Source organism: Tateyamaria omphalii, assembly GCF_019802125.1.
GTDB classification, from domain to species: Bacteria; Pseudomonadota; Alphaproteobacteria; order Rhodobacterales; family Rhodobacteraceae; genus Tateyamaria; species Tateyamaria omphalii_B.
The window spans coordinates 505,677-562,272 of the sequence record NZ_JAHVHT010000002.1; the positions used below are offsets into that span (position 1 = coordinate 505,677).

52 protein-coding genes (2 of these 52 only partly in view) are annotated in these 56,596 nt (G+C 59.9%); 23 read left to right on the top strand and 29 right to left on the bottom strand.

Annotated features, from left to right (window positions below; genetic code table 11):
• Window positions 1-1,004, bottom strand: partial view of a FliI/YscN family ATPase gene (locus KUV51_RS11460; RefSeq protein WP_222521757.1) — the 5' portion only. 352 nt of this gene lie to the left of the window's left edge; 1,004 of the gene's 1,356 nt are visible here — the first part of the coding sequence; it begins with the start codon at window positions 1,002-1,004; the stop codon falls past the left edge of the window.
• An 81-nt stretch (window positions 1,005-1,085) separates the two neighbouring features.
• On the opposite strand from KUV51_RS11460, the gene KUV51_RS11465 reads away from it, so the two are divergent.
• From KUV51_RS11465 to KUV51_RS11505, 9 genes are read left to right on the top strand one after another with little or no spacing between them, the layout of a single operon-like run.
• Entirely contained in the window at window positions 1,086-1,478 is a 393-nt protein-coding gene (locus tag KUV51_RS11465) for a FlgB family protein (RefSeq protein WP_222521758.1), read from the top strand.
• Between the two features lie 10 nt (window positions 1,479-1,488).
• Window positions 1,489-1,881: a flagellar basal body rod protein FlgC gene (gene flgC / locus KUV51_RS11470; RefSeq protein WP_222521759.1), complete on the top strand. Its 393-nt coding sequence runs from the start codon at window positions 1,489-1,491 to the stop codon at window positions 1,879-1,881.
• 25 nt (window positions 1,882-1,906) lie between these two features.
• Entirely contained in the window at window positions 1,907-2,191 is a 285-nt protein-coding gene (gene fliE, locus KUV51_RS11475; protein ID WP_222521760.1) for a flagellar hook-basal body complex protein FliE, read from the top strand.
• A 1-nt stretch (window position 2,192) separates the two neighbouring features.
• A complete protein-coding gene (locus KUV51_RS11480) occupies window positions 2,193-2,462 on the top strand; it encodes a flagellar biosynthetic protein FliQ (protein WP_222521761.1) in 270 nt (89 codons plus the stop codon).
• A gap of 1 nt (window position 2,463) precedes the next feature.
• The gene (locus KUV51_RS11485) at window positions 2,464-3,183 is read left to right on the top strand and encodes a flagellar hook-basal body complex protein (protein ID WP_222521762.1); all 720 of its coding nucleotides are present in this window, start codon (window positions 2,464-2,466) and stop codon (window positions 3,181-3,183) included.
• Between the two features lie 10 nt (window positions 3,184-3,193).
• Window positions 3,194-3,979, top strand: coding sequence for a flagellar basal-body rod protein FlgG (gene flgG / locus KUV51_RS11490; protein ID WP_222521763.1), 786 nt, complete (start codon window positions 3,194-3,196; stop codon window positions 3,977-3,979).
• On the top strand, window positions 3,976-4,392 hold the full coding sequence (gene flgA / locus KUV51_RS11495) for a flagellar basal body P-ring formation chaperone FlgA (RefSeq protein WP_315898821.1): 417 nt from the start codon (window positions 3,976-3,978) through the stop codon (window positions 4,390-4,392). Before flgG ends, flgA begins: the two co-directional genes overlap by 4 nt.
• Entirely contained in the window at window positions 4,389-5,141 is a 753-nt protein-coding gene (gene flgH / locus KUV51_RS11500) for a flagellar basal body L-ring protein FlgH (RefSeq protein WP_222521764.1), read from the top strand. Before flgA ends, flgH begins: the two co-directional genes overlap by 4 nt.
• A gap of 11 nt (window positions 5,142-5,152) precedes the next feature.
• A complete protein-coding gene (locus KUV51_RS11505; RefSeq protein ID WP_222521765.1) occupies window positions 5,153-5,635 on the top strand; it encodes a flagellar basal body-associated FliL family protein in 483 nt (160 codons plus the stop codon).
• Here KUV51_RS11505 and KUV51_RS11510 read toward each other — a convergent pair.
• From KUV51_RS11510 to fliL, 9 genes are all read right to left on the bottom strand, one after another.
• On the bottom strand, window positions 5,629-6,051 hold the full coding sequence (locus tag KUV51_RS11510; protein ID WP_222521766.1) for a hypothetical protein: 423 nt from the start codon (window positions 6,049-6,051) through the stop codon (window positions 5,629-5,631). The genes KUV51_RS11505 and KUV51_RS11510 overlap by 7 nt on opposite strands.
• Window positions 6,051-7,136, bottom strand: a complete 1,086-nt coding sequence (locus KUV51_RS11515; protein WP_222521767.1) for a flagellar biosynthesis protein FlhB — start codon at window positions 7,134-7,136, stop codon at window positions 6,051-6,053. Before KUV51_RS11515 ends, KUV51_RS11510 begins: the two co-directional genes overlap by 1 nt.
• Window positions 7,133-7,903, bottom strand: a complete 771-nt coding sequence (locus KUV51_RS11520; protein WP_222521768.1) for a flagellar biosynthetic protein FliR — start codon at window positions 7,901-7,903, stop codon at window positions 7,133-7,135. The genes KUV51_RS11515 and KUV51_RS11520 overlap by 4 nt, the downstream gene beginning before the upstream one ends.
• Window positions 7,900-9,981: a flagellar biosynthesis protein FlhA gene (flhA, locus tag KUV51_RS11525; RefSeq protein ID WP_222521769.1), complete on the bottom strand. Its 2,082-nt coding sequence runs from the start codon at window positions 9,979-9,981 to the stop codon at window positions 7,900-7,902. Before flhA ends, KUV51_RS11520 begins: the two co-directional genes overlap by 4 nt.
• Before the next feature lie 297 nt (window positions 9,982-10,278).
• The gene (locus tag KUV51_RS11530) at window positions 10,279-12,582 is read right to left on the bottom strand and encodes a hypothetical protein (protein WP_222521770.1); all 2,304 of its coding nucleotides are present in this window, start codon (window positions 12,580-12,582) and stop codon (window positions 10,279-10,281) included.
• Window positions 12,582-13,451, bottom strand: coding sequence for a flagellar motor stator protein MotA (gene motA / locus KUV51_RS11535; protein WP_222521771.1), 870 nt, complete (start codon window positions 13,449-13,451; stop codon window positions 12,582-12,584). Before motA ends, KUV51_RS11530 begins: the two co-directional genes overlap by 1 nt.
• Before the next feature lie 68 nt (window positions 13,452-13,519).
• Window positions 13,520-14,122: a MotE family protein gene (locus KUV51_RS11540; protein WP_222521772.1), complete on the bottom strand. Its 603-nt coding sequence runs from the start codon at window positions 14,120-14,122 to the stop codon at window positions 13,520-13,522.
• Entirely contained in the window at window positions 14,119-14,490 is a 372-nt protein-coding gene (locus KUV51_RS11545; RefSeq protein WP_222521773.1) for a hypothetical protein, read from the bottom strand. The genes KUV51_RS11540 and KUV51_RS11545 overlap by 4 nt, the downstream gene beginning before the upstream one ends.
• Before the next feature lie 10 nt (window positions 14,491-14,500).
• Window positions 14,501-14,989, bottom strand: a complete 489-nt coding sequence (fliL, locus tag KUV51_RS11550) for a flagellar basal body-associated protein FliL (RefSeq protein WP_222521774.1) — start codon at window positions 14,987-14,989, stop codon at window positions 14,501-14,503.
• A gap of 122 nt (window positions 14,990-15,111) precedes the next feature.
• Between fliL and fliF the strand changes: the two genes are divergently transcribed.
• From fliF to fliP, 4 genes are read left to right on the top strand one after another with little or no spacing between them, the layout of a single operon-like run.
• Window positions 15,112-16,731: a flagellar basal-body MS-ring/collar protein FliF gene (gene fliF / locus KUV51_RS11555; RefSeq protein ID WP_222521775.1), complete on the top strand. Its 1,620-nt coding sequence runs from the start codon at window positions 15,112-15,114 to the stop codon at window positions 16,729-16,731.
• Window positions 16,731-17,330, top strand: a complete 600-nt coding sequence (locus KUV51_RS11560) for a hypothetical protein (RefSeq protein WP_222521776.1) — start codon at window positions 16,731-16,733, stop codon at window positions 17,328-17,330. The genes fliF and KUV51_RS11560 overlap by 1 nt, the downstream gene beginning before the upstream one ends.
• Window positions 17,323-17,616, top strand: a complete 294-nt coding sequence (locus KUV51_RS11565; RefSeq protein ID WP_222521955.1) for a FliM/FliN family flagellar motor switch protein — start codon at window positions 17,323-17,325, stop codon at window positions 17,614-17,616. Before KUV51_RS11560 ends, KUV51_RS11565 begins: the two co-directional genes overlap by 8 nt.
• Window positions 17,617-17,623: 7 nt before the next feature.
• Complete coding sequence (fliP, locus tag KUV51_RS11570; protein ID WP_222521777.1) at window positions 17,624-18,346, top strand: flagellar type III secretion system pore protein FliP; 723 nt, start codon at window positions 17,624-17,626, stop codon at window positions 18,344-18,346.
• A gap of 1,027 nt (window positions 18,347-19,373) precedes the next feature.
• On the opposite strand, the gene KUV51_RS11575 is transcribed toward fliP, so the two are convergent.
• The 5 genes from KUV51_RS11575 to KUV51_RS11595 all read right to left on the bottom strand — a co-directional run bounded on the left by KUV51_RS11575 (window position 19,374) and on the right by KUV51_RS11595 (window position 25,213).
• Complete coding sequence (locus KUV51_RS11575) at window positions 19,374-20,474, bottom strand: flagellar basal body P-ring protein FlgI (protein ID WP_222521778.1); 1,101 nt, start codon at window positions 20,472-20,474, stop codon at window positions 19,374-19,376.
• On the bottom strand, window positions 20,471-21,478 hold the full coding sequence (locus KUV51_RS11580; RefSeq protein ID WP_222521779.1) for a flagellin: 1,008 nt from the start codon (window positions 21,476-21,478) through the stop codon (window positions 20,471-20,473). The genes KUV51_RS11575 and KUV51_RS11580 overlap by 4 nt, the downstream gene beginning before the upstream one ends.
• A 3-nt stretch (window positions 21,479-21,481) precedes the next feature.
• Window positions 21,482-22,936 carry a flagellar hook-associated protein FlgK gene (gene flgK / locus KUV51_RS11585; RefSeq protein WP_222521780.1) on the bottom strand — a complete coding sequence of 485 codons (1,455 nt, stop codon included), beginning with the start codon at window positions 22,934-22,936 and terminating at the stop codon, window positions 21,482-21,484.
• Between the two features lie 39 nt (window positions 22,937-22,975).
• Window positions 22,976-24,277 (bottom strand): flagellar hook protein FlgE, encoded by a 1,302-nt coding sequence (locus KUV51_RS11590; RefSeq protein WP_222521781.1) that lies wholly within the window; start codon window positions 24,275-24,277, stop codon window positions 22,976-22,978.
• 96 nt (window positions 24,278-24,373) lie between these two features.
• Window positions 24,374-25,213 carry a flagellar motor protein MotB gene (locus KUV51_RS11595; RefSeq protein ID WP_222521782.1) on the bottom strand — a complete coding sequence of 280 codons (840 nt, stop codon included), beginning with the start codon at window positions 25,211-25,213 and terminating at the stop codon, window positions 24,374-24,376.
• Between the two features lie 130 nt (window positions 25,214-25,343).
• On the opposite strand from KUV51_RS11595, the gene KUV51_RS11600 reads away from it, so the two are divergent.
• Entirely contained in the window at window positions 25,344-26,558 is a 1,215-nt protein-coding gene (locus KUV51_RS11600; protein WP_222521783.1) for an MFS transporter, read from the top strand.
• Between the two features lie 247 nt (window positions 26,559-26,805).
• Here the strand turns inward: KUV51_RS11600 and KUV51_RS11605 are convergent, their stop codons facing one another.
• On the bottom strand, window positions 26,806-27,729 hold the full coding sequence (locus tag KUV51_RS11605; protein ID WP_222521956.1) for a rhodanese-related sulfurtransferase: 924 nt from the start codon (window positions 27,727-27,729) through the stop codon (window positions 26,806-26,808).
• A gap of 87 nt (window positions 27,730-27,816) precedes the next feature.
• Here KUV51_RS11605 and pncA point away from each other — a divergent pair, with 87 nt between their 5' ends.
• The 4 genes from pncA (at window position 27,817) to KUV51_RS11625 (ending at window position 30,881) form a co-directional block, all read left to right on the top strand.
• Complete coding sequence (pncA, locus tag KUV51_RS11610; RefSeq protein ID WP_222521784.1) at window positions 27,817-28,413, top strand: bifunctional nicotinamidase/pyrazinamidase; 597 nt, start codon at window positions 27,817-27,819, stop codon at window positions 28,411-28,413.
• A gap of 59 nt (window positions 28,414-28,472) precedes the next feature.
• Window positions 28,473-29,765 (top strand): nicotinate phosphoribosyltransferase, encoded by a 1,293-nt coding sequence (gene pncB / locus KUV51_RS11615; RefSeq protein ID WP_222521785.1) that lies wholly within the window; start codon window positions 28,473-28,475, stop codon window positions 29,763-29,765.
• Window positions 29,766-29,881: 116 nt separating this feature from the next.
• On the top strand, window positions 29,882-30,583 hold the full coding sequence (locus tag KUV51_RS11620) for a hypothetical protein (RefSeq protein WP_222521786.1): 702 nt from the start codon (window positions 29,882-29,884) through the stop codon (window positions 30,581-30,583).
• 118 nt (window positions 30,584-30,701) lie between these two features.
• Window positions 30,702-30,881 carry a hypothetical protein gene (locus KUV51_RS11625; protein WP_222521787.1) on the top strand — a complete coding sequence of 60 codons (180 nt, stop codon included), beginning with the start codon at window positions 30,702-30,704 and terminating at the stop codon, window positions 30,879-30,881.
• Between the two features lie 2 nt (window positions 30,882-30,883).
• On the opposite strand, the gene arfB is transcribed toward KUV51_RS11625, so the two are convergent.
• The 8 genes from arfB to KUV51_RS11665 all read right to left on the bottom strand — a co-directional run bounded on the left by arfB (window position 30,884) and on the right by KUV51_RS11665 (window position 36,907).
• Entirely contained in the window at window positions 30,884-31,306 is a 423-nt protein-coding gene (gene arfB, locus KUV51_RS11630; RefSeq protein WP_222521788.1) for an alternative ribosome rescue aminoacyl-tRNA hydrolase ArfB, read from the bottom strand.
• A 20-nt stretch (window positions 31,307-31,326) separates the two neighbouring features.
• The gene (locus KUV51_RS11635; protein WP_222521789.1) at window positions 31,327-31,683 is read right to left on the bottom strand and encodes a VOC family protein; all 357 of its coding nucleotides are present in this window, start codon (window positions 31,681-31,683) and stop codon (window positions 31,327-31,329) included.
• A 239-nt stretch (window positions 31,684-31,922) separates the two neighbouring features.
• A complete protein-coding gene (locus KUV51_RS11640) occupies window positions 31,923-32,564 on the bottom strand; it encodes a queuosine precursor transporter (RefSeq protein ID WP_222521790.1) in 642 nt (213 codons plus the stop codon).
• Between the two features lie 64 nt (window positions 32,565-32,628).
• Complete coding sequence (locus KUV51_RS11645) at window positions 32,629-33,462, bottom strand: esterase-like activity of phytase family protein (RefSeq protein WP_222521791.1); 834 nt, start codon at window positions 33,460-33,462, stop codon at window positions 32,629-32,631.
• A complete protein-coding gene (gene mepA, locus KUV51_RS11650) occupies window positions 33,435-34,355 on the bottom strand; it encodes a penicillin-insensitive murein endopeptidase (protein WP_222521792.1) in 921 nt (306 codons plus the stop codon). The genes KUV51_RS11645 and mepA overlap by 28 nt, the downstream gene beginning before the upstream one ends.
• Window positions 34,325-35,722, bottom strand: coding sequence for an MFS transporter (locus KUV51_RS11655; RefSeq protein ID WP_222521793.1), 1,398 nt, complete (start codon window positions 35,720-35,722; stop codon window positions 34,325-34,327). The genes mepA and KUV51_RS11655 overlap by 31 nt, the downstream gene beginning before the upstream one ends.
• 76 nt (window positions 35,723-35,798) lie before the next feature.
• Window positions 35,799-36,344: an AAA family ATPase gene (locus KUV51_RS11660; RefSeq protein ID WP_261385787.1), complete on the bottom strand. Its 546-nt coding sequence runs from the start codon at window positions 36,342-36,344 to the stop codon at window positions 35,799-35,801.
• Window positions 36,341-36,907 (bottom strand): acyl-CoA thioesterase, encoded by a 567-nt coding sequence (locus tag KUV51_RS11665; RefSeq protein ID WP_222521795.1) that lies wholly within the window; start codon window positions 36,905-36,907, stop codon window positions 36,341-36,343. The genes KUV51_RS11660 and KUV51_RS11665 overlap by 4 nt, the downstream gene beginning before the upstream one ends.
• Window positions 36,908-37,032: 125 nt before the next feature.
• On the opposite strand from KUV51_RS11665, the gene KUV51_RS11670 reads away from it, so the two are divergent.
• The 3 genes from KUV51_RS11670 (at window position 37,033) to yaaA (ending at window position 40,252) form a co-directional block, all read left to right on the top strand.
• On the top strand, window positions 37,033-37,314 hold the full coding sequence (locus KUV51_RS11670) for a YggT family protein (RefSeq protein WP_222521796.1): 282 nt from the start codon (window positions 37,033-37,035) through the stop codon (window positions 37,312-37,314).
• A gap of 91 nt (window positions 37,315-37,405) precedes the next feature.
• The gene (gene recQ / locus KUV51_RS11675) at window positions 37,406-39,448 is read left to right on the top strand and encodes a DNA helicase RecQ (protein ID WP_222521797.1); all 2,043 of its coding nucleotides are present in this window, start codon (window positions 37,406-37,408) and stop codon (window positions 39,446-39,448) included.
• Between the two features lie 30 nt (window positions 39,449-39,478).
• Window positions 39,479-40,252, top strand: a complete 774-nt coding sequence (gene yaaA / locus KUV51_RS11680) for a peroxide stress protein YaaA (RefSeq protein ID WP_222521798.1) — start codon at window positions 39,479-39,481, stop codon at window positions 40,250-40,252.
• On the opposite strand, the gene KUV51_RS11685 is transcribed toward yaaA, so the two are convergent.
• The gene (locus KUV51_RS11685; RefSeq protein ID WP_222521799.1) at window positions 40,249-42,432 is read right to left on the bottom strand and encodes a response regulator; all 2,184 of its coding nucleotides are present in this window, start codon (window positions 42,430-42,432) and stop codon (window positions 40,249-40,251) included. The genes yaaA and KUV51_RS11685 overlap by 4 nt on opposite strands.
• 146 nt (window positions 42,433-42,578) lie before the next feature.
• Here KUV51_RS11685 and KUV51_RS11690 point away from each other — a divergent pair, with 146 nt between their 5' ends.
• Together KUV51_RS11690 and pbpC are read left to right on the top strand one after the other, a co-directional pair.
• On the top strand, window positions 42,579-47,966 hold the full coding sequence (locus KUV51_RS11690) for an alpha-2-macroglobulin family protein (RefSeq protein WP_222521800.1): 5,388 nt from the start codon (window positions 42,579-42,581) through the stop codon (window positions 47,964-47,966).
• A complete protein-coding gene (pbpC, locus tag KUV51_RS11695) occupies window positions 47,963-49,915 on the top strand; it encodes a penicillin-binding protein 1C (protein WP_261385790.1) in 1,953 nt (650 codons plus the stop codon). The genes KUV51_RS11690 and pbpC overlap by 4 nt, the downstream gene beginning before the upstream one ends.
• A gap of 5 nt (window positions 49,916-49,920) precedes the next feature.
• On the opposite strand, the gene KUV51_RS11700 is transcribed toward pbpC, so the two are convergent.
• The 4 genes in view from KUV51_RS11700 to KUV51_RS11715 are tightly spaced (each overlapping or abutting the next) and all read right to left on the bottom strand, a layout consistent with a single transcriptional unit that may run on beyond the window.
• Window positions 49,921-51,963 (bottom strand): hypothetical protein, encoded by a 2,043-nt coding sequence (locus KUV51_RS11700; RefSeq protein ID WP_222521801.1) that lies wholly within the window; start codon window positions 51,961-51,963, stop codon window positions 49,921-49,923.
• Complete coding sequence (locus tag KUV51_RS11705) at window positions 51,960-54,725, bottom strand: DUF4159 domain-containing protein (RefSeq protein ID WP_222521802.1); 2,766 nt, start codon at window positions 54,723-54,725, stop codon at window positions 51,960-51,962. Before KUV51_RS11705 ends, KUV51_RS11700 begins: the two co-directional genes overlap by 4 nt.
• Window positions 54,722-55,603 (bottom strand): DUF58 domain-containing protein, encoded by an 882-nt coding sequence (locus KUV51_RS11710; protein WP_222521803.1) that lies wholly within the window; start codon window positions 55,601-55,603, stop codon window positions 54,722-54,724. The genes KUV51_RS11705 and KUV51_RS11710 overlap by 4 nt, the downstream gene beginning before the upstream one ends.
• Window positions 55,600-56,596, bottom strand: the 3' portion of a protein-coding gene (locus KUV51_RS11715; RefSeq protein WP_222521804.1) for an AAA family ATPase. It continues 11 nt past the right edge of the window; 997 of the gene's 1,008 nt are visible here — the last part of the coding sequence; its start codon lies off the right edge, out of view; it ends in the stop codon at window positions 55,600-55,602. The genes KUV51_RS11710 and KUV51_RS11715 overlap by 4 nt, the downstream gene beginning before the upstream one ends.

Genomic DNA, 56,596 nt, shown 5'->3' on the forward strand with positions numbered 1-56,596 from the left:
CCGTCCAGAACGCCGCGTAATATGTCGGCGATCGGTTCTTCCATGTCCGAGCCCGCGACCAGAACGCTGAAAACTCCCGTGATGTCGCCCTGGTCCGGCCCCCCCGGTCCCGCCCGTTCACACAGCGACATGATCAGATGTGATGTAGATGCGGGAAAGCCGCGCAAAACTGGGGCCTCGCCTGCAGCACTGGCGACCTCGCGGTGCGCTTCGGCGAACCGAGTGATGGAGTCTGCCAAGAATAGCACCGACATTCCTTCATCTCGAAAGTGCTCGGCCACGGCCATTGCCGTCCAGGCGCATCGTCGGCGTATGAGGGGTGATTGATCGGATGTCGCCGCGACTACTACTGACTTTGCCAGTCCATCCGGGCCCAAAACACTATCGACAAAGTGCCGTACTTCGCGCCCACGTTCACCGATCATCGCCACAACAACGACATCTGCGGACATGCGTTTTGCCAGCTGTCCCATGAGGTTGGACTTCCCAACACCAGAACCCGCAAACAGACCGACTCTTTGGCCCCGGACAATGGGGAGCATCGTATCGAAGACGAGATGCCCGGTGTCCATGCGCTTGCCCAATGGCCGTCTTGATGCTGCGGCGGGTGGGCTGTTCTTGAGTGGCCGGGGAATTGGACCGCATCCGAGTGGCCGACCATCAAGCGGTTCTCCGTTGGGGTCCACAATGCGACCAAGCCATGTCTCGTTTGGCGCAATCTTGTTTTGCTGATCGACAACAACGCGATCATTCAGTGCGACCCCGTCAAATGGGCCATCTGGAATGACAGTTGCGTCAGATTGAGAGAGTTGGACAACCTCGGCAGACAGTGGATCACCCATCAGACGGTTGATCGAAACGCGGTCGCCGATCCGAGCAACATCGTTCAGACCGGAGACTGTCAAAACATTCCCACGTGTTCCGTTGATACGCCCAATTGGACGAACGGCCTGTATGGCAGAAAGCTGAGTTTGCAGCATTTGCAATCGTATGGCGTGTCGCATCGGCTTCTCCTGTCATCTGCAAACAGTTTTTTAGGGAATCACAGTTAAGCGTTGATTGAAATTCACGAGGGAGAAGCCCTGATGTTTCAGAAGCTGGCCATTTTCGAGACTGCGCATGCAATGTCTGTGCATGCAGGTCAGAAACAAGCTGTCATAGCGCAGAACATAGCGAATGCTGATACGCCCGGATACGTATCCCGGGATATCCCCAGCTTTGCCGCAACCTATGCACCGGGATCGGCGGATGCGTTCGGGCAACGTGCGACACGGTCCGGGCACATGCACGGCAGCATGAGGGGCGACCTGACCGCAATTGCGCAGGAAGACAAGTCATTTGCTGCGCCTGATGGAAATAGCGTTTCGATCGAAACCGAGATGTTACGCGCTACGGATGCCAAGCGACAGCACGATAGATCACTGGCCATCTATAAAAGCTCCCTGACAATTCTTCGCGCCAGCTTGGGCCGCCAGTAGGGGTGCCGACATGAACGAATTTTCAAAATCATTGTCTGTCTCCGCCAGCGGTCTGAAAGCGCAGGCATCCCGTCTGCGACACTTGTCGGAGAACATTTCGAATGCCGATACGCCCGGTTATCGCCGCAAAACCATTCCCTTTCGTACGGAATTTGATGGTGGCCATGGTGTTGCACGTGTCGACGTTGGCCGCATGTCGCTCGATGACCGCCCATTGGAGCGTGTTTACGATCCGTCGCATCCTATGGCGGACGCGACCGGGCACTACGAAGGATCGAATGTCGACCTGTTGATTGAACTGGCGGACGCCCGCGAGGCGCAACGCAGCTATGAAGCAAATCTGAAGATGTTCGAGCAGGCGAGGCAAATGTCTTCGAGCCTTATGCAACTACTGCGCCGCTGATCGCGCGCACCAAAGGAGATCCAGAATGGAAATCGGAACACTATCAGCCGCCCAAAACTATGCGGCCTTGCGCCCGGCTACCCAACCAGGTGGTGGCGAAGGTGGCAGCGTTTTTGGCAAAGTCGCAATGGATTTTGCCCAGACACTCGCCAACGGTGAGCAAGTTGCCAAGGACGCAATGGTCGGCAAAGCGGATCCGCATTCCCTGGTTCAGGCGCTGGCGCAGACAGAGCTTGCCGTCGAAACTGCTGTCACGGTTCGGAACAAAGTCGTCGAAGCGTATCAGGAAATCTTGCGGATGCCCGTGTGATATGCTGAACGAGGTCGTCTTTTTCGACACGATGCGTCAGGGCTTGTGGATCGCGGTTCTCGTTTCGATGCCGATCCTGGTTGTTGCCTTGGTCACTGGGGTCTCCATTGGCCTGGTCCAGGCGCTGACTTCGATCCAGGAGATGACGCTGACCTTCGTTCCAAAACTTGCGGCAATCGTGCTCGTGTTTTGGCTGACGATGGGCTTCATGACGCACACGCTGGTGTCGTTTTTCCAAAGCCGGATCATTCCACTGATAATCGGAGGATAGGATGGACAGTACCGGATACATCGCGCTGACCCGTCAATCAGGTTTGATGCGTGAAATGCAGATTGTGGCCAACAACATAGCCAACAGCGCAACGACGGGATACCGGCAGGAAGGCCTGATATTCTCCGAATACGTGCAGGCGATGGAAGGGGGGGCATCCCTCTCTATGGGTCACGGAAACGTGCGTCAAACTTCCTTTGTGCAGGGTGCGTTGACCCAAACGGGTGGAACATTCGACTTCGCCATCGAAGGCGACGGGTTCTTCTTGATCCAGACACCGGATGGAGAGCGTGTGACACGCGCGGGCAGCTTTTCACCGAACGCGCAGGGCGATCTGGTCACACCGGACGGATATGCGGTTCTCGATGCGGGCGGTGCACCTGTCTTTATTCCTCCAGGGGCCAAATCACTTTCCGTATCGCCCGATGGGTCGATCAGTGCGGACGGCGCATTTGTTGGTCAGGTCGGCTTGGTTCAGCCGGTTGATCGTACAACCCTGATGCGTGAGAGCGGTGTTCTGTTCCGCTCTGATCAAGGGTTCGAGCCGTCGGAGACTGCGAAAGTTCTGCAGGGTTTCGTCGAAGAGTCGAATGTCGATCCCATTGGGCAGCTTGCCCGCATGATCGAAATCCAGCGCGCCTATGAGATGGGGCAAAACTTTTTGAATTCCGAAGATGAACGCGTTCGTCGTGCGATGGATGCGATGTTGAAATCCAATTGAGGAGACGCATATGCGCGCACTGAAAATCGCGGCCACGGGTATGTTGGCCCAGCAAATGCGGGTCGAAACAATCTCGAACAACCTCGCGAACATGAGCACAACAGGTTACAATGCGCGTCGCGCGGAGTTTGCTGATCTGCACTACCAACAGATGACGCGGCCTGGTGCAATCAATGCATCTGACGGAACCGTTTTGCCCACGGGTGTTCAGCTTGGCTTGGGCGTGCGACCAGCCGCAGTGTCGTTACACTTGGCGCAAGGCTCATTGGCTGCGACCAACGGTGATCTTGATGTTGCGATCGACGGCAACGGCTACCTGGAGGTGACCTTGCCATCGGGCCAGACCGGGTACACCCGTGATGGCGCACTCAAGCGCACGGGCGAAGGACTGATTGTCACTTCTGACGGATACCCGGTCGCGCCTGAAATCGTCATACCCGAAGATGCTCGCAGTATTTCGATCAACGGGGATGGAGAGGTTTATGCCTATTTTGCAGATGCTGCGGCCGGGCAGTTGATTGGTCAGTTCAACTTGACTGGCTTTGCCAATCCAAAAGGGCTTGAGGCGCTGGGTAGCAATCTATTTGCCGAAACGGACGCTTCCGGTCCTCCCATTGTGACCACGCCCGGGCTCGATGGTTTGGGAACACTCAGGCAGGGCTACCTCGAAGAAAGCTCGGTTGATGCTGTCCGCGAAATCACTGACCTGATTGCAGCACAGCGTGGATATGAAATGAACTCCAAGGTGATTTCAGCAGCAGATCAGATGATGGGGGCGATGACGCAAATCAGATGATGCGTTGGATTGGCATATTCTGTCTGACCGCCGGTATGGCGAGTGCTGACATGGTGACCCCGACACGAACGTTGCGTCCCGGTACTGTCATCACAACGGCCGACCTGGTGGTGCGCGATGCGGCGCAGCCCGGCACATTTGATCGAATTCCGGATGTCGTCGGGCAGGAAGCTCGCGTTGCGCTTTACGCCGGTCGGCCCATCCCTTTTGAGGCGATTGGTCCGCCCGCAATCATCAATCGCAACCAGATCGTGCCGCTGTTTTTCAATGTCGGCGGACTATCGATTACGACTGAAGGGCGTGCACTGGAACGGGGCGGTATCGGTGATCGCGTGCGGATCATGAACCTCAGTTCACGAGCGACGCTGTTCGGTTTTGTTCAAGAAGACGGTTCTATCAAGGTGACACGATGACCAAGTCATGTTTCAAAATTCCAGCCCACGCTGTCACGGCTTTCGCGGCGCTCAGCCTTACGGTCGCCTGTGGTCGTGGCGATCACTTGGGCAAGGCTCCCAGCTTCTCCAACCCGCTCGAGACACAGGAGCATTCAGCTATGGTGAGCGCCACTTTACCGTTGGCGATTGAGGACGTCGGCCCAACCGACCGCGCGTCTCTTTGGAGTGGTCAGCGATCATCCCTGTTGGGGGATCGCCGTGCCATGCAGCGGGGGGATATCATGACCGTCGTCATTGAAATTGACGAAAGTGCGGAAATCTCGAACGAAACGGATCGGTCACGCAGCGGAACTGAAAGCTTGCAAGTACCCCAGCTGGGCGGATTGCCTCAGCGGTTGGATGAAAAGCTTCCGGTCGGTGCGTCGTCGTCTGACCTGGTGTCGATCACGTCCAGTTCAGGGTCGAGCGGCGACGGATCTGTCAAACGGGAAGAGAAGCTGACGCTGCGCGTAGCGGCAACTGTGGTGGACGTTCTTCCCAATGGCATACTCTCCATCTCCGGGTCGCAGGAATTGCGGGTCAATTTTGAAATGAGAGAGTTGCTTGTGTCAGGCTACGTGCGACCAGAAGATATCTCGCGTCAAAATGAAGTCACATATGACAAGATTGCCCAGGCGCGCGTGTCATACGGCGGACGTGGTCAGATCACGGATGTGCAGCAGCCGCGGATTGGCCAGCAGGTTCTTGACGCGATCTTGCCTTTCTAGGAGCGAATGCCGTGAAAAAGTTGCTTCCCCTTATCCTTTTGCTGATTGGCGCGGGCGCGGGTGTCGGCGCGGGCATCTTCATGCGTCCTGAGCCAGATCCGACCGTCGCGGAAAGCTCAGAAGATACAGCTGAGGTGGAAAAGCAGGCTGAAGAGAACACGGATATTTCGGATCGCGAATATGTTAAGATGAACAACCAATTCGTGGTGCCTGTTGTCAAAGGCGATTCTGTTCAAGCGCTTGTAGTGATGTCGCTCAGTCTTGAGGTCCCCGCAGGTCAGAAAGATGCAATCTATTCGCGGGAGCCAAAACTACGGGACTCGTTCCTGCAGGTTCTGTTCGATCATGCGAATGTTGGTGGCTTTGATGGGGCGTTTACCAACGCAAACAATCTTGCGGTGTTGCGGAGCGCTCTAAGAGAGGTTGCGCAGAAAGATATGGGCGATCAGATATCCGACGTCCTGATCCTGGAGATCGCGCGCCAAGACTATTGATCGCGGTCTCCAAGCCGAGTTTGGGCCATGTCCATGATCTGGTCCAAGCGTTTTCTCTTCCTTTCCGCCTCAAACTTGAGTGCTTCTTGCGACACCAGACGCTGGGCAACCGATTTCTTGCCGTTGTCCTTCCGGAATCTGACCAAGAGAACTTCCTTTTGTGCCAGCACCTGTGCCAATTCAATGCTCACACGCCGCTGATTGGCAGCCAACCACTTCAGCCAGATGATGTCGCCGCCAATCGCGCGCAGCTCGGCATCAACCGCGGGCTGGCAATGGGTTTCGTGAGCGAGACCCTGAAGCCGCTTGAGTTCGGAACGCAAAGCTGTCTCCCTATCTCGTACCTTCGCCAGAGCCTGCTCGCTTTTGTGGTACTTCAGATCGGACAGCTGCTTTAGTTTGGACAGGTCGCTCACTAGATCCGGCCCCTGGCTTGTTCGCGCATCCTGTCGGCGAAACGAATGGCTGCTGCAACAGCTGCGTACTGATCTGGTTCGATTTCGTCGCCGATCGCTGTCACTGCGTACAGAGTGCGAGCGGTTGGAGGATCGCTGTGGATTGGGATCGTGTGATCTTGCGCGATTTCACGGATACGCAAAGCCACTTCGTCAACACCCTTGGCGACACAAACCGGTGCAGTTCCACTGGCGCGCGACCATTTTAGGGCGACAGCATAGTGGGTTGGGTTGACCACAATCACATCCGCTGACGGCACATCCGTCATCATTTGTTGCGTGGCTATGGCTTGGGCACGAGCCCGGCGTTCCTGTTTGAAATGCGGGTCACCTTCTGAGTTTTTCGTTTCATCCATGATCTCTTTGCGTGACATCCGGTTCTTTCGGATATGTTCATGGTGCTGCCATACCGCGTCAACTCCACCGAGAATGACGGATATGATTACGACTACAAACAGGAAAGCTACGACCAACTCGGCCAATAGCGAAACCACCAGGCCCGGCGAGCCATGCATCACGCTGATCATGTCGGGCAATCGCGCGACAAGAAAAAATGCCAAACACGTCGAGTATAGCACCAACTTCACGAAGCTCTTGGCAAACTCGAAAAAGCCGTTCCGTCCAAACTTCTGTTTGGCGTTTTGAATCAAGGAAATCTTGGACAGCTTCGGCTTGAGTTTCGTTGGCGCAACAACAAATGCACGTTGCGCAAGTATGGCGGCCAGTACGGCCAAAGACGGAACAAGAAAGATTGGCGCAATTGCAATGGATGCGGACCACAAAACAGGTCCCATCGTTGCGGCAGGACCGCCCGCAAATAGATCGCTCGACAATGCTCCTGCTTGATCCAGCAATACTTGCATCGCACTGCCGAACGCCTGGAGACTGCTCGCACCCAGCGCGACAAAGGCAAGAGAAAGCCCAGCATAGGCGGCAGCTGTATGCAGATCTACGGACTTTGCGACTTCGCCTTTCTTGCGCGCCTCCTGCAGCTTGTGTGGCGTCGGGTCGAATGACTTGTCGGTATCTTCGTCCTGCGCGCTCATCTCCGAGCCTCGAATGGGGACGCCATGAACTGGTCCAATGCGGACAACCAGACCGAAAGCATGATCGGGGTAGCGAGAAACAGCAGGAACAGACCGCCAAGAGTAATCACCGGTGCCCCGACAAACGCCACCATGAGCTGAGGCATTGCTTTGTTGATGACCCCAAGTGCCAGATTATAAAGAGCTGACATCAAGAGAAATGGCGCGGCCAGCAGAAACGCGAGTTCAAATGCATAGGCAATTTGATCAAGCCCCCAATCCGCTACGTCGCTCCCGGACGCGAACAATCCCATTGGCAGCAAGACGTAAGAGTGGATCAAAAGCTGTGCTGCCTTGACATGCAGCCCGGCCAATACGGCGAGCGCGATGGCTCCAACGGTCAGGATGTATCCCATGGCGGGAAGCGGTTCGATGGCTGCTCCGCCAAGAATCTGAGAAAGCGACGTTGATTGCGCTGCGATCGCGCCTGCTGTCTGCAAGGCCAAAACAAAGAGACGGATGCCAAGCCCGATCAAGACACCGGCAATGGTTTCCGTCATCGCTAAAACGACCATGGCATTGATTGTAAAGTCTGGCAAAACGCCGGGGGCGGCCGGCGCGACGACCAGAGTAAAGGCAATTGCAATAACCAACTTGATCCTTACGGGAACCGACTGTTCTCCGAACCCCGGAAGCAACGCAATTGTCGCGCCGACGCGCAGAAATACGGCAAACCCCAACCAGATTTCCATTTGAAGGACGCCAATCAACTCTGCTGCGGCAGTCATGCAGCGACAACTCCGACAAGGGCCGGGCGCGCATCCACGCCGATCTCTTCAAAGGAAAGCACCGGGTTGTTCAAACCCTTGGCGCGCATCATGGTTTTCAGGAAACGCCGCCGACGCGTATTGGTTACGACGGCCGGAAAAATCCCTTGGTCGCCTGCATCCTGTAGCTTCTCAGATACGTTGTCGGCCAAGCGGTTGAAAAGGTCTGGCGGAAGAGCAATGTCCAGACCCCGATCTGCATCTACCTGATAGCTTGCGAATGTGTCTTCCCACTCTGGAGCGAGTTGTATCAGAGGAAGTGTCCCGTCATCACGTCGTATGCCGGAAATAATCTGAAACCCGAGGCGTTGTCGAACATGCTCGCAAATCGCTTCCGGTTGTGCATTGATCGCGCGTGCTTCGGATACAGCTTCCAGGATCAGCGGTAGATTTCGGATGGAGACCTGCTCTTCGAGCAATAGGCGAAGGACAGCGTGCAGCACGTCTACAGGCACCTTGTCCGGGATAAGCGCGTCCAGCATCTTGCGGTTCGCTTCTGCCCTGACCGGATCTGAAACGGACTTCATTTCCTCCAACAATCGACGAAGTGATTTCAGGGTCAAAAGTCTGCTGAAATTGCGTTTAACCACTTCAAGCAGATGAGTGGCCAAAATCTCTGTTGGCGTCACCATCGTCACGCCGGACAGTGCAGCTTTTTCCTGATCCTGCGTGGCAATCCACCGAGCTGGGGCGCCGTATACAGGTTCGGTCGTATCCTGCCCATTGGGCAGGCTTTCTACACTGTCCGGCGCGAGCGCAAGGATTTCATCCGGCCTGATTGTACCGCGAGCCTGTTCAACTCCTTGAATACGCAGCACGTATCCACCATTAGGCAGGCCAGGATTGTCCGTTAGGCGGATCTCGGGAAGGATTACGCCAAAGACTGTCGCGACATGTGTGCGCATGTTGGCAATACGCGCATCCAAGCCGGTGCCCGGGTCGAGGACCATGTTGACCAGATCTGGGGCAAACTCGACGTGTACGTCGTCAAGCTCAAGAATGTCGCCGAGAGATTTGTCTGGTGCCGCCTCGGTGACTTCGTCAAGGTCTATCTCTGCGACCGCCTGATTTTCAGCTCTTTGCCTTACGAAGTAAGCAGCAACAGCAAGGCCGAACGCACCTGCCATAAAAGGTATGAGCGGCAAGCCCGGGACCAGCCCCATCAACGCCATCAATACTGCGACAGTCGCAAGAGCGGCAGGATGTCGGCCAAGTTGTCCAAACACGGCCAGATCGGTCGCACCTTTTGCGCCACCGCGCGCAAGCAACAACGCCGAAGCAATCGATATGACAACTGCCGGGATTTGCGAAACGAGGCCGTCTCCGACGGTAAGTATTGCATAGGTTTCAAAGGCGCTGCTCAAGGCCATGCCGTGAACTGCTACACCCATGACCAAACCTGCCACGAGGTTCAACAGTGTAATGAGCAAGCCGGCAACAGCGTCGCCTTTCACAAACTTTGATGCGCCATCAAGTGACCCAAAGAAGGTTGTCTCCGCTTGCTCCAGCTCACGCCGAGCCTTGGCTTCTTTGTGATCTATCGCACCAGCGGACATGTCACTGTCGATAGCAAGCTGTTTGCCGGGCATTCCATCCAGCGCGAACCGCGCGCCGACTTCGGCCATTCGCGTTGCGCCCTTGGTGATGACCATGAAGTTCACGATCAGGAGAACGCAGAACACCACCAGTCCCAAAAACACGCTGCCGCCCATAATGAATTGAGCGAAGCCTTCAATAACATTTCCGGCGGCGTGAGTGCCGCTGTGGCCCTGGCCGATGATCAGTTTTGTTGATGAAACGTTGAGAGAAAGGCGCAACATCAACGAAGCAAGCAGGATTGTGGGGAACGAGGAAAAGTCGAGTGGGCGCTCAATAAAAAGCGTAATTGTAAAAATCAGGATAGCGAGTGCAAATGACGCGGCCAATCCGATATCCAGCACCCACGCAGGCATTGGCAGGATCATCATGACGATGATCGCCATAAGTGCGATGGCGAGCAGCACGGTCGGGCTGAAAATAGCAGAGGTGGTCAATCTCATTGGTCAAATCCACAACGGACTGAGACGCAATTTTGCAACCGGTTCGGTGTCGAGTAATCCAGGATCTTCGATCTATTGAACAGGTGAATGATGCGCAGAACGACGGTTGCTTTCACATCAATTCGTGATTGCGGCGAACGCCGCGGCCTTCTGAAGGCCGAAATAGAGCGTAAGAAATTCCAGATCTTAAGCCACGGCTTGGTTATGGAAGTCACCTGCTGTCCTCATCACTTCTGTGATTTCGGCAGACTAGAGCTGATCATGTTTAGATTTGGTAACCAACCAAAGATCTGCCGACTAGTTTTCACGAGTGGCTACATCATCCATGTTTGCGTCAAGCAGTTGTTTGATCACATCGCGCGATTCTTCACTTTCGTTCAACGCACGTTCAAGGCGCCCTAACATGCCTTCGAGGTCAGTCGACGTGTTTAATTGTGACGATGCTATTTCTAACGTCGGACCAAAAGTCGGCGCATCTCGGCTGAGAAGCGTTTTCCACTCATCCGACAACCATGCGGCTTGTAGGCTATGCGTTTCATCCTCAAGCTGAGAAAAGACTTCGTAGGCATTTGTGTGATCACCGGCCTGACTGCTCGCCGCGGCCCGCAATCGAGCGGCCTCTTTGCCATCCAGCCCCCTCAAAACGGCTAGCGCTTCTTGCGGGCGTGACAAGCCAAGAGAGATCTTAGCTCTCAACAACTTGTTGCGAACAGTTTGAGGCACATCACGTTGGGAAAACATCACTTGTTCGGCCTCTGAGAAAAAACCGAGGTCAGCCAGTCGATCTGCCAGCATGAGTACTGAAGAAAGCGAGAGCTCGGACGCTCTATTCGGCATGTTTGCAAATGCGTGTCGGACAAATGTTGAGTCATCCGCGTCCAGGGAAAGGGCTTCCAGAACAGTTGATCGCAGGGTGTCGGCTGTGTTCTTCATCTTTGTTGACCTGATGCGATCCAAGGCCGAGAACGCCTCGTCGAACTGGTTGGACTTGGCCAAGGCAAGCACGTGAGTGCGCCGCAATTCGTCTCCGAGCGGGTCATCTCGGAATTCAATCGCATAGGCCTCTACCAATGTTGCAACGTCGTTGCTGATTGCCACACCAGCTTCAAACTGCGTATCCACATAGCGCACAAGCGCCTCTGCCGATTGTTGGTCGTTGGATGCAACAACATCCTCCAATCTGCTCTGTGCCGTCTCGACCTTGCCCTGCACAAGCTCGATCTCCGCTTTGGCCAACTCTGCCGGAGACGTAAGAGGCTCTGAAGTACGTTCGAGGCCTCTCAACGCTGAAGCAGCACCGTCTTCATCACCATAGTCAAGTAGCTTTCTGCTAAGTATCGGAGCGAGATGTCGCCGCAAATGAATAGGCAGGCTGCTCAAAGTTCGAATGGCTGCAAGGTTGTTCACAGAGTCTGAGGGGTGTAACGAACTTGATGATAATATCGCCCAAAGTGCTGCTTCAGAATCGCAATCCAGGTAATTGGCGAGATAGCCATCCACTTTTCTATCACCCAATTCCAGTATATCCGCGATATCAATCAATGCCGGGTTTTCTGACCACAGCTCGGCGTTCATTCTAAGCACTTGTCGAGCTTCTGGACCGAAGCCAAAGTGCAGGTACAACCGGGCTAGATCCAGCGCGACTTTCGTGTTCAGCTTGTCAAACTCCGAGTACAAATTCTTGCGTAGAACGGCTAATTGTTGTGCAAAATCTGCTTCAGAGGCCCAATCCTGAATCCTTACTTTGGATGGGTCAACGCATCCAAAGCCGAACGTAGTCGAGGCCTGATTTTGTCGCGACGTTTCAGTTGGTACGTCATGGGATGAAGTGATGCGCAAATTCACGCTGGCCGAACGCATCGATTCAGTGGCCTCACTTTGCGAGCGCGAGGAATCAAATATCCGCGTGTCGATTTGCGCGCGTCGTTCCTGCTCATAGATGAGCCAGGGTTTTCTACTTGGATTCAAAACGCCGGTCGTCGCTGCTTCGCCAATTCTTTCGGCTAGTTTTTCCTGCGCTCTTTGTAATTTGGCTGGGTTGCTCTCCTGGCGATCAATCCTCGGTTCGATCACGGTTGGCATTTCTACTGATATCGTCCGTGAGTCCGAAGCAACGATTTGAGATACTTGAACTGTTGTGTTTTCCGATGGCTCCTTTTTCGGAGCCCTTGGTGCAAATCTGAGTGGCGTGGATCCGGTAAAGAGGGAAGAAGGAAATGAGGCTTCCTCTATCGAGTTTTCAGGTTTCAGGTTTTGTCGACCGACATCAATAACGACCATGCGGTTTCCTGCCCAAAAGACTTCCGCTCTGCATTGACAGTTGAAGACTATTTCGATCGTATCTGAAGAGGCTGAGACGGCATCAATAAAAGTGCGGTCAATTTTCTCGAATATGCTTGAAGTCTCAAATCCATTTTCGTGATCAACGATGCGAACTCGGGCGCCCAGCGAATCCTGCTCGACCGACCATTGAGTACCTGTTGCAACATCCAGGACAAGTCGCGAGAAATTTTCATGCGCTCCGGATCGCACTGTGATTTCCGCAGAGATTGCGAAGCTGCTGGAGATAATCCAAAGAATTAGAGAGGCGAGTGTGCGCATTATGCTGCGTTTTGCTTTACTGATTTCAAAGCGTCTTCCAAATCTGAAAACGATGGGCGACAGTGGGATGGGGTGTTTTGGCGACCAACTTCAATACAGATATTGGTTGCGTGGTTATGCAAATTGGCCACCAATACTTCCCGAATGAGTTGATAAAAGTGGCTATCTTCTTCCACCACAGCTTTAACTTTGGCAGCGAACGGGCCAACCAATCCATACGCGAGAAAAACACCCAAGAAAGTACCAACAAGTGCACCACCGATCAGCTTTCCAAGGATTTCAGGGGGCTGATCAATCGAAGCCATCGTTTTGATAACGCCCAAAACGGCAGCAACGATCCCCAACGCAGGCAAGCCGTCCGCAACGGTTTGCAAAGCATGGCTTGAGTGAAGGGCGTGATGCATGTTTGTTTCCATGCGCTTTTCCAGAACTTCTTCGACTTGATGAGGGTCATCGTAGTTCATTGAGGCGGATCGCATCGTGTCGCAAATCAGAGCAGTTGCCTCGCCATCTGCAACGATCTTGGGGTAACGTGAAAAGATCGAAGAAGTTTCGGGATCTTCTATGTGCTCCTCGATCGCGACTGGGTTTTGTCTTGCAAGACGTATCAACTCAAACAACAGGCACAACAAATCTTTGTAGTCTTCATGCGCCCATTTCGGGCCCTTAAAGACTTTTCCAAGGTCCTTTACAGTACGCTTAACCTCAGCCATGGAATTGCTGATCAAGAAAGCACCGACCGCGGCGCCAAGAATCATTGTCATTTCAAATGGGAGAGATTTCAGAATAATCCCCATTTTCCCACCGGCAGCCAGGTAACCGCCGAACACCATCACAAAAATGGTTACAATGCCGATGATGCCGATCACGTGATGCTTCCTCTATTTGGATTCTTTGTCACGATCGCAAATGTCTGTTAAAAAAACCTCACATAGGCTCAGTTTTTTGGTGCTTGAGCGTTTCGCCCAGCCAATATCGCACTTATCGAGTATGCAACTTGCGGATCAAGACCGGCCAGGATCTTGGCGGCGACAGTGGGTTCCATACGGCCCATAAAGCCTGCCGCAAAAGCTGGCTCCATTGCCTCAAATAGTGCGGCGGCGTCCTTGGGTTTCATGTTTTCATATACTGCAGTCAGCCGTGTCAAATCATCCTCAGCTGCTGTCTGAGCAATGGAAAGCGTAGCGCGCAGACGCTGCTCAGCATCCTCGAGTGCCTCTAGACGACGTTCGATCTCGATTTGTGCGACATCCAACGCTTTGCTTCTCGCGGCCAAAACACCTTCGCGTTTGACTACATTCTTCTCACGCGCGCGAAGCGCATCAAGCAGGGATTGAATGTTTACTTCGTCGCTTACTTGCGGAGTTGCGGAGGCTGAAACGGTGCTCAAGGGAAGTGAAAAGCCTTCTGCCAAGTCGACTTCAGCCAATGCTGAATTTGCACTGGTTCCGATCCGGACTGCAGCCGATCCAACCAACAAAATAATTAGAAGCGCTACGGAGCCGCGGTTGGAAAACCTGCTTGGTCGATGCTTTTTCATTGCCGGACCCCCGCACTGCGCCTGGTAAAGATCGGTTCACTTTTCTCCTGAGGAGCTTGTTGAACCGGGTCGCTGGGTTGCATTGCTTGCACGTCATGCAATGCTGCCATCTGCAGCTCCAGTCGCCTTGCGATTTCGGTTGCTCGCTGGGTCGTGTCATTGAGCGTTTCGGCCGATGCGGCTGCTGTTTTCTGAGCAGCCTCCAAGGTCTTCGTCAGGTCATCGACTTGGCTAGACAGCATTGCAACTGCTCCGCCAACCCCTTTTTCAAGACTGTTGAAGCGCTTCAACCTGCGACTCAAAACAAAGCAGTAGAAGCCTGCACCCAGTGCACCGGCAGCCAGCAAGATGTCAGCAATCAAGTCCATGTATCCACCATCAGCTCAAGACAAATTCCATAATGAGCAGGTCATTGACCCGCCCTGCCCCGGTCACGATTTGCACCCGGCGAAGCATCTGCGCCCGCAACCGCATAAGGGCTGCAGGGCTTTCGATATCTTTTGTTTCCAATGCACGAAGGTACCCGTTCAATACGTCAACAACCCGCGGCAGTATGGATTCAACATCGGCTGCGTGCTGAGATGGCACTTCCAACTGCGCGCGGAAGCGCAGGTGCCGCCCCTGCGAACTGGGAGCGAGAGAGATAACCATCGGCTCAATGGCAACGAAAGATACGTTGGGCAGCTCCGCCGGCGTCTCACTCTGCCTGGCCACTTCCGTTGCCGATTCGGGTGCAAGTATGATGCCGGAGAAAGTTGCAAAAAAACCGCCCCCCACCCCGAGCAGAAGCGCAACAACACCAAGTATCAAAGGTACTTTTGATGCTTTGGCTGCCTCTTCAGGTGTATCTTCAACTGCGTCCGTCATCCGAGTTCCGTTCAAAGTTTGTCGGACTCAGATTTCTCATACATCAACTAACCGATTGTTAAGGCTGTTCAGTCATTGCTTCCGCAACGCCGGGCAGAACGCCTGGTACGACGGAGGCAATTGTGCAGCAATTACTGAATGTCTGGATGGGACTGGATATCAAACGCCAGATAACGGTCGTAGCAGCGACCGTGGCGATGTTTTTGGCGATTCTGGCGATGTCGCGGGTCGTAACGGCGCCTACAATGACACTGCTTTATGCAGGGCTCGAAAACGGTGCGGCTGGTGATGTTGTGCGTGCGCTTGAGCAGCGGGGTGTGCCATTCGAGGTGCGTGGAGGATCAATTTTTGTCGACGCGCAAGAACGAGACCAGCTTCGACTGACCTTGGCAAGTGAAGGTTTGCCCGCAAACAGCAGTCAAGGCTACGAACTCTTGGACAACCTGTCCGGGTTCGGAACGACATCGCAGATGTTCGATGCCGCATATTGGCGTGCAAAAGAAGGCGAATTGGCACGTACAATTGTGGCCAGCCCGCATGTTTCAATGGCGCGCGTCCACATTGCCTCAACGGGATCAAATCCGTTTCAGCGCAGCGTCACGCCGACGGCATCCGTCGCAATAACCGCAAATGGAGGAGAGCTTTCCGCCCAACAGGCCAAGGCAATTCGCTTCCTGGTGGCGTCTGCGGTCGCCGGTCTTTCATCCGACGATGTTGCGGTCATCGATGCCAATGGAGCTGTCCTGGGTGCCGGTGATGAAGTCGCGCCCGCCAACGGTTCCAATGACAAGGCGCAGATACTTCGAGAACGGGTTGAACGGCTGCTGGAAGCGCGCGTTGGACCGGGAAATGCTGTGGTTGAGGTCAGTGTTGATACAGTCAACGCGACGGAAGAAATTCGTGAGCGTCGCTTTGATCCGCAGGAACGCGTTGTCATCAGCACGGACACCGAAGAGCGGACAAGCACCTCGAATGAGGCAGGCAACGGAGATGTCACTGTCGCCTCCAATCTGCCTGACGGTGAAGGGGCAGGCGGCGACAATTCGTCTTCGCAAAACTCCGAAACCCGGGAACGGATCAACTACGAAGTGTCTGAAACGGAACGGGCCATCGTCAAATCGGCGGGTGCGATTCGCCGGGTCACGGTCGCGGTCTTGGTCAACGACGCCGTCGCAGCAGAAGAGGAGGGCGTCGATACCGCCACTCGATCGCCAGAAGAATTGGATGCCTTGCGTGAACTGGTGGCCTCGGCAGTGGGGTATGATGAAAGCCGGGGTGACGTGATAACGATCAAGGCTATGGCGCTCCAACCGGTCTTGCCCCAAGGCACAACGGCTGAAACGTCACTGCTCGATGGTTTCCACCTTGATGTGATGTCCGCGATCCAGATGGCTATCCTTGCCATTGTCACCCTGATCCTTGGTTTGTTTGTCGTAAGACCAGTACTGACGCGCCCGCCTGTTAATGCTGATCCGGTTCCTGCACTGCCACCGGGTATGGCCACCAGCGGTTTTGAAAACACCGCACAGATTGGTGGGGAATCTGGCGAGCTTCCCGAGATCAACTTGGCGTCTGCACCCCAGATGCTACCGGATCTGCCCGCCATCGATGTGCCTCAGGAAACAAACATGCCCGCAGTTCTATCGGAGGATCCAGTGGACCGTTTGAGATCCATGATCGGGGAACGGCAGGAAGAAACCGTGGAAATCCTGCGCAGCTGGCTTGAAGAGGAGCGTGCGTAATGTCTGCCGCGCACTTGTTTCAGGACTTCGGGGAGGAAAAACCCAAACCGGCTGATGCGGAAGCTCTGCCATTGGAAGAAGTCGAGGATCAAAAGCTTGAAGCTTTTGAGAAGGGATTTCAGGCCGGCTGGGAAGACGCGGTGGCAGCGCAGTCCGAAACGCAGTCATTCGTGTCCAGCGATCTCGCATCCAGCCTGCAAAGCGCTTCGTTTGAATACCACGAACTGCGCGCAACAATGAGCGCGTCTGTCGAAACAATTGTCAAAAACATCACTGATGTAATTCTTCCGCAAATCGCGCAGGCCAGCCTTGGCGCGCATGTGCGTGAAAAAGCTCAGGCAATGGCCCGTGCCAGTCTGGACCGGCGCATTGAAATCGCCGTTGCACCCGACAGCGAAGCCGCAGTCCGCCGAGTTCTAGTGGATGAGATTCCAGAACCGTTTCTGTTGGTTACCGACAATTTGCTCGGCCCGTCTCAAGTGGTCTTGCGCACCGAGCGGATGGAAGCGGAGCTGGATCTAGAACGGACTGTCGCCGAAATATCGGATGCAGTTGCATCCTTCTTCGAAGTTCAATCCGCTGAGGTAAATGATGACTGAGACTCCTTCCACAAAGGCACTGGCATCGGACACGCACAATCCATTCACCGCTGTTCCGATCGAAATCACGGTATCCGTTGGCCGGGCCAGACCAATGATTCGAGACCTGGTTATGCTCGGATCCAATGCTGTTCTGACATTGGACAAGCGGGTGGATGATCCTGTTGACTTGTTTGTTGGCGACAAACTGATCGCACGTGGCACGCTGGAAGAAGCTGATGGTGACGACCAGGGTCAGCTCGTTGTCCGCTTGACCGAAATCCTTGATCTGGGCGCGGGCTTGTGACCCTGTGATGAGATGGGCAACGCTATTTTGTTTGCTTGCGCTGTCGCCAACAGCAGCGTTTGCTCAAGATATTGCCATATCGCTGGGTGACGACGCTTCACTCAGTGCGCGAACCTTGCAGCTTATCGCCTTGATTACAGTGCTCAGCCTTGCCCCGGGGCTGGCCATCATGGTGACTTGCTTCCCGTTTCTGGTGACAGTGCTATCCATTTTGCGTCAGGCGATCGGCTTGCAGCAATCCCCACCAAACATGCTGATCGTCAGCCTAGCGCTCTTCTTGACCTATTTCGTAATGGAACCGGTGTTTGTGGACGCATGGACAAATGGCTTGCGACCACTGGTCGATGAGCAGATCGCGCCGGATGCCGCATTTACCCGCACTTTGCAACCTTTCCGCATATTCATGGTGAGCCGACTGGATGCAGATACATTTACGGCGATGGCTGATCTTAGGCCGGACGCGCAAGGTGTGGCACTCAGTCCAGATGCTCCGCTATCGGTTTTGGTCCCGAGCTTCCTTCTGTCGGAGATTTCGCGGGCGTTTCAAGTCGGTTTCCTCATTTTTCTGCCATTCCTGATTATTGATCTGGTCGCGGCAGCTGTTCTGATGAGCATGGGTATGATGATGGTTCCTCCGGCAATTGTTTCGCTACCGTTCAAGCTCGCATTTTTCGTTATCGCAGACGGTTGGAGCCTCATTGCTGGCAGCTTGGTGCGCAGTTATTTTTGATCCTCCAGCTGAATTGCGTGTGGTGCTTGGCGGCCTCTGCCGTTTCAAAGTCAGACCATCGGAGCCCTGACGCCCGACGTCAGAACTTGGCGATTTTCGATTTGCCGAATGGTGCAGGGCTCGAAAACAAGCGGTGAACATGTCCGCTGTCTGCGTTGAGCGACATGCAGATGACGCCGCTGGAGCTGTGTTTTAACAACGCACCAAAAGCTCATCATTGATGACAAGTACATGTCGAGCAGAACCAGTTTCACATATCGCAATGGCTTGCGTCGGACATATGCGCCCTCGGAACACGGGCCGCATAAGACGGTCTACAATCGTCGGAAGCCCTGGAGTGATTGGGTGTCCCGCCCAAATAGTGGCGGATCTGGCTACCGAGCAAGACAAAGGAGAGGCGATAATGATCACGGTAACCTATTGCACGATCCACGGCACAGCGATCAGAACAGGTGCCGGAGAGAGCGGTTTAGTCGCCTTATTGTTCGAGCGAAGGGTGTGAAGAACGCGAGGTTGCATGCCATTTGTGATGGATGAAGCAGGTCCCGCATTGGTGGGAAAGACAATGACGAACATCGCTATCAAGTCTATGCAGAGTTGGGCAGGTCGGTGGGTGCGCTTGCACAAGAGCATCACATCACGTGAGAACTTGCCCAAGATATACATATGCTCGAGCATCGAAGCGATGATACAGACTGGATCCGAGAAGATTAAAAGACCGCAGTATGGTGCCTGCATCCTTGCTCGCAAGCTTGCTTTGCTCGCTCGCAAGCGCGGCCAAACGCGGCTCAATTGGATCGAAATCATGTTCGGAACGCTCGAAGACTGGCCGCGCATGGCAGAGGATCCGAAAGGTGTCGAATGGCCTTGCTCTCAGCACCGCCTTCGATGCAACCGTCATTCAATGGCTTTGAAACCCAACGAGCCCGAGCCCTGAAAGCCAGAGTTGTTTTGTAAGAGGTTGGGCTTTTTCAGTTTATGTCAGCCAAAAAGGCCACGTGCTGCAGGCAGCGAGGCGGTATCAAAGCTATCTGACGACAAACTCTGCATGCAACGCGCCGGCCGCTTTGATACTCTTCAGGATGTCGATCATGTCTCTTGGAGCAACGCCGAGCGCGTTCAGCCCCGCAATGACTTCTGAAAGAGAAGCGCCTTCGGGAACTTCGGCCAGTCCTGGTCCGTCGTCTTCCTGCAGGTCCACCGTGGTGCGCGGCACTATCACGGTTTGCCCGTCAGCAAATGGGTTGGGTTGGATCGCAAGCGGTTGTTCTTGAATGCGAAGCGTGAGATTGCCTTGTGACACCGCGACGCGGGAAATGCGCACGTCGTCGCCCATAACGATTGTTCCGGACCTCTGATCGACAACAACCCGCGCTTTACGTTCCGGTTCAACGGTGATGTTTTCGATACGTCCCAAAGCGTGCGCTGCTGAGCGCGCGCGCGTCTGAGCAATGTTCAGTGATACCGTTCCGGAATCCAGCATGGTTGCGACAGACCGTCTAAACTCATCATTGATGGCAGTTTCGATGCGGGCCGCTGTCGTGAAATCAGGGTCACGCAGCGCCAGGCGCATGTTTGTCAGGCTGCTCAATTCAAAGTCTATTTCCCGTTCGATTCTCGCGCCGGAGGGGATTACGCCAGAGGTCGGTACGCCCTGTGTCACGCGTGCGCCATCTCCCTCTGCCACAGCACCACCGGCAATGATCGTGCCTTGGGCCACAGCGTAAATCTCGCCATCAGCGGCGTTCATCGGCGTCATGACGAGAGTGCCACCGAGCAGGCTTTTGGCGTCACCAATTGCAGACACGGTGATGTCAATCTGAGCGCCACTGCGTGCGAACGGAGGCAACGTCGCAGTGACAATTACGGCCGCAACGTTTTTGGGACGGAATTGCTCACCGGTCACGTTGACGCCGAGACGCTCGAGTATGTTGGTCATGATGTCTTCGGTAAACGGTGCGTTCCGCAAACCGTCACCTGTTCCATCCAGTCCGACGACCAGCCCATAGCCGACCAGATCGTTGCCGCGCACGCCGTCAAAGTCGACCAGATCCTTTATCCGTACCGGGTTGGCCACGGCGGCCGTCCCCAAGGCGATGGCGAACAGGCAAATCAGAACACGGATCATCTGACGAAGTTTACCAGTGTCAGATCCGACATGCGGGCGGTAATCGTATAGAGGGACTGGAGCTGGAATTGGACTGCCTCCAATTGAGTTGCGGTGTCATACGGATCAGCTTGAAGCAAAGCGCCTTTGGCGAACTCGAGCGTGGTTTCTCGCGTGGCGTTCCGGGTCGCGATGGTGTCGATGCGCGCTTGTGCAGAGCCCAGGTTGCTCTGCGTTGCGGTGAGTTGATCCTTGGCCATGATCAATTCCGTCCCTGCCAACTCGAGAAGGTCCTGTTGGCTTTCGCTCGATAGGTCCAAGTTGTCGTCAGCCGCAAGAGCGGCCAGCGAGGTGCTTTTGAGTAGATCTCTGAAAACAGCCTGATCTGCTTTCAGGTCTACGAGGACCTGCTCGTCGTCAGCTATCTGGAAGGGTGCGATCGAACTGTCTGATCCCGAGTATGCGGCACTGCGGAACCCGGCCGGGTCGTCGAACCACTGAGTTACTGCCGCAATAATATCCTGCACGGTCGTATTGCCTGCCACGGCGGCGCGAAGGTCATCAAGAATGGTATCCGCGTCGATCAAAGCGGGGCCGTCCGTTGCAGCCCCGGCGAAGATGGAACGCCCCGCGCTTGAAGTATTCAGTGCGGACACAATCGTCTGGAATTCATTTGTCGCATCGACTGAAAGCTGATCCAGGACTGGTCCAACCGCGCTGGAAGAGACATTGAGAAGTGTGGTGCTCAGGGCGCCTGCGCTGGCATCCATTCGGTCAAGGGCGGTTTGCGCGCTTTCGGAAAATTGTGCTGCCTCTGACGTCGCGACCTTGTATGCGGACAGCGTGCGCATGTCTCCTTCAATGTCGGAGAGGTAGCTGACATTACCAGCCAGCACAGACTTGACATCACTGACCTGCCCACTCGCCAATTCTTCGTTCAGACGCGTCATCTCTGTTTTGAGAGCTGCGCTGCGACGCTGCAGAAGGAATGTCTGGGCAAGATCACCCAATCCATAAGTGTTCATTCTCTAGATCCTCATCAGGGCGTCGAACATTTCATCAACTGTCGAGATCACACGCGCATTTGCAGCATAGGCCTGTTCAAGGATCATGAGCGTCTGAATTTCAGCGTCCGTATCAACACCATTGGCCAATTCAATTTGTGCCAGCTCAACAGCTTGAGCTGACGCAAAAGACAGTTGCTGATCGGCCCGCAAGCGATCAGAACCAATTTGCGATGAAATACTGGCGACGATTCCATCCACACCCAAACCGGATGAGCCAAATGAACCGGACGCCTGAGGTTGTTTCGCCACCAGTACCTCCTTCAATGCGATCAGGAGTGTTCCATCGCCTGCATCGCCGGGGGCGGTTGCGCCCAATCCGTCTCTGATCCGCCAGGTTTCTGCACCTGCTTCCGGGTCGACCAGCGCATTCAAGCCAATACGATTCGCCAATCCGACTTCATCCGAGGGATCGAGCGCGTTGCCCGCGTCCGTGAACAATCCTGGGTCACCCGCAGCGAGGGTTGGATCCACCCCGCTGTCTTCGAAGCGACCGATCAGGTCGCGTGCGAGGGCGTCGATCTGTACCTGCGCTGCCGGTGCGATCTCATCGCGAATTTCAAATTGTGCGCCTAGTGTCCCGCCATGCAGACGCCCTCTGTCAGCGCTTGTGTTTACGGAGACCCCGTTCAGTGTCAGCCCGGACAATGTACCATCGCTCACCGACTGGTAGGCCGTGACCACGTTTGCCGGCTCAAAGCCGACTTCAACGGCGCGGCCTTCCAACAGGATGGCACCGCCCGTTGAATATAGCGCGACGGCCCCGTGATCTCGGGGGACGACGCGGATTGGGACCATTTCGCTGATCTCATCAATTATCAGTTGGCGCTGGTCCTGCAATGCGGACAGTTCGGTGCCCTTTTTGTTACTTGCGACGATGCGGGAGTTCAGCGTTTCAATATTTTTAAGTGCATCGTTCAGCCGCTGGACCTGTGCATCTATGCTGCGATCCGCTTGCGTGCGAGCATCCTCGATTCCCTGGGCTATGCCGTTGATCGATTTCGCAAGATCCTTTGCAGCAAAGGCCACGGAAGTCAGGCGTTCAGTCGCGTCCGGTCGGCTGGCTGCGGTGATGAGACTTTGTTCAAAATCTGCGACACGCGCTGCGAGCGATCCTGCGCTGTCGGGCGTGCCGATCAGGTCTTCGATCTTGGTTAGCGCCGACGTGGTTTCCGACCTGTACCCCGCCTCTGCCTCTGCCAGGCGTCGATCGTTGATCACCTGCTGGTCGACATGGCGCACTACGCCGTTGATCCTGACACCTATCGCCGCTCCGCTGGTATCGGACGAAATCGAAAGTGTCCGGCGTGCATAACCGGGGGTGTTGGCGTTTGCGATGTTGCTCGACACGATTTCCGAGCCGCGACTCGCGGCTCGAATTCCGGACATTGCAGAGTGTAGTGCGCTGGAAAGTGACATGTCGCCAAGCCCCGCTCTCAGTTGTGCCGATAGCTGTTATCAGCGTTTGATGTTTGTTGTTTCCTGCAGCATCTCATCCACGGTCTGGATCACCTTGGCGTTGGATGAGTAGGCGCGCTGCGTCTGGATCATTGCAGTCAGTTCACCAGCCACATCAACAGCGGATTCTTCCCGTGCATAAGACACGATATCGCCTGTCGGACCGTCACCGGCGTCCCAAAGGAAGAAGCTGCCGCTTTCTGGCGAGGGCAGGTAGGTCTGTTGGTCCAGAGCGACCATCCCATTGGGATTGGGGAGGTCTACAAGAGGGATCTGGTAGATCGTGCGGTTGATCCCCGTATCGAAAAATGCCGTTACAAATCCGTTGGCATCGACTTCGACATTGGTCATGTTTCCAACGGGCGAGCCGTCTTTCGAAATGGATACGGGTGCGAAGCTGTCAGACAGCTGCGTCAGGCCGTCGCTTTCACCCAACTGGCCGATGTTGATTTCAAGCGGTCCGCCCTCTGCAGTGATGACGATGTTGCCTGTGGCCGGGTCATATGCGCCGCCGCTGGTTGTTGTCACCGAAGCAAGCGTACCTCCCGCAGTTCTGCTGTCGTCGAAGGTCAGGACATATTCGCCAACCACTGCACCGTCGAGGGCGGAGTCGGTCAACTGCATCGTCCATTCATTGGATGTACCTGTTCCCGGAACGGTTGGGGTAAAGCTGATGTTGATGTTTTCGGATGTGCCAAGATTGTCGAAATACTCGACAGAAAGGTATTGCACGTCACCTGCAGACCCCGCATCCGTATCTGTCGCAGGCAAGTTCACACCCAGCGACAGCTTGGTTGTCGGTTCACCCGAAAACTGGTTCACGTTGATCTGAACAGGTTGCAAGCCGTCCGAAGTATCCCGCGGGAACGTTGGGACCGTGCCGTCGGGCTGAGCTGGCCAACCCATCAAGACAAGACCAGAATCAGAGCGCAGATATCCAGCTGCGTCCGTTCGGAAAGACCCGGTTGTTGTCAGGAACATTTGGTTGCTCCCGTTGGCCAGATTGACATCTGTGAGCTGCGCAACCGGCAGCATCCCGCGACCTCGCACGGCCAGGTCGGTCGCGTTTGATGTCGACACCAGTGAGCCGCGCTGATCAATCAACCGTTCTGTCGACGCGCGCACGCCGCCCGCGGAATAGGTCGCACCGTTCGAAGAGATCACCATTGACTGAAAATCAGTCTGAACCCGCTTGTAACCAAAGGTTGATGAATTCGCGATGTTGTCCGAGATAGACGCCAATCGCGTTGCATTTGCCTGTAGCCCTGCAACACCTGCATTGAGCGAGGAAGAAATCGTCATGGACACGCCTTTCTGCTGTACCAACCAAATTCGGTCAACAGATAGGCCCGCCGCCTTAACGTGCGGCTAACAGATAAAATCCAAGCTATTCCACACTCACTCTCGCAGAAAGATCACTTCGATCCGGTTGTTCCGCACGGCCATCGGATTCTTGACCGCTGCCTCGCGATCGGCATGTCCCGTGATCCGGGTCACACGTTCGGTCGCCACGCCTGTTTGCTTGAGCAACTTGCGCATCGCGTCTGCCCGGGCCACAGACATTTTCCAAGCTGCGCGGTCTGCAAGCACAATCGGTTCGGCCTGAACGTGACCTTCGACCGCGATGTCGTTTTCAACCGTGCGTGCCGCTTCGACTATCAACCGCGCAAGATCGCGCAGCAGTGACGTCGGTATGTCCGTCTCATCTTCAAAAAGAGGCGTGTCTTCCAGTGCGAACAACTCGATGACCAACCCTTCATCGGTCAGACGGGTTACGATGTGTTGTAACTCGTTGTCCATGACCTTGGTTTCACCGCCTTTGCCGAGCAGCTTCGCTTCCAGGGACTCAAACACCTCGTTCTGTTCGGCAGACGGATCGTCACCGTCCTGCCCGCCGATTTCACCACGGGCCTGTTTCGCCTCCGTGGGACGTTGCGAAGACGCGCCGGTTCCATTTTGCGGCAAGGTTACTTCTGAAAACACACTGTCACCGCCGAAAGCGCCATCGCCGCCACCGGAAATGCGATTGATCGGGATCGTCGGCGAGAAATAGTCGGCAATCCCCTTGCGTTGCTTTTCCGTCGTCGCATTCAAGAGCCACATCAACATGAAGAACGCCATCATCGCGGTCACGAAGTCCGCATAGGCCACCTTCCAGGCGCCGCCATGGTGGCCATCGCCGCCCGACACCTTTTTCTTCTTGATGATGATTGGCCGCGCATTGGCTTGCACGCTCATATCCCACACCTCGATTTTCACCCAGAGAAGGACGTAGCATGGGGCCAGTTACGGCGCTCTTAACGGTTCGAATTGTCGATATTCAGTGTCGACGTCTTGCACCTTACCCGGCCCGGTGCGCAGATGACGCATGAGCTTGTCACCGCATGATAGCAGCTATTCCTGGGTGCGCCTTGGCGTGACCCTGTTGATTGCGATGGTCGCAAATGTAGGCATGTGGGCGATCATCGTGATCATGCCGGCCGTCGAGGCCGAGTTCGGGGTCGGCCGAGCGGCTGCCAGCATGCCCTATACCCTGACCATGATCGGGTTTGCCGTGGGCAACTTTGTCGTGGGTCGGGCCGTGGATGTCTGGGGCGTCACGCGAGTTTTGATTGCCTGCGCGCTGGCGATTGCCGCGGGCTACGGGCTTGCGATGCTGAGTGGGTCGATCCTTGCACTGTCGCTGGCGCAACTGTTGATCGGACTTGGCACGTCGGTGGGGTTCGGGCCGTTGATCGCAGACATCTCGCACTGGTTTCTGAAGCGGCGCGGTATCGCCGTCGCCATCGCGGCGAGCGGCAACTACCTGTCAGGTGCGATCTGGCCGATCCTCTTGGCGGGCATCCTGGAGGATCAGGGCTGGCGTGCAGCCTATGCGGTGCTGGCTATCTCAACGCTGGTTGTGGTGATCCCCCTGGCCCTGATGTTGCGCCGCCAAGTGCCTGATACAGCGCATGAATTGGCCGAAGCGTCGTCAACCGCGAACGCCGCGTCCGTCGGGCTTTCGCCCCGGACCCTGGCATGGCTTTTGGGTCTGGCTGGGGTGGGCTGCTGCGTGGCGATGTCCATGCCGCAGGTTCATATCGTCAGCTACTGCGTGGACCTTGGCTACGGGCCTGCAGTGGGGGCCGAGATGCTGGCGCTGATGCTGCTGGGCGGTGTCGGTTCGCGGTTGGTGTCTGGGGTGCTGGCGGACCGGTTGGGGGGCGTGCGGACGCTGCTTTTGGGGTCGGTCCTGCAGTGCATTGCCTTGCTTTTGTATCTGCCGTCCGACGCCCTTGTGTCGCTTTACGTGGTGAGCCTGATCTTTGGCCTGAGCCAAGGCGGTATCGTGCCCAGCTACGCCATTATTGTGCGGGAATACATGCCCGCCCGAGAGGCGGGCGCGCGGGTCGGGTTCGTGATGATGGCCACGATCATGGGTATGGCGCTGGGCGGGTGGATGTCGGGGTGGATCTATGACGTGACCGGCAGCTACCAGATGGCGTTCTGGAACGGGATAGCCTGGAACGGTTTGAACATCGCGATCATGATTTGGCTGTTGTTCCGTGCCCGTCCGCAACACGTTCTGCGTCCGGTTTGAGGCACCGTACGCGCAACGGTTCTGTGCACCGTCTGGGCAATTTCTGCGAATTGCGCGTTAACGTCATAAAAACAAGGGGGATGGGCCTGTCACCCCCCGTGCACCATGCGTGCACCCCCTGTACACCGCCGCGGCGCAGCATTGGCGAAATAGCCGTGGTTAACGGTGCGCGCGGTGCCAAAGGTTGATGAAGGGTTAATCCGGCTGAACCGCGTCAATCGTAAGGCGGACGTGTCGTCCGCCCATGTCAGCTTTTGTCGGGGACCATGGGACCACTGAGGTGATCTTCGCCCCGTGCGCGGGCCAGTTCGATCTGCTTTTGGCGCTCACGAAAGCGGGCCTTGTCCTCGGTGCCGGTCTCGTCAATGCAGTGGTGACAACTGACGCCCGCCTCGTATTCCGGGCGCGACTGGTCGGCGGGAAGGATCGGGCGGCGGCAGGCGTGGCAGAGCTGGTGCGGGCCGACCTGCAAACCGTGGCCGACACTCACCCGTCCGTCGAAAACAAAACACTCGCCTTGCCACGTGCTCTCATTGACTGGCACCTCCTCAAGATATTTGAGGATACCGCCCTTGAGGTGGAACACATCCTCGATCCCCTGACCGAGCAGGTAGTTCGTGGACTTCTCACAGCGGATGCCGCCGGTGCAGAACATCGCCACCTTCTTGTTGTGGAAGCGGTGCTTGTTTTCCTCCCACCAGGCGGGAAACTCGCCAAAGCTGCGGGTGGCGGGGTCGATTGCGCCGTCGAAGGTCCCGATCGCGACCTCGTAATCGTTGCGCGTGTCGATGACGGCGACATCCTCGCGCCCGATCAGGTCGTTCCAATCGGTGGGGTCGACATAGTGACCCACGCGGGCTTCCGGATCGACATCCGGCTGGCCCATGGTCACGATCTCTCGCTTCAGCCGCACCTTCATCTTGCCGAATGGGGGCGTATCGCTGGTGCTTTCCTTCCACTCCAGATCGGCGCAGCCGGGCAAGGCGCGGATATGAGCGAGGGCCGCGTCGATACCGGCGCGCGGGCCTGCGATGGTGCCGTTGATCCCCTCAGGGGCCAGTAGAAGGGTGCCTTTGACGCCCGCATTGCAGCACAGCTTGGCCAGCGGTCCCTTGATCGCGGCGGGATCGTTGAAGCGTGTGAAGTGGTAGAGGGCGGCGATGGTGTACATGGGCGCGAGATAGGCGATGGGTGTGCCCTTGCGCAAGGGGGCGGGCGGGTGTCACAAGGCAGCTATGCAAAGCAGGAGGCTCACGCCATGACCCGTGCCCTGATCGTGATCGACGTCCAGAACGACTTTTGCCCCGGCGGCGCGCTGGCCGTGCCGGAGGGCGACGTGATCGTGCCGGGCATCAACGCGCTGATGGCGGAGTTCGAGGCCGTCGTGCTGACGCAGGATTGGCATCCGGCGGGGCATTCGTCGTTCGCATCGTCGCATGAGGGCAAAGGCCCATATGACATGATCGACATGCCCTACGGGCCGCAGGTGCTGTGGCCGGATCATTGCGTACAGGGAACGGATGGGGCCGATTTTCACGCGGACCTGAATGCAGACCGGGCCGATATGATCGTGCGCAAGGGCTATCGGCCCGCCATCGACAGCTATTCCGCGTTCTTCGAAAATGATCAGAAGACGCCGACAGGGCTGGATGGCTATCTGCGCACGCGGGGCATCACGGATCTGACCATGGTGGGGTTGGCGACGGATTTCTGCGTGAACTTCTCTGCCGTGGATGCGGCGAAGCTGGGGTTCACGGTCGATGTGCGGATGGATTTGTGTCGGGCGATTGATTTGGACGGATCATTGGTTGCTGCGACCGAGGGGATGACCGGCGCGGGCGTCAAACTGGCCTGACTTGCCCCCACCCGCCAAGGTAGGGCACAACGGGGCCAGCCGTTCAAGGAAGCCTGCATATGGTCGACATCGCCACCCGTGTCTGGAACCACAAATGGAAGATCGACCCCATCGTGCGGTCGCTCATCGATACGGATTTCTACAAGCTGCTCATGTGCCAGTCGGTGTTTCGGAACAAGCCGGACACGCAGGTGACGTTTTCGCTGATCAACAGGTCGAAGCACGTGCCGCTGGCCAAGTTGATCGATGAGGGGGAGTTGCGGGAGCAGCTCGATCACATTCGCTCGCTGTCCCTCCGCCGGGGCGAGAGCACGTGGATGCGCGGTAACACGTTCTATGGCAAGCGGCAGATGTTCACGCCCGAGTTCATGGACTGGTTCGAGGCGCTGCGCCTGCCTGCCTATCATCTGGAGCGGCGGGACGATCAGTATGAACTGACCTTTGAAGGGTCATGGCCCGAGGTGATGCTGTGGGAAATCCCGGCTTTGGCCGTGCTGATGGAGTTGCGTGGGCGGGCCGTGCTGAACGAGATGGGCAAGTTTGAGCTTCAGGTCCTCTATGCCCGTGCGATGACAAAGCTGTGGGAAAAGATCGAGAAGCTGCGGCAGGAGAACGGGCCGCGCGTGGCTGACTTTGGTACGCGGCGGCGGCATTCCTTCCTTTGGCAGGACTGGTGTGTGCAGGCCATGGGCGAGGGGCTGGGGGCGCAATTCGCAGGTACGTCGAATTGCCTGATCGCGAAGAACCGCGATCTGGAGGCCATTGGGACAAATGCGCATGAGTTGCCCATGGTGTATTCCGCCCTGGCCCAGTCCGATGCCGATCTGGCGCGTGCGCCCTATGACGTGCTGAGCGACTGGCATGACGAGCATGAAGGGAACCTGCGGATCATCCTGCCGGATACATATGGCACCGAAGGGTTCCTGAAGCGCGCGCCCGACTGGCTGGCGGGCTGGACCGGCATTCGGATCGACAGCGGCGACCCGGCCACAGGGGCCGAGGTGGCGATCAAGTGGTGGCAGGAAAGGGGAGAAGATCCGCGCGAGAAGCTGGTGATCTTTTCCGACGGGCTGGATGCGGACAAGATTGTCGAGTTGCATCAGCAGTTTGCGGGGCGGGTGAAGGTGTCGTTCGGTTGGGGCACGATGCTGACCAACGATTTCAAAGGGCTCGCGCCCGATGACCAGTTGGCGCCGTTTTCGCTGGTCTGCAAGGCGGTGTCGGCAAATGGGTTTCCGACGGTCAAGCTGTCTGACAACCCGAAAAAGGCGATGGGGCCCAAGGCCGAGATCGAACGCTACAAGCGCGTCTTCGGCGTTGGGGAGCAGAAAGAGATGGAAGTTCTGGTCTGATCGACCGTCTTTCGCAATTTTAGAAACAATAGCCTAATTTCAGCCGCATTTGTTTCCTACCGCTTTGCGCAAACGAGAAAAGCAAAGCAGGTACGACTGAAATGCACCCTAAATCCATGACCGTTACGGTCGCGCTTCTGGCCCTTCTGACAGGCTGTGCGGCACCAATGACCGACGCAGTGACCCGGCTGGACAATACGATGGCGTTTGCTGCGAGCGTCGATCGCGAAGAGCTTCAGCATCAGGCCGACGCCTTGTCGCGCATGGCGCGTGATCTGGAACGCCGGTCGCGGATCAAGGGGGCAGTCACGGGTGCTGCGGTCGGGTGCGGCCTTGTGCTGGTGTCGGGGTCCAATGCGGGGAAATGCGTGACGGGTGCTGCGGCCGGTGGCGCGATTGGCGCCGTTGTCGGGCATCATGCGGGCCAACGTCAGGTTCAGAAACGGGTCGACCTCGTGTCGGCCAATGCGCTGGTGCGCAGCCTGCGTGGGATGACGGACCAGATGGATGCGATCACCGTGTCATTGCCCGAATTGCTGCGGGAACAGGATGCCGAATTGGCTGATCTTGCGATGCGCCGCGATGCGGGCGCGTTGTCGGACGCGGAGTATGAGGCCGGAGTGGATGCCATTCGCCTGAGCCGCGCCGAACTTGCTGCTGCGCTGAGCGCGAGCGAGGACACGGCGCGCCGTGCTCGGGCCAACATGGACGAGGCGGCGCAGCAGGGGCAAACCGGTTTGGACTGGCACATGCTGACAACCGACGCCCTGGTGCGTGAGGCGCATTCGGCGCGGTCCAGCATTAACCTTTTGAGCTAGATCGGCACGGCAACGCCATGGCTTTTGTCCTCAATTCGCGAACATTCACCGTAAAATTGCCAAGATTGAGCGTGATACTGATCACAATAACCAAGCAACTATTGAATCGAGCAGACACATGAAACGTATTCAGTTCGCCTTTGTATTGGCAGCCCTTACCACCGTCGCAGCGTGCGGCGGTTCAAATCATTATGTGACGCGCGGTGACAGCGTGCCGATGAGCTTTGCGCCCTATGCGCAGGGCTACGACGACACCACGTCGCAACGCGCCGCCATCGACCTTCTGTCGTTGGGCTGAACCTACTCGTCAGGGCCCACGCGGCCGCGCAGGGCCTTGACCTCACCCCGTTCCTTCTTGGCCTTCAGCCGCCGCTTTTTGGATCCAAGCGTCGGTTTGGTCGCGATGCGACGCTTGGGTTTGACCAATGCCTTGCGGATCAGGTCCACCAATCGCTGCCGCGCGATGTCGCGGTTGCGCGCCTGGCTGCGGGTTTCGTCGCATTGAATGATCAGCGCGCCTTCGGTGGTCCAGCGCCGACCGGCCAGCCGTTTGAGTCCGGTCTTGACCGGGCCGGGCAGGGAGGGCGAGCGCTGCGCCTCGAACCGCAGCTCGACCGCCGTCGCCACCTTGTTTACGTTCTGGCCACCAGGGCCGGAAGCGCGCACGAATTGCTCGCTCAGTTCCCAGTCTTGTATCGTGATGTCGTCGTTGATGCGTAGCATGGCGTTCGGTGCGGTCCTGATCAGGCCAGCCGACCCGATACGCTGATCGAATTGCCGGCGGGGTCCTTGGCGTTGGCAAAGACATAGCCATCTGCCTTGTGCAGCGACCCAAACTCAAGCCCCTTGGCGCTTGCAGCGCCGCAGAACGCGGCGACGTCTTCCATGGCGAAGACCAGTTTGACGAGCACCTGCCCCTGTTTGCGCCCCTTGCCCATCGGGTGCAGCAGCAGGGTCATGCCGTTGCCCGGTGGGCGCAGCTCGACGATCCGGTCGCCTTCCTCGACATGTGGGCTGTAGCCAAAATGGTCCGTATAGAACTGCGCCATCTCCTCCATCCGGGAGGTGTAGAGGACAAGGCTGCTGAGCGGTGGTGACATGGTATGTTCCCTTGGATCGAAAAAGGGCCGCCTGGTGTGGGCGGCCCTTCTCGAAATGTTTCGGAGGTTGTGCCGGTTAGATCAACCGACCAACTTGGCGGTCTGCGCCGCGCGGGGCTGCCCTAGCAGGCGACCTCCCAAGCTGTTCCGACACCTCTCTCCAATACCTTTCTCGACACTGGATCACCTCCTTTCAAATGTTGAACTCACATTTGATGGTGGCACAGTGCCTGCGAAAGTCAACGGATTTCAGCAGGCTCCGCCGCGCTTGCGGTGAACCAGCGGAAGGGTGCCAAAGCAATGAGCGCCAGCGACAGCTTGACCATCCAGTCGGCCACCGCGAGCGAAACCCAGAGCGGAACGGCGGGACCGACGCCCAGAAGCGGCAACACTTCGCCCGCCCAGGACACGTCGTTGCCGGGCTCGAGCCACATGAGGCTGCCGGAAAACGCGATGGTAAAGAAGATGGCCGTATCGACCGAGCTGCCGATGATGGTGGAGGCCAGCGGCGCTTTCCACCACGTACCGCGGCGCAGGGCCGAGAAGATGCCGACGTCGAGCAGTTGCGCTGTCAGGAAGGCGAGGCCGGAGCCGATAGCGATGCGGAAGGTGACGGCGGGGTAGGTGAACCCGTCTCCCTGGATCATGATCTGCGTGCCGATGAGCGAGCAGAAGACGCCGACGATGAAGCCGACAAAGACCACCGTGCGCGCAGGGCCTGCGCCGTAGACGCGGTTCATGATGTCGGTGACAAGGAAGGCCAGCGGGTAGGTGAACGCCCCCCAGGTCAGCCAGTTTCCGAACAGGAACTGGACGAGGATGTTCGAGGCCACGACGATGGCGGCCATGGCAATGATGCCGGGAAGGTGTGCGCGTGTCATATCTGGTGCCCGTTTTTGCAAGGTAGCGGCGACTTGGCCCGGCACCGTGCCGGACGGGCGTCTCCTAATCGCAGGTCGCACCGCCCGCAAGGGTTTCCGTCAGGGCGTATTCCACCAACTCGCTGCGTTGTACGGGCAGGAAGTTGTCGTCGGACACCATGGTCAGGCAGGTGGCGCCGCTCTCGGATTGCCAGATGGCGAGCCCTTCGAGGTTGTCGTGCTGCCCGACCGATGCCGTCAAAAGCGTTTCTGCGGGCACGTCCGGTGCATTCGGATCCATGCGGCGGATACGGCTGCGAAAGCCGAGCGGGGTAAAGGCGCGTTCGAGGATGTAGAGCAGCCCATCGGGTCCGATGTCGGCCCCGGCAGGCAGGAAAGGCCCGGTGCGCGGCAGTGTGGTGAGGATGTCCCATGCGCCGTTCCTGTATCGATAGATCGGAAAAGGGCGGTCCTTGGCGCCCGACCGTTCGGGCAGGGTGTAGAGGGTCCCGTCCTCGTCTGCGGCGAGCGCCTCGAGTGAGCCGTTGGGATGGTAGGTTGAAAAATCCGGGTGCGGGGGAATGCGCGTGCCATCGTGGGCAACAATTTCCGCTGGGCCCTCGTAGCTGAAATAGAGCGTGTCGCCCGACCGCGCGAGCCCTTCGCTGTCGCGGTCGGGGCGGGGCTGTGTGGCGGAGCCAATGTCTACCGTCAGCGCATCGCGGTCGAGGGCGAGTGTGAACAGCGCACCGCGATCGGACAGGACGATGGCGGCGTTGCCATCCTCCATCTCGATTGCCGACAGACCGCCGAAATCCGCCCGATCCGAGACCATGGTCCAGCTTCGGACGAAGGTCAGCGGATCGGCAGTTGCGGCGGCTGCGGTCAGGATCAGCGCGAGGCCAGAACGCCAGAGCATTGTTGCGGCAGGTCTCCGACACGAAGTTCGCGGCGTGGTCTTGGGGCTGGTGCGTTCGGGTCTGGTGGTGGTGGATTGAGGATGTTGTTCACCCATTGCTGTGCATCTGCACAGCCGTCGCCGGGCGGTGGGGCGGCCTGATCCACGCAACCGCGGGCGCCGCGCGGGCAGTTCAGCCGGACGTGGAAGTGGTAGTGATGTCCCCACCAGGGCCGCACCTTGCGCAGCCAGGACCGGTCGCCGGTTTCATCCTTGCACATCTGAACTTTGGCACCCGGAAAAACGAAAATGCGGGCCGTGCGGCTGTCGCTGGCGGCGGCCTTGATGATCTCGTGATGCGCCCGGGTCCAGTTGCCGTTGGTATAGGCGCCCGAGGACCGGCGGGTGGAGATGGAGGAGATGTTCTCGCGCTCGGCGGCGCTGAGGGTCAGATTCCGGGCGGGCAGCATCCAGATGTCGGCGTCGAGCCCGATCTGGTGGCTGCGGTGTCCGGTCAGCATCGGCCCGCCGCGCGGTTGGCTCATGTCACCGATATAGAGCCCTGACCATCCGGGCTGTTTGGCCGCAGCGCGGCTGAGGTCCTGCACGTAGTCCACAAGCTCGGGGTGGCCCCAGTTGCGGTTGCGGCTGAGTCGCATGGCCTGCCAGGTCGGCCCGGTTTCGGCCAGTTGCACACCGCCGGCCAGACACCCGCGCGAATAGCCGCCAAAGGCAGCTGAATTTTGGGCGGAGGCGCGCCGTTTGGCGCCGAATTGGCCCTTGGCTACATTTTGCAACGTGGCTGGATCCACGTCAGGGGTGGGTGCGCCCGAAATGTCGGTGCCCGCGCCGCTGGTGCAGGCGCAGAGCAAAAGGGCGGCGATCAGGGTACAGGAACGGCGGATTTTGACCATTTGGCGTGGTCTCCTTCGGGGTTCACGTAGCGCAGCAGCCAGAGGCCGAGAACGAACAGAGCGATAACCGGAATGTAACCCAATTGCGCACTGCCTGTCATGGTCGAGAAGAGCGCAATCATCATCGGTGCGAGAAAGGCCGTCGCTTTGCCGGACAATGCGAAGAGGCCAAAGGCCTCTGTTGGGCGTTCGGGATGGGTGTGGCGCACCATCATCGACCGGGATGCGGCATAGATCGCGCCGCCCGCGCCCCCGATGGCGGCACCGCAGATATAGAAGATGATGTCGGGCAGGGCCGAGCCTTCGGACAGTGCAATGACGCCAAAGAGGCTGATGCGGTTCATGCCCACAATGACGAGCGTGACAGCGATCAGGACAAAGCAGCAGAACTTGATCACGGGCTTTGGGCCGAGGCGGCTGTCAAAGATGCCGCCGATCTGGGTCGCGACGGCCGCGGTGATCGCGCCCACGATCCCGAACACGCCGATCTGAATGATGCTCCACCCCAGGATCAGCGTGGCATAGACCCCGCCCGCTGAATAAAGCGCGTTCAGCGCATCGCGGTAGAACATGGATGAAACGAGGAAGTTCAGAAGCGAACGGCGCTTCAGGGCACCCTTGAGGGATTGTTTGAGGTCCGCCATGGCATCAGAAATGCCGCCGGTTCGGTTGGCTTGCTTCGGTTCGCGGACCCACAGAAAGAAGGGGATCATGAAGACCGCGAACCAGATTGCGATGAAGGGCCCGACAGAGCGTGTGCCTTCACGCGCCCCGGCATCGAGGCCGAGTACCGGATCCAGCCCGATCAACGTCTTGCCGCTTTCGTTCTCTGCAAAGAGCAGCAGCATGATGAACAGGGACACCACGCCGCCCCAATAGCCAAGCGCCGCCCCGTTGCCGGAAATCTTGCCAACCTCGTCCTTGTCGCCCAGCGATGGCAGGATGGCGTTGACAAAGATCAGCATGAACTCGGACGCGATGAGGCCGACGTTGAATGCAATCAGGATGATGAACAGCGTCGACGCATCCGGGAACGTCCACCACAGCGCCCAGGTCATCGCGAAGTAGATGGCGCTGAACATCCAGACCCACGGCATGCGCCTGCCGGTGCTGTCGGCATATGCCCCGATCAGGGGCGCGGTGAAGGCGATGAACAGGCCTGCGATGGTCGACCCCCAGAACCAGAGGGCCTGGCTGGCGGCGCGGGCCGCTTTCGGATCGTCTGTCGTTGTCTCGAAATAGCCCAGCGACACGGCCGCAAAGTAGGGACCAAAGATAAATGTCAGCCCAAGTGTGTAAAATGGCTGCGTTGCCCAATCAAAGGCCATCCAGCCCCAAATGCGCTTTTTCAGGCTGATCTCTGCCATACCTCGTCCCCGTCTTTTTTTGTTGGCGCGACCAAAGCAGGACGGGGGCGTTGTGGCAAGGTAAGGTTTCCCTGCCTCAGGACAGACCAAGCCGCGCGAGAACGAACTGCGCCCGTTCCGCAACGCTCTGTTTGGGCAGGAGACATGTCTCGTACCCCAAGGCGGCGAAATGTGTCATCAGGCGGTCGAATTCTTCGACTGCCGCGTCGAACCCATGGGCCCGGTCTGCGTCCTGCACATAGATCTCTGGCCACGGCGGAGCGATGAAAACGGGGATCGCGTAGTGTCTTTGTGCACCAAGGCTTTCGCGCACGGCTGGGCCGTTTGTGTGCTCAAGCGCCACGGCGGCATCCACGACACCGCGGTCGAAGAACACTGGTTCTGAAGCGGACGTGGCCGCCTCAAGATCGGACAGGCCCATTGCAAGCGCGCGTTCGGCAAAGGCGCGAAGGTTGCGCCAGGGCAGGGCGTGGCCGGCCCCTTTGCGTTCCTCGGCAATGATGCGGCGGCCGGGTTCGGCCACTGTTGCAAACCCTTGGGCGCGCAAGTGTGTGAGCAGGGAAGATTTTCCACCGCTCGAGCAGCCACTGATCAGGAACAGGTTTGTGTTTGGGCCGGTCAAGCCACCGACTTGAGCTTGGGCGCCTGCGCATCCTGCATGGGCGGCCAGGGGCGCTGGGCCTCTGCCTTGATCCATGCGGTGATCCAGTCCGGTGTGGGTGGTGAAACGGCATCTTGCCCCATGGCGGCCAGAACCTTGGCGGGTGGGACGATCCCGTTCCTGTCTGTCACGGCAGAGCGGTAGAGCACGTGGCTCGCGCATTCGCCGTCGGGTTTCCACATGGACTGTTCCAGATAGGTGAACTTGTCGTCCCAGCACACCGCGCGGCTGCGCATCTCGAACGTCTGGAAGGCGTGCAGACGACGACGATAGCGCACGGACGACCCTGCCATCGTCAGGCCCCAGCGGTTTGCCTTGAGCGTGTCGATCAGTCCTGCCCGTTGGCCCAGACCAAGGCGCCCCAGATCATACAGCGTCAGGGCGCGGCCATTGTTCAATTCCAGGAACCCGTCGAGGTCCCAGGGCCAGACGCGGTGCTGCGTGACGTGCAGGTCGGTCAGGCCCAGCGGCGATTGCTTGCGAGCTTTGACCATTTCCTTGGCCAGACGAACGAATGGAAACATGGCATTTCTCCTTGCCGTTCTATGTGCGGCAGCGCAGCGAAAGTTCAATGGCGTGGCTCCCGTGACCTTGCGCCACATGCCCCTTCGCCCTAGGTCTGTGGCCGGAACAACAAAGGACCCCGCCCATGCTGGTGATCTACCAACTGCTCGACCTGATCCTGAGCGTCGTTTACGTGATCATGATCGTCCACATCATCATGAGTTGGCTGATCAACTTCAACGTGCTGAACATGCACCAGCCGCTTGTGGGGTCGATCTGGACCGGGCTGAACAAGCTGCTCGAACCGATTTACCAGCCGATCCGGCGGTACATGCCGGACACGCATCCGCTCGACCTGGCGCCGCTGGTGGCCTTTGTCATCGTGATCGCCCTGCGCAGCATCATCCTGCCCGCCATCTTCTTCTGATCTGCGCCCGGAAACTCTTGTTCACGGCCCGTTAAAATGTGAGTCTGTATTCAACGTGCAGACTACATAAAATTTGACAGGGTTTTCGAAGATGAGCGGCGCTGCCACGCTGTTGCGGGATGTATTCGGATTTGATGGCTTCCGTCCCGGACAGGAAGAGATCGTTGACGCCGTAGCCGCGGGTGACAATGCGCTCGCCATCATGCCGACAGGTGGCGGGAAATCCCTGTGTTTCCAATTGCCTGCGTTGATGCGGGATGGGGTGACAGTCGTCATCTCACCACTCATTGCCCTGATGCGCGATCAGGTCCGTGCACTGCAAGAGGCGGGGGTGCAGGCGGGTGCGCTCACCTCGGGCAATACGCCTGAAGAAACAGATGCGGTGTGGGAAGCGCTAGAGCGGCGGGAGTTGAAGCTGCTTTACATCGCGCCGGAACGTCTGGCCGCCGGGTCCGCAATTGGAATGCTGCGCCGGATCGGCATCAGCCTGATTGCCGTGGACGAGGCGCACTGCGTCAGCCAGTGGGGGCATGATTTCCGGCCTGATTACCTGCGCATCGGCGAGTTGCGTCGCGCCTTGGATGTGCCCTTGGCCGCGTTCACGGCGACGGCGGATGCCGAAACGCAGGTCGAGATTGTCCAGAAGCTGTTTGATGGTACCCAACCGCGCACCTTCCTGCGCGGCTTTGACCGGCCAAACATCCATCTCGCCTTTGCCGCCAAAAACGGGCCACGCGCGCAGATCCTGAACTTTGCCGCCGCGCGCAAGGGGCAGTCGGGGATCGTCTATTGCGGCACGCGGGCCAAGACCGAGACGCTGGCGCAGGCGCTGCGCGAGGCGGGGCACGCGGCGATCCACTATCACGGCGGGATGGAGGCGGACGACCGCCGCATCGCTGAACGCCGGTTCCAGCAAGAGGATGGTTTGATCGTGGCGGCCACGGTTGCCTTTGGCATGGGCGTGGACAAGCCGGACATCCGCTGGGTGGCCCATGCCGATCTGCCGAAATCCATCGAAGCCTATTATCAGGAAATCGGGCGTGCTGGGCGAGATGGAGCGCCGGCGGAAACGCTAACACTGTTTGGGCCCGACGATATCAAGTTGCGGCGCTCCCAGATTGACGAAGGGCTTGCCCCGCCCGAGCGGCGTATGGCGGATCATGCGCGGTTGAATGCTCTGCTTGGACTGGCGGAAGCGTTGGTATGCCGCCGCAAGACGTTGCTCGGGTATTTCGGTGAGGCAGACGTGGCCTGCGGCAAATGCGATCTGTGTGACCAGCCAGCCGAAGTCTTTGATGGGACCACAGCTGTGCGCAAGGCACTGTCGGCCATGTTGCGCACCGATGAGTGGTTCGGGGCAGGGCATCTGATCGACATCCTTTTGGGGATCGAGACAGACAAGATCCGCCAACGCGGCCATGACAGCCTGCCGACCTATGGCGTGGGCAAGGAATATTCCAAACCGCAATGGCAGGCCGTGTTCCGGCAGATGATGGGGCATGATCTGGTGCGGCCCGACCCGGATCGCTATGGCGCGCTGCGGATGACCGACGCGGCTCTGCCGATCCTGCGGGACGAGGCGAAGATCACGCTGCGCAAGGACACGATCAAGGCCGCCGCAGCCCGCCGTCCTGCCGTCAAGGCGATGGTGTCCGAGGAAGACGCGCCGCTCCTGTCTGCACTGAAAGCCAAACGCCGCGCGCTGGCCGAGGCGGCCAAGGTCCCGGCTTATGTGATTTTCCCGGACCGCACGCTGATCGAGATGGCGGAACGGCGGCCTGCGAACTTGGACCAGATGGCGCAGGTCAGCGGGGTGGGGGCAAAAAAGCTGGAGAAGTTCGGGCGTGCTTTCCTTGAGGTGATCAATGGCGAGGCAGAGGCGCTGCATCCGTCGCGCCGCAAGCTGGCGGGGCATTCGGCGGCCACGATCTATGACCAGCTCTTGGCGGTGCAGGCGGAATTGGCGCGCGGCGAAGACGGAACGGACAAGCCGCTGAGCTGCTCGGCCTCGCAACTTGCCAAGGTCGCGCAATTGCGGCCCGATGACGGTGCCGGGCTCGAACGGCTGCTCGGAGATCGCAAGGCGGAACGTTTTGGTCCCGCTTTTCTGGACGTGCTGCGGGCGGCATCCTAGATATGCCCAAACACTCGTGGGGGTAGGCACATGTTGGTGGTGATTTCGCCAGCCAAGCGGCTGGATTGGGCAGAACGGGATGTGGCAACGACCACTCCTGACATGCAGGACGACGCGGTGCGATTGGTGCGAACGGCGCGGAACCTCACGCTCGGACAGTTGAAGTCCCTGATGGACCTCAGCGACGATCTGGCCCGGTTGAACCGCGACAGGTTCAAAGCGTTCGAGGACGCTCCAAGGGATGAGGTGACACGTCCGGCGATGCTCGCCTTTGCCGGGGATACATATCAGGGGCTTGATGCCGCAACCCTGTCGGAGGCCGATACGGGGTATGCGCAGGATCATTTGCGCATTCTGTCGGGTCTTTACGGTCTTTTGCGGCCATTGGATGCGATCCAGCCCTATCGGCTGGAGATGGGCAGCCGATTGAAGACCCGGCGCGGTGCCTCGCTTTATGATTATTGGCGCAATGATCTGGCAAAGGCGCTGAACGGGCAGGCCGAAGAGACGGGAAGCGACACGCTGGTGAACTGCGCGAGCCAGGAATATTTTGGCGCGGTGCCGGAAAAAGCGCTGAAGCTGAAGCTGATCACGCCTGCCTTCATGGAAGACAAGGGGCAGGGTCCCAAGATCGTCAGCTTCTTTGCCAAGCGCGCCCGCGGGGCCATGGCGCGGCATATCATTCAGAACCGGGTTACGGACTTGGAGGGTGTGCGCAGTTTCGACACCGACGGTTACGCCTATCAACCGAACCTGTCGACCGACGCCAAGCCGGTCTTTGTGAGGCCCTACCCGGTCAGCTAGGCGGCTCCTTCCTCGGGGATGGTGTCGTCAAACGGGGGGAGAACGCCCACAGGGCACATGTCGTGCAGCATCCCGTGGATTTCCGGTTTGCGCAGCGGTTTTGTCAGGTAGTGGTCGAGACCCGCATCAAGAATGCCTCTGTCGTCGCCGTCCATGGCATGCGCCGTAAGGGCGACGATGGGCACATGCTCACCTGTGCTCTGTTCAAGTTCGCGAATCTTTGTCGTTGCTTCCTTGCCATCCATTTTGGGCATGGAAATATCCATGAAGATCAGGTCGGGTGACACCTGCTGAAACAGCTCCACAGCTTCGATCCCGTTATTGGCGAAATGCAGATCGATATCGGCAGACTTCACCATCTTTCCAAATACCAGCTGGTTGGTCTTGTTGTCTTCGGCCGCAAGCACCACCATGCGCCGCTTTTCTGGTGCGGGTGGCGGCGCGCCGTTGGTGCCGATCACAGGCCCGACACTTTCCAGCCGCGCAAAGAGGTCCGCGCGCGGCACCGGTTTCTGCATGATCGCGTGAAGGTAACGGGCGCCGGGATCATTCGTCGCAAAACTGGGGTTCGAGCTGAGCAGCAATATGGGTGTTTCGACGCCGCGTGTGCGGATCGTTTCGGCGAGCTCTAACCCGTCCATGTCGGGCATGTTGTGATCCGTCAGGATCAGGTCGATATCGCGCAATTGCTCCAGCGCCTCGGCCCCCGATGCGCAGCTCACAACACCCAGGCCCAACTGCTCAAGCTGCCGTTGAAGGATGGTGCGGTTGGCTTCGATGTCGTCCACGACCATGACCCGGCGCAGGCCTTCCGGCACAGGGGGGTGTTCGGGTAGCTTGTCCTCGCTCAACTGCAGCGGAATGCGGAAGCCAAACACGGATCCAATGCCCTCTTCGCTGCTGACCCAGACCTCACCCTCCATCAGCTTGACCAGCCGTTCCGAGATGGCGAGCCCGAGGCCGGTGCCATCGAACTGGCGGTTTCGCTCGTTCTCCACCTGATTGAATTCACCGAAGATGTGGTCGATCTTGTCCTCGGGGATGCCGATCCCCGTGTCTTCGATCACGATCGTGACTTCGGCATGTCCGGCCTCGAGGTCCGGCACTCCGGTGACGCGGACCAGCACGTGGCCCTCGTTCGTGAATTTGACCGCGTTGCCCATCAGATTGGTCAGGACCTGACGGATGCGGCCCGGATCGCCCACATACATGGTCGGCAGGAACAGGTCATAGTCCAAGAGCAGTGTCAGCCCCTTGTCGCGGGCCGAAGGCTGGAGCAGCATGATGATCTCGTGAATGCTGCGTTCCAGATCGAAAGGTTCGAGGTGCAATTGCAGTTTCTGCGCCTCGATTTTCGAGTAGTCGAGCACGTCATTGATGATGACCAGCAGCGCTTCACCCGAGTTCTTGATCGTATCGACATAGAGCTGCTGTTCTTCGCTCAGCCCGGTGTCACCGAGCAGCTCTGCCATGCCGACAACGCCATTCATCGGAGTGCGAATTTCGTGGCTCATGTTGGCGAGGAACGCAGATTTCGCGCGGCTCGCGGCTTCCGCTTCTGCCCGCGCGGTTTTCAGCTCCTGCTGGTAGCGCACGGATTCGGTGATGTTGAGGCCAAGTGAAACGATGTCCCCCGCAGGGCTCCGCCTGTCGACCAGTTTGACATATTGGTCGTTCCACAGCCGCACGGTCACCGGGTCGGGTTGTGGCTGCATCCAGCGGTCCAGCATCATCTGGCGCCATTCCTGACCGGGCATCCCTTCGGTGTCGACGATCCCCTCATCCGTGAGCACCTGCAGGATCGTCATGTAATTCACGCCGGGGCGGATCGCGTCGACTTTGTCGAAGATGGCCATGTAGCTTTCGTTGGCCGCAATCATCTGGTTGTCCGAGTTGAAGAAGGCAAAGCCATCCGTGATCGTCTGAACGGAATGCCACAGCCGGCGTTCGGCGATCTGCACCTTCTGATTGGCCTGGCCAAGCTCGGTCTTGAACCGCTCGTTCTCCGTCTTGACGGTGGCGACCTCGGCCCGTGTCTCGACGATTTCGCCCTGCAAGGCTGCCGCGTGCTTGCCCAGTTTGCGGTTGGCTGCCGACAGTTCGGCCTCTTTCAGCTCAAGCAAGCGCTCCGCCGCAAGACGCCCGCGCCGCTCTTCTGCCAGTTTGTTTGCAAGGCTCATATCTGCCCTCCGCCTCGAACACGCCATCCGGTATTTCACGAGGATGATGAAGAACGGCTTAACCCCTGGGCGAAAGCGTTGCGTGCCCTGTCTCGCCCGTGGCAGGCTGTGCGCATAGAATCCAAGTTGTTTGCGGGAGGTGCGTGATGCGCCACATGATCGTTGCACTATGTGCTGTGCTGTGGGCCATTGCGGCATGGGGTCAGAATGCCATCCCCGATCATCGATACGTTGTGACGCGGGACATGGATTTCTTCGGCGCGGACCGTACGGCCTTGTTCGACACCACCTTCGATGCCTGTGTCCGCGCGTGCAGTGCGGATGAAGCGTGCGTGGCTTTCACATTCAACGATCGCTCAAACGCCTGTTTCCCCAAGTCGGACATCACCGACCGGCAACCCTATGCCGGGGCCCGGTCCGCCACACGTATCCCGCTGGTCCCCGCGTTCCGGGCGGCTGCGCAGCAACGGGCGGAGGCGCTGGACTTGCCAGAAGATGACTTTGCCGCCGCGCTTGCGCTTGGCACTGACATGGGGCTGCGCTTTGCGCTGTCTGGTGAAACGGTCGATGAACTGCTTGCTGCCTCTCGCGCAGCGTGGGAGCGCGGCAATCGGGCAGAGGCGCTGCGCTGGATCGGGTCTGCCGTGGCGCTGACGGATGCGCCGGATCTTTGGGTGCGCTATGCCTATATCGCGCTGCGTCTGGATGATGGCGTGTCCACGTCCCAGCGCCGCCGCGCGCGGGCAGAGGCGGTGCCCGCGGCCCTCAATGGCTACCTGCGTGCTGACACGGCGGGGGGTCAGGCAAGCGCCCTGCAAACGCTCGCGGAGGCACTCGAACGCAACAATCGGGGCCGCGACATGATCGACGCGCTGCGGCTCGCCCAGTCCATCCAGCCCCGCGATGACACCGCCCGCGCGCTGGACGAGGCTATTGGCAAGTACGGCTTCCGCATTGTCGAGCATCAGGTGGACAATGACAGCGCCGCGCCACGCATCTGCGCGACCTTCTCCGAACCGCTGGTGCAGGCGGGTGTCGACTACGAACCCTTCGTGCGCACCGCGATACCGGGCCTCGTCGTGGCGGCCGATGGGCGCGACCTGTGTATCGACGGCGTGTCCCACGGCGCGCGCTACACGGTGACCTTCCGGTCCGGCCTGCCCGCCGAAAGTGGGGAAGTCTTGGCCAAGGATGTCAGTCTTGACCTCTATGTTCGCGACCGTTCCCCTGTGGTGCGCTTTCCCGGGCGCGGCTACGTCCTGCCGCGCGGCGCGGGACCCAGCGTTCCGATTGAAACCGTCAACGTGAACGAGGTTGATCTGGTTCTCAGCCGCGTCAGCGACCGCAACCTCGTGCAATCCCTGCGCCGCGATTTCTTTGCCCGGCCCCTGTCGCAATGGCAGATGGCAGAGTTCACCGGCGACATCGCGGAAGAGTTCTGGCGCGGCACGGGCGAGGTTCAGAACGAGCTGAACACCGAAATGCGCACCCGCCTGCCGTTGGAAGAGGCGCTGGCCGACCAGCCGCCCGGTGTCTATGTGCTGTCGGCGCGCGAGCCGGGGCGCGATCCATACGACGTGGCTGCGGCGACGCAGTGGTTCGTGCTGTCCGATCTGGGGCTGTCCACATGGCAAGGCAATGACGGGCTGACCGCCTCTGTCCGTGCGCTCAGCGATGCAGGCGCGGTCGCGGGCGCCACCGTGCACCTGATTTCGCAAGCCAATGCGGTGCTGGGCACCACGCAGACGGATGCCGACGGCTTTGCGCAGTTTGATGCCGGGCTGACGCGCGGACGTGGTTCGGCCCGCCCGGCCATGGTGCAGGTCGAAACGGCGGACGACTTCGTCTTCCTGCCCCTGACCGATGCAGCCTTTGACCTGTCGGATCGCGGGGTCAAGGGGCGCCCGCCCGCGCCGCCCATCGACCTGTTCCTGACCACCGACCGCGGGGCGTACCGGCCCGGTGCGACGATCCACATGACGGCACTTGCACGCGATGCCCGCGCGCAGGCCATCACCGGTCTGCCGCTGACCGTGATCCTCAGCCGTCCGGACGGAGTGGAATACAGCCGTACCATCAGTGCACAGGGCCAAAGCGGGGGGCATGTGGTTTCGCTGCCCCTCGGATTGGCGGTGCCGCGCGGCACATGGCGGATCGAGGTCAAGGGCGATTTGAACGCCCCAGCGCTCGCCACCCGCACCGTGCTGGTGGAGGATTTTATTCCCGACCGCATCGACGTCACGCTGACCTCCGACGATGCGCCCCTCTCCCTGCGCGCTCCGGCCGTCGTTGATGTGGATGCCCAGTATCTCTTTGGCGCACCGGGCGCGAACCTAGTTGTCGAGGGAGACGTGCAGGTGCAGCGCCGCGCCGGGATGGCGGAGCATCCGGGCTACCGCTTTGGTCGCCACGATGCAGCCTTTTCCCCGCAGCGCCGCTATGTGCAGGGCGGGCGCACCGATGCGCAGGGCCGCTTCCGCCTGTCGTTGCCATGGCCCGATTTGATCGCCGAAGATGTGCTGCTTGAAGCCATTGCCACCGTCCGCGTTTCCGACAGTGGCGGACGCCCGGTCGAACGCACCCTGACCCGACCCATCGCGCCACAAGGGCCGGTGATCGGGATCAAACCCGGTTTCGAGGATGTGCTGCCCGAAGGGTCTACGGCCAGTTTCCAGGTCATCGCCGTGGGTGCCCCGAACGACGTGCCGGTCACATGGACCGTCAACCGGATCGAGACGCGCTATCAATGGTATCAGCTCTACGGCAACTGGAACTGGGAGCCGGTCACCCGCCGCATCCGCGTGGGGCAGGGCAATGCGGTTCTGGGTGAAGCGCCCATCGACATCAGTACGCCCACCGAATGGGGCGACTACGAGTTGGTGATCGAAAGCACCGAAGGTGTTTACACCGCCAGCTCCGTCAGCTTCGCCTCGGGCTGGTATGGCGCGACGGATGGCAGTGACACGCCGGACCGGCTCGGGCTGTCACTGGATGCCGAACGCTACAGCGTAGGCGACACGGCCCAATTGCGCATCACGCCGCCCCATGACGGGGTTGCCCTGATTTCCGTTCTGTCGGGCCATGTCATCTCGCGCCAGGCCGTGCCGGTCACGGCCGGCGAAACGGTGATCCCGCTTGACGTGACCGAAGACTGGGGCACCGGAGTATATGTCACAGCGTCAGTGTTGCGCAGCGGCGATTCGACAGGGCCAAATCCAGACCGCGTCCTCGGCCTCGCCCACGCCGCCATCGATCCTGCGGAAAAGGCGCTGTCCGTCTCCATCGACGCGCCTGTCGAGACCGACGGTCATCCCGGCACGACTGAGGTCTCGGTGCAGGTCGATGGCCTCAAAGGCGCAGCAGGATACGTCACACTGGCTGCGGTCGACGTTGGCATCCTCAACCTGACCGGTTTCGAGCCACCGAACCCGCAAGACCACTATTTCGGTCAGCGCCGCCTCGGCGTTGACTTGCGCGACGTCTATGGCCGCCTGATCGATGGAGAAAGCGGCGCGCTGGGTGCCGTGCGCTCGGGCGGCGATGCGGGCAATGCCATGCAACGGCAAGGGCCACCGCCGATCGAGGCGGTGATGGCCGCATTCTCCGGCCCTGTCGCGGTCGGTGCAGATGGGCGCGCGCAGGTGACGATCCCGCGCCCGGCCTTCAACGGAACGATCCGGCTGATGGCAGTGGCATGGTCGGAGCAGGGCGTGGGGCAAGCGACAACGGACATGGTTGCGCGCGATCCGGTTGTGATCTCGGCGGCATTGCCACGCTTTCTCGCGCCCGATGATCAAAGCCGTCTGCAACTGGAATTCGTCCATGCAGCGGGCGCGTCGGGGGAGATGCCGCTTGCGGTGACGGCTACGGGCATTTCCGTTGGCAGTGCTCCGACCACCGTCGCTTTGGCAGAGGGTGGCACCGTGCGCGTCGCATTGCCGTTGACAGTGGATGCGGTCGGCGACCACCAGATAAAAGTAGCACTCACCACTCCTGACGGAACCGTATTGCGCAAGGATCTGACACTTGGCGTGCGCTCCAACGATCCGACGATTGCGACCACGCAGCGCCTGTCGCTGGCGGCGGGTGAAGCGCTGACGTTCGACGACAATGTCTTTGCCAACCTGCGCCCCGGCAGCGCGCGGGCCACTCTGGCGGCGGGACCACTGGCACGGTTCGACATGCCGGGCCTGCTGCGCCAGCTTGACCGCTACCCCTATGGCTGTACGGAGCAGATCACCTCGGCCGCTTTGCCGCTGCTCTATGTGCCGCGCACGGCGCAGGCGGCCGGGCTGAACGACATCGACACGCGGATTGATGGTGCCATCGCCCGTGTCCTGACCCGGCAGGCCAGCAACGGGGCCTTTGGCCTCTGGCGGGCGCAGTCCGGGGATTTCTGGCTCGACGCCTATGTCACGGATTTCCTGCTTCGGGCGCAGGACCAAGGGCATGAGGTGCCCGACCGCGCCCTGCGTCTCGCCCTCGACAACCTGCGCAACAGGATCAACTACGCCCCGGATTTCGATCAGGGCGGAGAGGACATCGCCTACGCCCTCATGGTTCTGGCCCGCGCCGGATCGGCGTCGATTGGGGACCTGCGCTACTACGCGGACACCAAGACCGACGCGCTGTCGACACCGCTTGCACGGGCACAGCTTGGCGCGGCCCTGGCCAGCTACGGCGAACAGACCCGCGCGGATCGACTGTTTGGGCTAGCGGAAGCGCTTGCCATCCGCTCCGGCAACGAGGGGTCCCGATGGCGCGCGGACTACGGCACACCCCTGCGGGATGCGGCTGGCCTCCTGCACCTCGCGGCTGAGGCGGGCAGCACACGGGTTGACCAGGCGCGGCTGGCGGCCTCCATCACCGCCAATCGCGGCGGCTATTCCACGCAGGAAGCCGCGCAGGTGCTGATGGCGGCGCAAGCCTTGCGCAGCGGGGCAGGTACGCCTGTCCTGTCGGTGGATGACACACCGATGTCCGGTCCCGTCGTGCAAAACCGCGCCGCGGGCGATGCACCATCGACGATCCGCAACATCTCGGGCACTGCGCAGGATGTGACGCTGACCACCTACGGCGTGCCCACCGTTGCACCGGAGGCGGGCGGCTACGGCTATAGCATCACACGCTCCGCCTACTCCATGGAAGGTACGCCTGCGGACGGGCCGTGGCGCATCGGCGAACGTCGCGTGATCGTGCTGACCATCACCCCGTTCGAAGAGGTCGGCGCGCGGCTGATCGTCGACGATCCCCTGCCCGCAGGGATCGAAATCGACAATCCGCGCCTCATCCGTTCAGGCGATGTGTCGGGTCTGGATTGGCTGGAACAGGTAAACACGGAACATGCCGAATTCCGGTCGGATCGCTTCCTTGCGGCCGTGAACCACACCGGTTCAAACGCATTCCGCCTTGCCTACATCGCGCGCGCGGTCAGCCCGGGCGACTTCCACCACCCAGCCGCTTTGGTCGAGGATATGTACCGCGCGGAATACCGCGCCGTCACCGACACGGGGCGCACGGTCGTGACCGAATGAAGCGTCCGCATCGCCTGTTCTTTGCTACCGCAGCGTTCATGCTTGCGGCGGCCAGCCTGCACGACGCATGGGACGCGTGGGTGGACCGCACCGTCCTGCCTGCAACGCTGACCGAAACGTCGGTCGAGATGCGGGATCGTGACGGCCACCTCATGCGGGCCTTTGCCGTCGAGGATGGTCGGATCAGGCTGTCGGTGCCGCGCGGAGGTGTCGATCCAAGGCTCCCGGACATGCTGATTGCCTATGAAGACAAGCGCTTCTATCGCCACAACGGGGTCGATGGGTGGGCGATGCTGCGCGCCGTTGGTCAGGCCGTGCGATCGGGCCGCGTGGTTTCTGGTGGCTCGACCCTGACCATGCAGCTCGCAAGGATACTGGAAAACTCCGGCACCGGTTCCGTCTCGGGCAAGTTGCGGCAGATGCGCGTGGCCTGGGCGTTGGAGCGGCAGATGGGCAAGGACGACATCCTGCATCTCTATTTGCAGCACGCCCCGTACGGAGGTCGGATCGAAGGCGTGCGCAGTGCGACGTTCACATGGTTCGGAAAGGAACCGCACCGGCTGACAGAGGCCGAAGCGGCCCTGCTGGTCGCCCTGCCGCAAGCGCCCGAAGCGCGGCGACCCGACCGCCATGCCGACGCCGCGCGCGTGGCAAGAGACCGCGTGCTGGCGCGTGTTGGTGCCGATCCATCCCGCACGCCTGTACCTAAAGAGGCCCGGCCGCTACCACGCCTTGCACCGCATCATGCCGACGCCTTGCGCAAGGACACGCCCGAGGCACGCCGCTTCGACACCACTCTCTCGGCGCCGGTGCAGCGCAGCATGTCTCGGCTCGCCAGATTGCACAGCCTGCGCATGGCGCGGGGCACATCGCTGGCGATCATGGTCATGGATCACACGACCGGAGAGGCTATCGCCCGCGTTGGCTCACCCGAATATACGGATGCGGATGGTCAGCCGGGTTTCATCGACATGACGCGTGCAAAACGCAGCCCCGGATCGACACTGAAACCCGTGATCTATGCGCTCGCCTTTGACCGGGGCCTGGCGCATCCCGAAACTGTCTTTGCCGACCGGCCCACCCGGTTCGGTGCCTACGCCCCGCAGAACTTCGACGGTGTCTTTCGCGGAGACATCACCGCGCGGCAGGCGCTGACCCTGTCACTCAACATCCCGCCCGTTGCGCTTACGGATGCGCTGGGGCCCGAACGGCTGATGGCCGCGCTGCGCGCCTTTGGCGCCGACCCCAAACTGCCTGGCGGGAAGGCTGGCCTTGCGGTTGCGCTCGGTGGGGTTGGCCTCAGCCTCGAAGATCTGGTGAAGGTTTATGGGCATCTGGCGGCACCGGATGCGCCGAAGATCGCGCCGCGCGTCGCTTGGCAGGTCGGTGACATCCTGCGCGGGATTGCTCCGCCACCCGGGGCACCTGCGGGGCTCGCTTACAAGACAGGCACGTCCTACGGGCATCGCGACGCCTGGGCCATTGGGTATGACGGGCAGCATGTTATCGGTGTGTGGATGGGGCGCCCCGATGGCACACCTGTGCCCGGGGCGTTTGGCGGCGCACACGCGGCCCCCATCCTGTTCGAAGCCTTCGGGCGGTTGAAGCCGCAACTCACTCCAGCCCCACCGCCGCCGCCCGACACGCTCCTGCTGGCGACGGCGGACCTGCCGCCAAACTTGCGCCGGTTCGGACAGACGATGGATCAGGCAACGCAGCCCAAGATGGTCTTTCCGCCGGACGGCGCGGTGCTGGCCCAATCGGAAACAGTGGTAATAGTGGCCGGAGGCACGCTGCCGCTGACGGTGCTGGTCAACGGGGCCGTGGTGACAACACACGCCGCGCGGCGTGAGGTTGATATCGGGGCGCTCGCGCCAGGGTTTTCGGACATATCGGTCATAGATGCGCTGGGCCGCTCCACCCGGTCCGCCATTCGCGTAGAACCGTAGACCGCCTATCGCCGTCCTTCGCGCAGCCATGCCCCGATGATGAAACCCGATGCCAGCAGCAACACGAGCCATGGCGGCAGCAGTCCCATCTGGCGGACGTCCTGTGTCTCGTACGCGCCGCGCGGTGTGATTCCGATCCAGCCGCGACCAGCGGCAGGCCGACCCTCGCGCACCGTGCGGATGCGGGGTGTTCCGTCTTCGAGGCGCAGAATACCGCCCCGGGTGCCTTCGACCCGTGCTGCCAAAACATCGCCAGTTGCGATGGTGGCTTCAAATTCCTTGGGTGCAGCGGGCCCAAGGCCGATGACCGTCTCCGCTTCGCCGTTTTGTAGGCGGTAAAGGCCAATCTCCGGACCTTCGTGCCGCGCTTCGAACCGCCCGGGGCCGGCTTCTGTCATCTCCAACTCGACCACATTGCCGGAGGGGTCAGTGATGGTCACTGGCGGCACGGTGTCTGACAGGGTGCGCCGTTCGATCCGCATGGACTGCCCCGTGGCGGTCGCGGTCAGCGCCTCTTCCTCAAGCTCGGGTTCTTTCATCATCCAGTGAGCCAGACGACGCAGCAGTTCCAGTTGCGGCCCACCGCCTTCGTAGCCCCGGTTCCAGAGCCATGCATGATCCGACGCCAGCAGCGCCACGCGCCCTTCCTCGACCCGGTCAAGGATCAGGAGTGGACGGCCATCGACCCCCTCCATCACGACATTGCCTGCCTGTGCATCTACTTCGATCTGGCGCAACCAGCGACCCCAATCGCCCGCCTCGGGCAGACCTGTGGTGACAGGGTGCTTTTCACCAATCTCGGATACGGTTGGGCGGTATGCTTCCTCGAGCACCCGCGCAGATGGTTGGGCGGGCATGACCGAACCAAGCGGTGAGCGATAAAGACTGTCCGCGCTGGCAAAGTCCGGCCCTGCCGCCACCAGCACGGCACCCCCGTCGCGGATGTAGCGCGCCACATTGTCGAGGTAGAGCGCAGGCAGGATGCCGCGGCGTTTGTAGCGGTCAAAGATGATCAGATCGAAATCGTCGATCTTTTCCAGAAACAACTCGCGGGTCGGAAAGGCGATCAGGGACAACTCGCCCACAGGCACCCCGTCCTGTTTTTCGGGCGGGCGCAGGATGGTGAAGTGGACAAGGTCCACCGAGCTGTCGGACTTGAGCAGGTTCCGCCACGTGCGTCCCCCGGCATGGGGCTCGCCCGACACAAGAAGCACGCGCAACCGGTCCCGCACACCATTCATCTGGATCAGGGCGGTGTTGTTGCGGTCCGTCAGCTCGCCCTCGGCTTCCGGCACCGTGAACTGGATCACATTGCGGCCCCCGTGGGGGAGGCTAATGGGCAGTTCGATATCCTCGCCCGTGCGCACGTTAAATCGCTGGGGTGGCGCACCATCGACGGATATGTCGAGCGGGGCCAGATCTGTCCCCGCGGGGACAGCACCCATGTCCTCGATCCGCAGGGTGAGGGTGACGGGTTCGCCGATGATGGCAAAGGCGGGTGCGTTCTTGACCAGCAGGCGGCGGTCCCAATCGGTTTCACGCCCGGTCAGCAACAGGTGCAACGGCGCGGGCAGATCAAGGGGCAGGTCGGCGTCGTGCACCTGTCCATCACTCAGCGCAATCAGCCCAGCCACACGCGCACGGGGCTCTTCCGCCAGCGCATCGGACAGAGCGCTCATCAGGCGCGTGCCCGCGTCTTCTTCGCCATCTGGGACGGTGATCCGGCGCACTTCGGTATTCTCTCGTGCCGCCAGCGCAGTTTCCAGCGTGTCAGCTGCACCGGTGGTCTGATCGGCGCGGTCGTTGAGGCGTTGGCTGGCACTTTCGTCTTCGGCCAGGATCACGATGTCGGTGAGCGGTGCGCGGTCTTCCTGTTGCAGAGACGGCCCTGCCAGCGCGGCCAGCACAACCAGCGCTGCCATGCCACGCAGGGCCCAGCCGTTCAGTCCCCGGATCAAGGCCAACACAACACCGGTTACGGCCAATGCGGCAACAACGGCCAATATCGGCCACGGAAGGAGCGGATCGAAAAGGATGGTCCCAGTCATTGGCCCAACCGATCCAGCAAAGCAGGTACATGGACCTGATCGCTTTTGTAGTTGCCGGTCAGTACGTGCATCACGAGGTTCACACCAAAGCGATATGCCAACTCGCGCTGCCGCTCGCCGCCAAAGCCGCGGCCCACGGGCAGCATGGCCTGACCGGAGGATGTGACAGCCCACGCGGCCGCCCAGTCATTGCCGCCGATCACCACGGGCGTGACGCCGTCATTGAGGTTGCGGAACGGCATCCCCTCGACCTGTTCGGCGCCCGGTGGGGCAGCTTCGACCCAGATCTCTCCACCTTGATGGCGCCCGGGAAAGTCCTGCAGCAGGTAGAATGTGCGCGTCAGCACATGGTCGCGCGGCACCGGTTCAAGCGCAGGAATGTCGAGCGGAGCCGCAAGATCCCGCAGCTTGCGCCCGTTTGGAGTCGCAGCACCAAAGCCCGCGATGTCCCCGTCGCGCGTGTCGAACAGGATCAGCCCGCCGGAACGCAGGTAGTCGTTCAACTTGGCATAGGCTTCCTGGCTCGGGCGCGGCTGATCGGGCGTGACGGGCCAGTAGAGAATGGGGAAGAACGCCAGCTCGTCCATCTCGAGGTCCACCGCAAAAGGCGGCGCCGGTTCGACCGAGGTGCGGAAGAACAGCGTATCGGACAGGCCGCGGAGGCCTGCCTCTGCCACCTCGTCCACCTCGCTGTTGCCGGTGAGGACATGGGCCAGAACAACTTCTGCTGCTGCGGCGATTTCATCCGTCGGTTCGTCTTGGGCGTGCGCATCGGGCGCGGTGAAACCGGTCAGGGCGATGGCCGCGATCAGCGCGCCAGCGGTCGCGCGCACGCGGCCCGTCAGCCGCCCGGACAAGGCGAGCGATGCCAGCACGTCAGCCAGAAGCAAACCGATGGCCGCTGCCAGCAGCAGCCCACCGAGCGGCCGCTCCGGGGCCGCGACAAGGCCAGAGACCGGCACGTCAGTGGGCCATGTCGCAGGCTCCAGCGTGGCGTCTGCCGTCAGCACGTTGCGTGCCAGTGCGCGGTCGCCTGAGACGTAGACGCCGGGCAACAGTCCGGGACCCGTCGGTTCGCTCACCAGTGCGGGACCCGGCACGCCCGGCATCGCGCCCGCGTCGCGCAAGGCTCCAAATCCGTCCATCACAACCTCCGGCGTCCAGATCGTGCCTTCAAGGTCCCCCGCCTCGGGCGAGGAGCTTGTGGCCGACACCGCCAACCGTTCCAACATTTCCACAAAGAGCCCTGACAGGGGTAACGAGGACCATTCGGCGTTGGCGGTCACATGGAACAGCACAATCTGTCCCTGGCCTTCGCGTTTGCGGGTCACAAGCGGCGTGCCGTCGCTCAGTTCCGCAATGACACGTTCGGCGAGCGTGGGATCAGGCTGCGCCATCACTTGCGCCGTGATGGCAACGTCCTCGGGCACGGCCAATCCAAAGAAGGGCGAGTTTTCACGGAAAGGCGCCAGTGTCTTGGGCGACCCCCAGCTCATGGCACCACCGACACTTCGCCCGCCCGCGCGCAGGCGCACAGGCATCAGCGGATCCTCGTCCCCGCGGCTGATGTCGCTCGCCGCGACACGAGGTCCGGCAAAGCGCAAGAGCAACCCGCCTTGATCCACCCAATCCAGAATGGCCTCGGTTTCGCCCTCTGACAGCGTGGCCACGTCGGCCAATGCAATAACATCGGGGTTTGCGGGCAGCACATCGGTGAGTGATCCGCGCAGCAGGTCGGCGTTGGGCGCAAGCGCACGCTCGAGGTAGTGCAGCGGCGACAGAAGCTCCAACCCCTCGCGTCCCTCACGGCCCGCGATCAATGCAATCTCACGACGCCGCAGGCTGTCATCGACCAGTGTGACGGCACCGGCAGAGCGCGCGTTGGCGACCTCAAACCGGGTCACGCGGGCGCGCAGTTCGGCGGGGAGGGAGAGCGAGGTGGTCGCGGTGGCGGCACCCATGTCAAATACCGCGTTGGCACTGGCGAGGATCGTCGCGTTCCCCGCGGGGTCACGACCCTGCGCAAGGATGCTCACACCGCGCTCTGGCCCTGCATCCGAGCGAATGGCGGTCACCTCGACCACGCCGTCGACGTAAGCGGCAGGTGTCAAAGCGATGATCTCCGTTGCGCTTTGGACCACGCGGACAGGACCACGTGACTGGAAAGCGGCCAGCAGGTCGGCGCGGGCCGGATAGTCGAGCGCATCGCTGTACCAGACGGTTTCAAACCCGCCGTCCGGCAGGACATTTGCAATCGCGTCCGCGTCCGAGGGCTGCCACGGCGACGGTGCAAGACCGGGCAACGTGGTTGCAACGGCATTGGCGGCCCGGAATGCAGGCTGTTGTGGATCGCCAAGGTCCAGCAACGCCACCTGACGGCCTGCGGCTCCGGCGCGGCGCAACTCGCTGTCCACAGCCTCGGTCAGCCGTGCCCAACGGGCCGCACCGGCCCATGACCCATCGACAGCGATCAGCAGCGGGCCATCACCCGCGGTGCCATCGTCTTCGGGGTTCAGCACAGGACCAGCCAGGCCGATGATCATCGCGGCCACGGCGAGCATCCGGATCAGGAGCAGCCACCAAGGCGTGCGGTCCGATACGCTTTCGTCATCCTGCAATCCTAAAAGCAGGGCCACACCGGGAAAGCGCTGGCGGATGGGTGCGGGGGGAATGGCGCGCAGGATCAGCCACAGGATCGGCAACGCCACCAGCGCAATAAGGAGCCAAGGGGCAGCAAAGCCGATGGGGCCCAGCACCATCATGTCCGCGCCCGCCCGCCATCCAGCGCCCGCCACAGCCACAAAAGACCGGATTGTGCGGTGTGATCAGTGTGATGGAGCCCGTATTGCCAGCCTGCGACGCTGCACAGGTGCTGCAGCTCGGCCTTGCGCTCGGCCAGTCGCGCCAGATAGCGATCCTTGAGGTCTGAGGCCTTGAGCGTCTCGTGCTCCAGCGTGCCACCCACGCTTTCAAAGATCGTGCGGCCGCGGAAGGGAAAAGCCTCTTCCGCCGGGTCGAGGACATGCAGCAGCACGCCGCGCACGCCACGGTCGGCGGCCTTGGTCAGTGCGGTTTTCACATCGTCGATATTGCCCATGAAATCCGAGATAAACACGGCGCGTGCATGGGGGATCATCGCGCGGTGTTCGGGTGGCTCGTAATCGGCCTCTGCATCCTCAGTAAACATCTCGGCCAGTCGCAGGATCTGGGCGTTGCCCCGGCGTGGTGGCAGGCGGGTGCCGGTCAACCCAACGCGCTCGCCCCCCCGGATCAGCAGGATGGCACAGGCAAGTCCCAGCACCCGGGCGCGTTCGGCTTTCGAGGGCAGCTCGTCGTTGGAGGCAAAGCGCATCGCCGCCCCCTGATCGACCCAGAGCATGACAGACTGCGCAATCTGCCATTCGCGTTCGCGCACGAATTGCACGTCACCCATGGCGCTGCGCCGGTGGTCGATCATGCGGCGGCTGTCGCCGATCTGGGCAGGGCGATATTGCCAGAAATCATCGCCCATCCCCGCGCGCCGCCGCCCATGCTCGCCCAGCAGGACGGCACCCGCCAACTGCTCTGCCCGCGCCAGAAGGGCGGGGAGGCGAGCGGCCTGGGTTTCGGCCTTTTCGCGCAGGGCGAGGGGGGTGATCACGCGGCGGCGTCCTTGCGGCTAAGCCCGGCGGCTGTTTCTTCGATCAGGTCGGACAGGCTGTCCCCGCGGGCACGGGCGGCAAAATTGAGCGCCATACGGTGGATCAGAACAGGGCGCGCCATGTCGATCACGTCCTCTGCCGACGGGGCGAGACGACCCTGCAAAAGCGCACGGGCGCGCACGGCCAGCATCAAGGCCTGGGCAGCACGTGGGCCCGGCCCCCACGCAACCGTTTCCTTCACCTGGTCGGAAGCGTCAGCCTCTCCCGGACGGAAGGCGCGCACCAGATCGAGGATCATCTCGACCACGCTGTCGCCCACCGGCATGCGGCGGAGCAGCGTTTGGGCGGCCAGCAACTCTTCGCCAGTGAAGACGGCGGTGGATTGCGCATCCTCGGTCCCCGTGGTGGCCAGCAGGATGTCCCGCTCGGTTCCACGGTCGGGGTAGAGCACGTCGATTTGGACAAGGAATCGGTCAAGTTGCGCTTCGGGCAGGGGGTAGGTGCCCTCCTGTTCGATGGGGTTTTGCGTCGCGAGCACATGGAACGGTGTTCCCAAGGAGCGGTCCTGGCCCGCAACAGTGACCGTCTTTTCCTGCATCGCCTGCAGCAACGCGGACTGTGTCCGTGGGGACGCGCGGTTGATCTCGTCTGCCATGAGAAGCTGGCAAAAGATCGGGCCGGGGACGAAACGGAACTCGCGGTGCCCATCCTCGGCAGTGTCCAGCACTTCGGAGCCCAGAATGTCGGCAGGCATGAGGTCTGGCGTGAACTGGATGCGGTTGCCATCAAGGCCCATGACCGTGCTGAGGGTCTCGACCAACCGAGTTTTACCAAGGCCGGGCAGACCGATCAGCAGGCCGTGCCCGCCGCACAGCAGGGCGGTCAGGGTCAGATCGACGACCCGCTCCTGTCCGATGAACCGCTTGGTGATCGAGGCCTTGGCCTCGGCCAGCTTGCTACCCAGCGTCTCGATTTCGGCAACAAGGTCCTCT

What these genes read in the sequence shown, in the direction of transcription:
- flgH (WP_222521764.1), top strand. Translation starts at nt 4,389, where the DNA reads ATGACCAAGTCATGTTTCAAAATTCCAGCCCACGCTGTCACGGCTTTC.
- KUV51_RS11620 (WP_222521786.1), top strand. Translation starts at nt 29,882, where the DNA reads ATGACCGTTACGGTCGCGCTTCTGGCCCTTCTGACAGGCTGTGCGGCA.
- KUV51_RS11580 (WP_222521779.1), bottom strand. Translation starts at nt 21,478, where the DNA reads ATGAACACTTATGGATTGGGTGATCTTGCCCAGACATTCCTTCTGCAG.
- flgA (WP_315898821.1), top strand. Translation starts at nt 3,976, where the DNA reads ATGATGCGTTGGATTGGCATATTCTGTCTGACCGCCGGTATGGCGAGT.
- yaaA (WP_222521798.1), top strand. Translation starts at nt 39,479, where the DNA reads ATGTTGGTGGTGATTTCGCCAGCCAAGCGGCTGGATTGGGCAGAACGG.
- KUV51_RS11465 (WP_222521758.1), top strand. Translation starts at nt 1,086, where the DNA reads ATGTTTCAGAAGCTGGCCATTTTCGAGACTGCGCATGCAATGTCTGTG.
- fliL (WP_222521774.1), bottom strand. Translation starts at nt 14,989, where the DNA reads ATGACGGACGCAGTTGAAGATACACCTGAAGAGGCAGCCAAAGCATCA.
- KUV51_RS11480 (WP_222521761.1), top strand. Translation starts at nt 2,193, where the DNA reads ATGCTGAACGAGGTCGTCTTTTTCGACACGATGCGTCAGGGCTTGTGG.
- flgG (WP_222521763.1), top strand. Translation starts at nt 3,194, where the DNA reads ATGCGCGCACTGAAAATCGCGGCCACGGGTATGTTGGCCCAGCAAATG.
- KUV51_RS11485 (WP_222521762.1), top strand. Translation starts at nt 2,464, where the DNA reads ATGGACAGTACCGGATACATCGCGCTGACCCGTCAATCAGGTTTGATG.
- KUV51_RS11635 (WP_222521789.1), bottom strand. Translation starts at nt 31,683, where the DNA reads ATGTCACCACCGCTCAGCAGCCTTGTCCTCTACACCTCCCGGATGGAG.
- KUV51_RS11530 (WP_222521770.1), bottom strand. Translation starts at nt 12,582, where the DNA reads ATGCGCACACTCGCCTCTCTAATTCTTTGGATTATCTCCAGCAGCTTC.
- pncA (WP_222521784.1), top strand. Translation starts at nt 27,817, where the DNA reads ATGACCCGTGCCCTGATCGTGATCGACGTCCAGAACGACTTTTGCCCC.
- KUV51_RS11645 (WP_222521791.1), bottom strand. Translation starts at nt 33,462, where the DNA reads ATGCTCTGGCGTTCTGGCCTCGCGCTGATCCTGACCGCAGCCGCCGCA.
- KUV51_RS11575 (WP_222521778.1), bottom strand. Translation starts at nt 20,474, where the DNA reads ATGATCCGTGTTCTGATTTGCCTGTTCGCCATCGCCTTGGGGACGGCC.
- flhA (WP_222521769.1), bottom strand. Translation starts at nt 9,981, where the DNA reads ATGAGATTGACCACCTCTGCTATTTTCAGCCCGACCGTGCTGCTCGCC.
- KUV51_RS11625 (WP_222521787.1), top strand. Translation starts at nt 30,702, where the DNA reads ATGAAACGTATTCAGTTCGCCTTTGTATTGGCAGCCCTTACCACCGTC.
- flgC (WP_222521759.1), top strand. Translation starts at nt 1,489, where the DNA reads ATGAACGAATTTTCAAAATCATTGTCTGTCTCCGCCAGCGGTCTGAAA.
- KUV51_RS11605 (WP_222521956.1), bottom strand. Translation starts at nt 27,729, where the DNA reads ATGTACACCATCGCCGCCCTCTACCACTTCACACGCTTCAACGATCCC.
- KUV51_RS11520 (WP_222521768.1), bottom strand. Translation starts at nt 7,903, where the DNA reads ATGACTGCCGCAGCAGAGTTGATTGGCGTCCTTCAAATGGAAATCTGG.
- KUV51_RS11595 (WP_222521782.1), bottom strand. Translation starts at nt 25,213, where the DNA reads ATGAGCGTGCAAGCCAATGCGCGGCCAATCATCATCAAGAAGAAAAAG.
- KUV51_RS11640 (WP_222521790.1), bottom strand. Translation starts at nt 32,564, where the DNA reads ATGACACGCGCACACCTTCCCGGCATCATTGCCATGGCCGCCATCGTC.
- KUV51_RS11540 (WP_222521772.1), bottom strand. Translation starts at nt 14,122, where the DNA reads ATGAAAAAGCATCGACCAAGCAGGTTTTCCAACCGCGGCTCCGTAGCG.
- fliE (WP_222521760.1), top strand. Translation starts at nt 1,907, where the DNA reads ATGGAAATCGGAACACTATCAGCCGCCCAAAACTATGCGGCCTTGCGC.
- KUV51_RS11565 (WP_222521955.1), top strand. Translation starts at nt 17,323, where the DNA reads ATGACTGAGACTCCTTCCACAAAGGCACTGGCATCGGACACGCACAAT.
- fliP (WP_222521777.1), top strand. Translation starts at nt 17,624, where the DNA reads ATGAGATGGGCAACGCTATTTTGTTTGCTTGCGCTGTCGCCAACAGCA.
- KUV51_RS11545 (WP_222521773.1), bottom strand. Translation starts at nt 14,490, where the DNA reads ATGGACTTGATTGCTGACATCTTGCTGGCTGCCGGTGCACTGGGTGCA.
- KUV51_RS11590 (WP_222521781.1), bottom strand. Translation starts at nt 24,277, where the DNA reads ATGACGATTTCTTCCTCGCTCAATGCAGGTGTTGCAGGGCTACAGGCA.
- pbpC (WP_261385790.1), top strand. Translation starts at nt 47,963, where the DNA reads ATGAAGCGTCCGCATCGCCTGTTCTTTGCTACCGCAGCGTTCATGCTT.
- KUV51_RS11655 (WP_222521793.1), bottom strand. Translation starts at nt 35,722, where the DNA reads ATGGCAGAGATCAGCCTGAAAAAGCGCATTTGGGGCTGGATGGCCTTT.
- KUV51_RS11690 (WP_222521800.1), top strand. Translation starts at nt 42,579, where the DNA reads ATGCGCCACATGATCGTTGCACTATGTGCTGTGCTGTGGGCCATTGCG.
- pncB (WP_222521785.1), top strand. Translation starts at nt 28,473, where the DNA reads ATGGTCGACATCGCCACCCGTGTCTGGAACCACAAATGGAAGATCGAC.
- KUV51_RS11670 (WP_222521796.1), top strand. Translation starts at nt 37,033, where the DNA reads ATGCTGGTGATCTACCAACTGCTCGACCTGATCCTGAGCGTCGTTTAC.
- KUV51_RS11685 (WP_222521799.1), bottom strand. Translation starts at nt 42,432, where the DNA reads ATGAGCCTTGCAAACAAACTGGCAGAAGAGCGGCGCGGGCGTCTTGCG.
- KUV51_RS11600 (WP_222521783.1), top strand. Translation starts at nt 25,344, where the DNA reads ATGAGCTTGTCACCGCATGATAGCAGCTATTCCTGGGTGCGCCTTGGC.
- KUV51_RS11665 (WP_222521795.1), bottom strand. Translation starts at nt 36,907, where the DNA reads ATGTTTCCATTCGTTCGTCTGGCCAAGGAAATGGTCAAAGCTCGCAAG.
- flgK (WP_222521780.1), bottom strand. Translation starts at nt 22,936, where the DNA reads ATGTCACTTTCCAGCGCACTACACTCTGCAATGTCCGGAATTCGAGCC.
- KUV51_RS11705 (WP_222521802.1), bottom strand. Translation starts at nt 54,725, where the DNA reads ATGATGGTGCTGGGCCCCATCGGCTTTGCTGCCCCTTGGCTCCTTATT.
- mepA (WP_222521792.1), bottom strand. Translation starts at nt 34,355, where the DNA reads ATGGTCAAAATCCGCCGTTCCTGTACCCTGATCGCCGCCCTTTTGCTC.
- KUV51_RS11560 (WP_222521776.1), top strand. Translation starts at nt 16,731, where the DNA reads ATGTCTGCCGCGCACTTGTTTCAGGACTTCGGGGAGGAAAAACCCAAA.
- arfB (WP_222521788.1), bottom strand. Translation starts at nt 31,306, where the DNA reads ATGCTACGCATCAACGACGACATCACGATACAAGACTGGGAACTGAGC.
- KUV51_RS11700 (WP_222521801.1), bottom strand. Translation starts at nt 51,963, where the DNA reads ATGACTGGGACCATCCTTTTCGATCCGCTCCTTCCGTGGCCGATATTG.
- recQ (WP_222521797.1), top strand. Translation starts at nt 37,406, where the DNA reads ATGAGCGGCGCTGCCACGCTGTTGCGGGATGTATTCGGATTTGATGGC.
- KUV51_RS11515 (WP_222521767.1), bottom strand. Translation starts at nt 7,136, where the DNA reads ATGAGCGCGCAGGACGAAGATACCGACAAGTCATTCGACCCGACGCCA.